The sequence below is a fragment of the Salinibacter sp. genome (assembly GCF_042218895.1).
Lineage (GTDB): Bacteria > Bacteroidota > Rhodothermia > Rhodothermales > Salinibacteraceae > Salinibacter.
This window is the reverse complement of sequence record NZ_JBDGQQ010000028.1, coordinates 1-57,671: the sequence shown is the minus strand read 5'-3', so window position 1 is coordinate 57,671 and position 57,671 is coordinate 1. Positions and strand designations below refer to the sequence as shown.

The following is a 57,671-nucleotide window of genomic DNA, read 5'->3' as shown; positions in this document are numbered from 1 at the left end:
GGATCGCAGAGCGGTTGTCCTTGATGGTCGCCTCCTCCTTCAGAGCGGCAATCCACTGCGACGATAGCTGCTTGCGGCGCTTCTTCAAGAGCTCTTGCCGGAGCTTCTTACGCTTCTGCTCGGTCAGCGGGGGAGGCGTGTTCTTCTGGGTGACCTTCACGACGAACGCGGCATTGTCCCCTTCGATGACGCCGGACGTTTCGCCCTCCTCAAGCCCGAAGACCACGCCGGCGAATTTCGGCTCATCGCCGAGTCCAGGAACGGTAGTGGTCGAGAAGGTAATATTCGACTGCGAGCGGATGCGAGTGTCGAGGACATTCGGAAGAGTCTCGAACTCATTTTGGGCAAGGGCCCGCTCCATCTGCCGAATCGCTACCGCTCGTTTCTTCTGCAGGGTCACCTTGGTGCGAACCTGAGACTTGACCTCACTGAACGGGCGGTAGCCCTTGGGCGTGATGCTTGTTACGCGGACCACAGCAAACTTGTCGTCGAGCTCGGCTACCTCGCTGATGTCTCCTTTAGAGGCCGTTTCCAGGAATTGCGAAAGTTGCCGACTCTGGCCGATGCCCGGGATTGAGGTCTGTCCCGCCTCGACCTTCGCCTGCTGAAGCGTCAGCCCAAGCCGGTCGGCCTCCTTCTGGAAGTTTCCGCTCTGCTCAGCAAAGTAGGCCAAGTCCCCGAGCACACTTTTCTTGTCGGAGAGGGTAGACTGGCTCGGCTTGAGCCTGAACGCAAGGTCGGCGATCTGAACCGCCTTGGACGCACGAGACTGGACCTTAATCAGGTGGTAGCCAAATTCTGAACGAATAGGGCCGACAAGGCTCCCCGGCGCAGCCTGAAAAGCTGCTTCTTCGAAGGCCTCTGCCATGCGGCCCCGGGCAAACCATCCAAGGTCGCCTCCGTCGGAGGCAGACGGGTCCTCCGAGTACTTTCGGGCCATCTTGCTGAAGGTGGCGGTCCCGGACTCGATCGAGTCGCGAATGGCCTGAAGCCGCCCCAACTTCTTCTGATTGGCCTGATCGCTCTTCAACAGAATGTGAGATGCGTGCACGTACTCGGACTCGGCAGGCTTCGTGTCCCGGATCTTGACAAGGTGGGCGAGGCCCCCGGCGAAGACAGGCCCCACGATCCGCCCGGGCTCCGGATTCGAGTAGATTGAATCGGCAACCTTCGCGTTTAGCTGGTCGGGGGTCTTATAGGCCCGCGAGAAGTCCTTCTGGGACGCATTGTCGGCAAGGAAGAGGGAGTCGTTCTCCGCCGCGGCAAACTCCTCCTTCAGGTCTTTGAGGTCTTTCGCGATGGCCGACGAGTCCTCCGCCGTAGCTTGCTTCGATGTTGTAGCGTAGCTAATCGTGAGGGTCTTCGGCCGCTTGAAGTCCTCCTTATTGTTCTGGTAGTAGCTGCGGAGGTCCGACGTCGTCACGGAAACGGAGTCGTCCGGGATGCGAGCATACCGAAGGGCCACGTATTGGGCCGATGCCGTCGAGTTCTGACGACGGTAGTATTCCTCGATGTCCTGCTTGGACACCTGAATCGTGGCCTGCACGAGCGAGGTCATCTTGCTCCGCCGCCGCTGTCGGCGCAAAATCTTCTCGATTTTGAGCCACTGCTCCTTCATCTCAGGGTTTTGGGCCATGTTTCGGAGCAGTTGGTAATTGATCTGACCCGTCGAGTCCGCGAATTGCTGGCGGATAAGGGGGTGGGGGTTTTTGCCAAACACCATGTTCTCAATCTCCGACTTGGTCACCGAGATGCCCAGCTCATTCATTTCCTGCCGGAGCAGTTCTTGGTTGACCGCCCGGGTGTAGGCCTGCTCTCGAATGCGGTCCTGCATCTGGGGTGTGATCTCCCCGAGCTGCTGCTGAAACCGCTGGCGCTGCCGCTCCAGAATCCGCTGGTACTCTTGATGCTGAATGGGGCTTCCGTTCACGGTCGCGACACTCCGGTCCGGCTGATTCATCGCCGAGAAGACGTCGGAATCCTGAAGCGTCCAGATGATGCCGAAGGAGAGCACGAGGATCCACAAAATCACGGCAGTGTTCTGCCGCAGCGTATTCATCACACCCATAAGACGAGGGAGACATTCGTGAAAGAGAAAACGAGCGGTCGGCGGACTGCTCGTGGGCCTGTGTGACAAAGGTTCAATCTGTACCTTCTGTCGCTAAAAATTGTTCGCGCTTCGTAGAAGCTTACGCGTTCTGTGGCCTGTTGGCGGGCGGGAGCCCAAAAGAGGCACACGGCGATCCTTGGTCCGTTACGTTCCCACGCGGACGTCAGACGGTCTTGTCTGGGAGTGGCCTGTCGCTCCGGACCGCAGCGCACGAGTGCAGGAGACGCGTGCTGATGGTTGGTGCGGGATGTATCTTTGAATCCGCTTCTTTCCCGACATGCGAATTGCTCGACAATCGTCCCTCATCACCACGGGGCTCCTCGCAGTCATCATTGGGGGAGGCGTAGGCATCGTCGGGGTTGAGGCGACCAGCATCGGGCCTGCACTCGGCCTCATTCCCGTCTTCATCATTCTCCTCATCGGACTGCGTCGTCCCTTTCGTCGCTGGCGCGTCGCCCAGCAGGAACTGTCAGACGAGAACCGCCAGTGGATTAGACGTCACATTCCGCTGTACCGGAAGCTCGACGCGGAGGGACAAGCCCGCTTTGAGCGCGACATCCAATTCGTGCTCGACGAATATTCGTTCGAAGGGGTGCAGGGGGTCACCGCCACCGCCACCCTGAAACTGAGTGTCGCTACCGGAATTGCGATGCTTCTCCACGGGCGGCCGTCGTGGGAGCTCCCAGGAAGCCAGTCTGTCTTGTTCTATCCGAACCGGTTCGACGAGACATACCACAAAACCGTGGAGGCCAGCTACGACGGAATGGCGCATGAGCAGGGCCCCATCCTTCTCACGGTATCGGCCGTTGAGCGAAGTTGGGACGACCCGAGAGAGGGAAACAACGTCATCCTCCACGAGCTCGCACACCTCTTTGACTTCGACAACGAAGGAGCAGATGGAGTCCCCTCTCTCGTGGCCGCGGCATCCGCTCCGGAGTGGCAGGCCCTGGTACGAAAAGAGATGCGCCGAATCGAGCAGGGGCGCTCACTGCTCCGTCCGTACGCGGCGGAGGCCCCCTCCGAGTTTTTCGCCGTGGCCGTCGAGCACTTCTTCGAACAGCCCGAACCGATGGCCCGCCACCACGACGAACTTTTTCAAGCCCTCCAGGCCTTCTTCCAGCTCGACCCCCGCACCGGAACGCGAACGAGAGAGGCGAGGGCAGCCTGACTGGCGAATTCGGGCGGGGCCTCTACGTCACAGGCCCGCTGGTATTGACCGGAACGGTGCGGTATTCGCCGGTCGAAAGGGCCTGGTCGATCTGCTCGAAGACCCGGTCGATCTCATCGGCATCGTTCCAGACGAAGGGGGACATGCGAACGACCTCGTTGCGGCGACTGTCCGTGTAGATGTAGTGCTCTTTGAGGTAGGCGGTGAGGCGCTCCGCCTCGGGAACCTCGAGGAGAAGCATCGCGCTCCGCGTCTCGGCGGAGCGGGGAGACCGGAGGGGGAGGTCCATCGAGTCGGCGTGTTCGATGGCCCGGTCTGTCAGGGCGAGTGAATGCTCACGGACCGTCTCCAGCCCAAGGTCGAGAAGGATGCGGAGGCCTTCGACGGCGTGGTACATCGGGGCCACGGCCGTTGTACCGCCCAGGAACCGGCGACGCACGTCGGGGTGAGGCTCGGGGCTGCTCCGGAACTCGAAGGGCGCCGCGTCGCCGAACCATCCGGTGAGTCGAGGGGTCAGCTCGAGATCCTCGCGGAGATAAACAAATGCCGTGCCCGAAGAGCCGGACGCTTCCTTCAGGAGGCCGCCAACGTAGAGATCACAGCCAAGTGCCTGCACGTCAACCGGCATGGTGGCGGCGGCATGATATCCGTCCAGGAGGAAAAGCCCCCCGCAGTCATGGACGCGCTGAGCGACCTCTTTCAAAAACGAGGACGAGAGCCGAGTTCCCGTCGTGAACCCGACATGGCTCAACGCAACAAGGGCTGTTTCCGACCCGATGGCCTCCAGGAATGCCGCCTGATCGACCTGATGATCCTCAGTCGAGGGGATGACGCGGGGGCGCAGAGTGCGGAGGTGGACCCATTGTTTTGCGCTGTGGAGGACCGAGGGGAAGGCGGTTCCCGAGACCAGCACCTCCGACCCTCGGGCTGCCACCTCGGGAGTGGAAAGCAGGCATTGAACGGTCCAGTGGACGCTGGGCTGCAGAATGCAGGTGCCAGAGCTAGCTCCCAGCAGGGGGGCCACAAAGTGATCGCCGAGGTACGTAGGGAGGGTCCACCACCCCACAGGATCCCCACTCTGGGGGCGCCAGTGATTCGGAACCGAATTCCAGGCATCGACCCCAAACCGGCGCCAGTCCTCTGTGAAGTGCTCCATCATCTCCGGCACCCGCTTCGGCTGCAGGCCGTGGGTAAAGGCGCGAAGCTCAATCGCGCCGGGCTCGTCTGGAAACCGGTACGCGGATGGGACAGGCGGGGAAGGCATGCGAAACGATGCGTGCGACGACCAAAGAATAGAGACCGGGTCCAGCCGTCCGAATCCACCGGAGGAAGATCAAATGCAAAAAGCTCCTACCGCACACCGGCGACAGGAGCTCTCTGCGGTCGGGATGGAGTCGGGTCTACGCTTCTTCCGGCACAATGTGCACGTACTTCCGATCGCCTCCGCTGCGGGCAAACTTCACGACCCCGTGTTCCTTGGCGAACAGCGTGTCGTCGCCGCCTCGACCCACGTTGTGGCCGGGGTGAAACTTGGTTCCCCGCTGCCGCACGATGATACTTCCCGCGTGTACAAACTCGCCACCGTAGGCCTTGACCCCAAGGTAACTCGGGTTGGAGTCGCGCGTGTTCTGGGTCGACCCCATGGCTTTCTTGTGAGCCATAACAAACCTCGCAGTGTTGAATTCACAAGCTAACGCGAGCCGAAACAGTCAGTTTGCAACCGGCTATGCCTCGGCAGGCTCCGGCTCTGACGCCTCGGCTTCTGGTTCAGATGTCGCAGTATCTTCCTCGGACACATTGGCCTCCTCGGACTCCGGTTCCAAGGCATCCGAAGAACCGTCGACCTCTAGTGATTCAATCCGGATCTGCGTGTATTGCTGACGGTGCCCTCGCTTAACGCGATATCGCTTCTTCCGTTTCTTCTTGAAAACGATTACCTTGTCTCCCTTCACGTGGTCCACCACTTGGGCGGTAACCGTGGCCTCGTCGACGGTCGGGGTGCCAAGGGTAACGTCCCCCTCCCCGTCCGACAGAAGAAGCACCCGATCGAGGGTGAGTTCCTGGTCGACCTCTGCATCGGAGTGATAGGGGACGTACAGGGTGTCGTCCTCTCGGACCTTAAACTGCTTGTCCTTGACGTCAACAATTGCGTACATAAAGTGTCTCTATGTTCGGGCGTCGGGACAGTGCCGACGCGGGAGTGACCATTCTTAACTTGCGCCGACCAAGAGCCACGCAGTGCCCACCAATCCGTTCCGGTTCTCCATCCAAACATCCTTCTGTTTCGCATGAAGATCGAACTTCCCTGCTCCTCACAGTCGCCCCCCATCGGCAAGATTCTCGGCATCGGTCGGAACTACGCCGAGCACGCCGATGAGATGGCCCGTGATGTCCCAAACGAGCCGATGGTATTTCTCAAGCCAGCATCGGCTGTCGTCCGTAGTGGAGAGTCCGTGATTCTTCCGCCTCAGTCCCAAAACGTGCACCACGAGGTGGAGCTTGTCGCCGTCATTGGAGAGAAGGGCAGGGACATTCCCGAAAACAACGCCCTCGATCATGTGGGCGCCTACGCCCTGGGGCTGGACATGACAGCGCGCGATCTCCAGACGAAGGCGAAAGAACAACGACATCCCTGGTCCGTCGCAAAAGGATTCGACACGTTCGCTCCACTCGGGCCTTTCACGGCGGCAGCATCTATCCCCGACCCACAAAATCTCCGGCTCCGTCTCACGGTGAACGGAGAGGTGCGCCAGGAGGCCTCAACGGAGAAAATGATGTTTTCGGTGGCCGAACTCGTCAGCTACTGCTCGCAGATTTTCACCTTGACCCCCGGGGATCTGCTCTACACCGGCACCCCGTCGGGGGTGGGGCCGGTGCAGGATGGGGATGTGCTTGAGGCCGCCGCGACCAATTGTGCCTCGCTCTCCGTCACTGTAACCCGACCCGCTTAGCACTCTACTGCCCATCCACCATTTGTGCCTGACGCCTCCATGAAGCGATATACCAATCTTGAGTCTGTCCTCAACCACGTGTGGAGCGAGATCGAAGCGGCTTCGCAGACCCGTGGCCATCCGTACCGCCAGCCGACCTTCGGGACAATCCACGACGGCGCTCCGAGCCTCCGAACGGTCGTGCTTCGCAGGGCCGACGCAGGCGACCGCACGCTCCAGTTTCACTCAGACCGCCGCTCCCAGAAAGTGAGCGACATCCGGAACAACAGCGAGGTGGCCTGGCACGGATGGAATCAGGAGGCCAAGGAGCAGATCCGGCTTCACGGGACGGCCACGATCCACCTCGACGATGACGTTGCGACGTCCCTGTGGGAGTCGCAGTCGCCCAGTTCTCTAGTGGTCTATGCACGCCCCCCCGCGCCGGGCTCCGAGTTGGAGGAACCGGAAGACGGGCTCCGTCCAGCAGTCAAGACCGAACCGATCACGGACGCGGACGTGGCCGCAGGGCGCCAGTACTTTGCCGCGATTCAGACGGTGATTCACGAAATGGAGTGGCTTCACCTCCATCCCGACGGGCACTACCGGGCGCACTTCACATATCAGCCGGAGCGCCAGGCGTTCGAGGGCAGCTGGGTGGTTCCGTAGAGGGAGACCGGTACACTCAGGAAGGGGCCACCTCTCGGAGCCGGTCAACGTGCTGGCGGATCGTGGCCAGCGCACGTTGAATCTCGGTCATGGAGAGGTCGCGGTGCGTGGTCGCGCGGATGGTGTTTGGCCCAAACGGGGTAAGGAGCACCCCTTCGCCCTCAAGCGTCTCAACGACCTCCGCGGCGGAGGCTGTCGTTACTTCGAAGATCACGATGTTGGTGTCCACCTGGGACGGATCCAAAGAGAAGACGGGAAGCTCCGCGAGGCCCTCGGCGAGCCGACGTGCCTTCTCGTGGTCCTCAGCCAGGTGGGGACGGTGGTGATCGAGCGCGTACAGCCCGGCTGCGGCCAGGATGCCCGCCTGACGCATCCCGCCCCCGAATTGCTTGCGCGTGCGCCGCGCCTTCTCGATGAGGGCGGAGGGACCGGCGATGACCGAGCCCACCGGGGCGCCCAGGCCCTTCGAGAGGGCAACCCACGCGATGTCGAACGGAGCGGCGAGGTCGCGCTCGTCCACCTCAAGGGCGGCGGCGGCGTTCCAGAGCCGGGCGCCGTCCAAATGCAGGTGCAACTCGTGCGATCGTGCAACGTCGGCGATGGCTTGGATCCGGTCCAGCGAGTAGACGACCCCTCCGGCCTTGTTGGCCGTGTTCTCTACGGAGACAACCCGCGTTTTGGGGAGCACGTCGGCGGCTGGGCGAATCGCCGCCTTCACTTGCCCCGGCGCGAGACGCCCCCGGTCTCCAGCAAGCGGGTGGAGCTGTACCCCCGAAAGCAGCCCCGCCGCGCCGGACTCGTAGTTGTAGACGTGGCTCCCACGTTCTAGAATGACCTCGTCCCCCGGATCCGTGAGCACGTGAACGCAGATCTGGTTGGCCATGGTACCGGAGGGGACCAAGAGCGCCTCCTCCATGCCGAGCAGGCTGGCCACTCGCTCCTGAAGGCGATTGACGGTCGGATCCTCCCCGTACACGTCGTCGCCGACCTCGGCGTCGTACATGGCGCGGCGCATCTCCTCGGAGGGACGGGTGACAGTGTCGCTGCGGAGATCAATGTCAGCCATGGGGCGCAAGAGAATGCCCCCCGACGCCTACAGGGGCAGCGGAGGGGATCTGAGAAAGCACCTCCCGCGGAGACGTCGTGCGGGAGGGGGGAGAGTGGGGACGGGAGACAGGATGTCTACCGCGAAATGTCGACGACCCTAAAGTTGACGGTTCCGGCAGGCACGTCAATGGCTACCTCATTTCCTTCCTCCTGACCGAGCAGGGCCTCACCGATGGGACTCTCCACCGAGATCTTCCGCTCTGATACGTCGGCCTCCTGCTCCGACACGAGCGTAAACGTTTGCTCATCGCCGGTATCGAGGTTTTCGACCGTTACGTCGGAGAGGATGTAGGCCTTGCTGTCGTCGACGTTCGATTCGTCAACGATCCGGGCGCGCGCAATCGTGTCTTCGATCTCAGCGATGCGGGCTTCCAGCTTGCCTTGCTCCTCCTTCGCTGCGTCGTATTCTGCATTCTCCGAGAGGTCTCCCTTCGCCCGAGCCTCTGCGATCTCGTCGGCAATGCGGGAGCGTTCTTCCGTGCGCAGCCGATGGAGTTCTTCTTTCAGTTCCTCGAGTCCCTCCTCGGTCATGTAGACAGTGTCGTCGTCAGCCATACTTTTAGGATCTGTTGAGACATCACAATGCAGTTGTGGGCCGCACCTACCAAAAAATGAACGCCACAGCCAGGACTGGCGGCGGCGTTCCTCAAGGTGCCTTTGAAATACGGAATGTATTCTTCGTCTCTGGGACGAATAGGTTCCATCTCGAACGGAGAGAACTGGTCCCCCTGAAGAAATGCTCCAGCGAGGCTGCGCCCGCAAAGGTCCCCACCGTGGTGCGCCTTCGCGCATGCGAGAATGGAATAAGGACCGCGCGCAGGCAAGCCGAGACCGAAGACGTTCCCTCAGAGGGCCAAGCAGCGAGATCAACGAAGCCAATCCACCGCAGCCGGGGCCTGAACCTGATCGACAGCTCTATATCTGGAAATCAGGCTAAAATCGAAGTTGTCTATTTGCGGTGAGAAGCATACCTTCGTTCCGCATGCCCTATCCAAACTACATCTGCCTCATACAACGTTTCCCCCATGAGTGACCACCGTCTTTCCCGGCGCGATTTTCTTACCCAAACAGCGATCGGAGCTTCCGCCGCTACGCTTGTGCCCCGCGAGGTCGTGGGCGGACCGGCCTATACCCCACCGAGCGACAAGGTGCGAGTCGGATGCATTGGTATTGGCGGCATGGGGGCGAATGACGTCCGGGCGGTTGCCGCGTTGGAGGAGACAGAGATCGTAGCGCTTTGTGATGTGGATCGGGAGCGGGGGAAAGAGATTTTCACGGCCTTCTCCGATGCCGCTCAATACGAGGACTACCGCGAAATGCTGTCGAATGAGAGCGCCTCCCTTGACGCGGTAACGGTGAGCACCCCCGATCACAATCACGCCCCTGCCACCGTTCGGGCCCTGAGGGACGGGAAGCACGTGTTTTGCCAGAAGCCGTTGACCCATACCGTCGCGGAGGCGCGCCGCGTGGGCCAGGTGGCCGAGCAGGCCAGTGTGGCCACCCGGATGGGGATTCAACACCACGCTGACGACGGGCTTCGACGGTTGCGGGAACTCCTGGAGGCCGGAACCATCGGAACGGTCCAAAAAATTCTGGTGTGGACCAATCGCCCGATCTGGCCCCAGGCCATGGAACGGCCCCTGGAGATGTACCACGAGCCCGATCACCTGAACTGGAACCTGTGGCTGGGGCCGGCACCGAAACGGCCTTACCATCCCGACTACGCGCCCTTCAACTGGCGGGGGTGGTACGCCTTCGGTACAGGAGCGCTGGGCGACATTGGGTGCCACGCCCTGGACGGTGCGTTCTGGAGCCTGCAGCTCGACCCGCCCACGCGAGTGCGGGCAGAGACGACCCCCACATACGATGAAACCTATCCAGAAGCCTCTCGGATCACTTATGAGTTTCCCGGCCAAGGATCATCGGGAGGGCTCGAACTGATCTGGATGGACGGGAACTTGCGTCCCCCTAAGCCTGCGTCCTGGAACGGGGACGAGGCCTGGCCTCCCTCCGGATACAACCAGCTGTTCATCGGAGACGACGGGGCACTCCTTTTTGGGGCTGGCGAAACGCCCCGGCTCCTCCCGAAGGAGAAGCACGAACAGGTCATGGCCAATCCCCCGAAGAAGAAGTATTCTCGTTCGGACGGCCACTATAAGGCCTGGATCGACGCCTGCAAGGCGGGCACCTCCCCAGAGGCCAACTTCGCCGATTATTCCGCCCCGCTGACCGAGTTCGTACTTTTGGGAAACCTCGCGGTTCGGGCCCAGCGACCAATCGAGTGGGACGCATCGACGGGGCAGATTACGAATGGGGGGGACCTCAACGAGCTTCTGACGAAACAACACCGAGAGGGATGGAAGCTCTAGGGACCCCTGGCGTCTGCCTCAGTGAGAGGCCCGCGGAAGACGCACCGAAAAGCAGGTTCCCTCCCCGGGTTCGCTTTCTACCTCGATGGTCCCGTTCATGTGATCGACGAGCTGTTTGGTGACGGCCATTCCAAGTCCGTTTCCTTCATGGCTCCGATCGGGGCCCTTCGACTCCTGCTGGAAGGCATCGAAGAGGTGCGGAAGAAAGTCGGGATCGATGCCGACGCCCGTGTCCTCGACCTCAAGGTTTACGGTGTCAGCGCCGTTCCGGGCGCGGAGCGTGATCCTGCCCCCGGGCTCTGTAAACTTGACCGCGTTGCTGAGCAGATTGTGAAGCACGCGCTCGAGTGCTCCACGATCGGCCTGCACCCAGAGTGAGGAGTCGGGCACTTCGGCCTTGAGTTCAATGTCCTGCTTCCGCGCCCGCTGCGCGAAGAGCTCGGCCGTTTCGTGGATTTCCTGGCCTGCGTTGATCGGTTCCAGGGTCAGTTCCATCGAGCCGGCTTCCAGCTTCGAGAGGTTAAGTACGGAATTGAGGGTTTCCAGTAGGCGCTGACCACTGCGCTCGATGAGCCGCGAAAAACGCCGGACCTCCTGAAACGCCTGCGGGTCAATCTCAGCGGGCGCAGTCTCGTCGGCGGTGTCGGCGGAGGGAAGAGCGTCCCCGATCGCCTCGGCAAAACCAATGATTGACGTGAGTGGGGTTCGGATCTCGTGGCTCATGTTGGCGAGAAACGCCGACTTGAGGCGATTGGCCTCCTCGGCCTCCTCCTTCGCCCGCTGGAGCTCTCGTTCCTTCTGCTTCAGTTCGGTAATGTCGGCAATCGCCCCGTCGTAATAGAGGGGGTTGCCGTCTTCGTCGCGGACAACTGTGCTGTTCAGAAAGCCGATGAACGTGGAGCCGTCCTTCCGTTGGAACTCGACCTCGACCTCGTCGATGGACCCTTGCTCGTTTTCGAGCTGAACGAGGCGATCCCGGACCTCTGGATTGGCGTACATTTCCGACGAATCGATCTGGTACAACTCGTCCCGAGAGTCGTACCCGAACATGTCGGCGTACGCCTTATTGACGTAGACCAATCCCTGCTCCGGAGTGCTCCGGAAAATCCCATCCGATATGTTCTGCGTGATGGACCGTAGCCACTGCTCCCGGACCCGGAGCTTCTGTTCCATCTGTTTCAACTCCGTGATGTCGGAGTAGATGGCGTAGGTTTCGGTCGGGCCGTCGCTCCGCTTCCGCATGGCAGCCTGCAGGTGGAAGTCGCGCACCCCGTCCGCCGTGAGTCGCTTCACTTCCGTCTGCAGCGTGCCTTCCTCAATCGCCAGCCGATTGATCTCGACTGCCTCATCCTCGTCTTCAGAGGGGACAATGAAGTCGTGGAGATCCTCCCCAAGAATTTCCTCCCTGTCGTACCCAAAAATTTCTTCGAAGGAGGCATTGACGTCGGAAACGAGCACCGTCTGCTTCTGGTCACCCCGGATTTCCCCGTGCACAACAGGGGTGGGGAGGCTCTGAAAAAGCGTGGCGAACCGGTCCCGCTCCTCGCGGAGAGCGCGCTCGAACTCCTTGCGCTCCGTGATATCCAACCCAATTCCGATACGGCGGCCGTCGGGGAGCCGAACGTTCGTCCAGGTCGTATCGATAATCTCTCCGTCCTTCGTTTGGAACGTGAAGTCCCGCCACTCATCGGGGGCCTCTTCCATGAACCTGACCGACTCTCGTCGCTCTTCGGGATCGACGTAGAGGGCCTCAAGCGGAGCGGGATGCTCTTTGATTTCCTCTTCCGTCCAGCCCAGCACGTCCTCCCAGTGTTCATTTACCATCAGGAGGGTTCCGTCCTCGTCGAAGACGTCGATCATTACGGGAACTGCATTTAGGATCAGGCGGAAGTGCTCACGGGCGTCCTCCGCCTTCGTCTTCGCCTCGATCAGTTCTCGCTCCCGCTGCTTCAGTTTAGTGATGTCGGTGACCACTCCATCGTGGTACTTGACGTTCCCCTGCTCGTCGAACACAGTTCGGGAGTTGAGCAGTCCGGTGAAGGTAGACCCGTCCTTCCGTTTGTATTCGACCTCCGCACCGTCGATCGACCCCTGCTCCCGTTCGACCTTGATCAGACGCTCCCGAGCGGGTGCGGAGGCATACAGCGATTCCGGATTCGCCGCGCGCAGGGACTCCAGGTCCTCGTACCCAAACATCTCCAAGAAGGCCTCATTCGCGTACACCAGGTTTCGGGCCGAGTCACTTCGGTAGATGCCGCCCGGGACCTCCTCCGCGATGGACTGCAGCAGCTCCTCGTGGTGGCGGAGTTCCTCCAGGGTTTGGCGGTAGCTGCGATGCTCTTTCAGTCGAGTGGCGTAGAGGAAAGCACTCGTCCCAGTGAACAGGGCTACCACGATGACCAGCAGAGGAAGAGTGTCCGTGAACGGAGGCGCGGGCACGAGGGCCCCGGTCCAGAGTGGGCCCTCAGGGGCTAGGGCGTAGACCAGGAGAGAGAGTGCCACGCCGAGGCTGAGGGTTTGCCAGGGCTTGTACGGCACCGCAATGGCCGCCAGAAGGTACATCACGATGATGTACTGCGGGGTGGAGATTCCTTTGTAGGCCCCGGCGTGGAGGGAGACCGCAGCACTTCCCAGGAGAGCGACGGCCATTGCGAAACGACTGACGTCTAGCGACACGTCCCTGCGCGCGAGCCCGGCGAGACCAGCGCAGAGGCCTGCGAGGATGAGGTTGTTGAGGAGGAACACCGTAGTAGGGGAAGCGCTCTGTGCCGTCCAGACCACCGTGCCCCCGAGCAGAGGGGAGATGAGAAGGTGGAGAAAAATGCCCAACAAACCCACAGCCCCTGCCCACTGAAGCCCGGTTCGGGACATCCGCGCAAGCCGTTTCCTGAAACGGTCGTCCTCCTCGTACGCTCCCGTTCGGAAAAGCAGGGCCCAGAGAAGCTCCTTGGTACGGTCTGGTGCTCGTCGAACGCTCAAAGATGCCATCGGGTGCGGCTAGTGGTGGGAAGGCATATTCTGGAGGGGGGTGCGTCCTGCAGGCAGCAGGGATCAAAGGCGTATGATTTCTGCGCTCTTCAACTCAAGCAAAATTCCTTCCAGCGGGACTGCATTCTCCCGATCGGCTTTCCCTACGGTCGACCGATGGGCGCCGGCACTTCTCCTTCAACCCGCCCCGATTCCGGAGAGCATGTTCAGGGAAGCGTGGTCGCTGCTCGCCTCAATCCGGAGGGGGAGGCCGATCGGAAGTGTGCATCGGGGAAGCAGGTGGCCGTAGGGGAGTCCCTTCACGACCGGGTACGAACGAGCGCCCAGGTAATCGTCGAAGATGGTCTCCAGGGCCAAGGTGGGTGGATCAGGATCGAGGTCTCCGGTCGAAAAATGGCCGAGAACGACGCCCGCCACGGCGTCCAAAATGCCCGCGTGCTGAAGATGGGCGAGCATGCGGTCAACTCGGTAGGGAGGTTCCGCCACATCTTCGAGCACGAGGATGGCGCCCTTAAAAGTGGGAAGATATTGAGTCCCAATCAACCGTGAGAGTACCGACAGATTTCCGCCAAGAAGCGGGCCGGTGGCGGTTCCGGCAACCATCGGTTGAAGGACGTCGTCGAAGTTGGCGGTGAGGTCAGTGGCCTCACCGCTGCTCTGTGCCTGGAAAGCGTTGAGCGTGGCCGCGTCTGCTTCTTCCCACTCAGTGACGACGGGTCCGGAGAGGCCTGGCCACCGGGCGTGGGCGTAAAACGCGAGGTGGAGAGCAGTGATGTCGCTGTAGCCGACGAGGAGCGTCGGGTGTCGACGGGCAAGGGCCCAGTCGAGATGGGGGAGGAGACGCAGGCCCCCGTACCCGCCGCGCACGCAAAAGATGGCCGAAATGTCGTCCGCGCGGATCGCGCTGTGCAGGGCAGCCGTCCGGTCGGCATCCGGGGCGGCGAGGTAGCCTCGTTCGTCACCGGGATGCCACCGAATCCGGACGTCGTACGTTTCGCGGAGGCGGGACACTCCCTCCTCGTACGTGGTCTGGTCCCGCGGTGGACTCGCCGGGGCAACGATCGCGATGGGGTCGCCGGGAGAAAGTGGGGGGGGATGGTTGAGCACAGGACGAAAGTAAAGACTAAACAGAACCTCCCTCGATCACTGCCCCGATTCCTCGGCCGATCCACGTTCCTTGGAGGGCCCGGAGGACTCCGAAGACGTAGACGAGGTTGTTGCCGACGTGGACCTTGCGTCCGCCTCCTGCTCCTTCTGTAGCTTCTTAAGCTTACGGCGGGTACGAATCCGGCTGGCGAGGGTGCTTAGCAGGCCGACCAGCACCCCGAACACGAAGGTCAAGATGAGAACGAGAGCCGTCGATCCGCGGGCCTTGAAGAAGAGCAAATTGACGTCCATCGGCTGCGGATTCTGGAGTGCAAACACTACCGCTATCACGGCGATGATGAGCGAAAGAATCAGGCTGAACCGCATGGCGGAACGTGTGGTTGGGAAAAGTAGTCGCCGTCGTCCAGAGTGTAATGAACAGAACGGCCTCTGTCTACACGCCCGGTTCCTAAACGGAGCCCCACGGTCGCGTCGAACGCTCGGCCGGATTGGGAGGCACCCGCCGAAGAGGATGGGGCGCGTTGGTACCGGCGACGCCGGAGGGTCAGGACTCGCCGTCCGTCGTGGACGCAGGAGCAAGAGAAGAAGTGTGGACCGAGCGTCCCTTCCAAGTTACTTGGCCGGTCCAGTGGTGGAGGGCGGAATCCAACTGAAGGGCCAGTCCCAGCAGGTACGAGACCGGTGCCAGCAGGGTGACGTACACGGGCATGCCACTCGCCCGGTCGGTCACAATTTTAAATCCGTAGAGGGAGGCGAGGAACCACGCCGATAGCAGCGGGGCCACCAGCCAGGTGAGGACAAATCCTCCGTACATGAAGGCAAACTGTGGGACTGTGCCGCCGAGGAGAAGGTACGCGTTCTTCCGGAACCCCCGCCAGGCCGCCCCGAAGCTGTCGTACATATGCACCGCCACCACATCCTGCACGTCCAGGAGAGAGGGAGGATAGCCCTGCGCCTTCAGGTAGCGCCCAATGGCAACATCTTCCAGAATCTCACCGTTTACCTCGGCGTGGGGCTCGTGGTTGTGATACAGGGCCTGGTCGACGAGCCAGCACTGCCCGTTGAGGGCACTGAGGGACGAGGTTTGGGTTCGGGCGACAAGAAACCACGGCAGACTCTGGAGGAGGGCGTGGGGGACAAGACTCACCAGAAGGAGGGCGCTCCCCTTCAAGTGGGGAAATCCGGAGGAGACCCGCGTGGACGAGTTCACGTGCCGGTCCATGAGCGTGCGGAGGGCATCGGGGCATAGCAGCTCCGCGTCGGCGTCGAGGAACAGATAGTACTCCCCAGATGCCCGGCGTGTGCACTGGTAAAGGGCGTGCACCTTGCCGACCCAATCCTGAGGAGGCCCTTCTCCTCGGAACGACGAGATTCGCGGGTCGTCGATAGAAGCCAGCAGGTTGGACGTCCCGTCTTCGGACCCGTCGTCCCAGACGATGACCTCGAGGTCCGGGTAGTCCTGCGACTGAAGGGTGGGGAGAAGCCGTCGGAGATTCTGTGCTTCGTTGCGCGCCGGGATGCACACACTGAGAGACGGGTACGATTCGAGCGAGGGGGGGCGGTGTCGCCGCAGGTACGCCAGGTTGCTGATCAGAATCCCCCAGAAGGCAGCGTGTGCGCAGGCGAGCGGGGGAATGAGGAGCAGAGTGAGATCGAGGGTCATCGGGTCGGTCCGTCGAGAGAGGTAAGCGGTTGCTGCAGATGCTCACACCTCGGGCGGATCGTCAAGGAACTGCTGGTAGAGAGGGGGCAGGTCCTGCTCCTGCAGGCGCTTCCGAAGGGCTTTGGCCTTTCGGGACTGGCCGGCCTCGCGGAGGGCCAGCCAGCGCCAGACCTGCGCCTCCGCGTGCGCGATGCCCGGAACATCGCCGTCCCGGACGATCTGGGCCAGTTGATCGAACCGGCGAGCCGCCGCCTCCACATCTCTTCCTGCGAGGGCGGGGCGGAAGAGCAGGGATTGACCCTCGACGAGTAGCACAAACGGGGCGTCGGCGTCCTGCTTTTTCGCCTCCTCGAGCAGCTGTGCAGACCGCCGGCCGTACTGGATGACCGAAAAGACGGAGGCCTCACCGGCCCGGTACGCCCAAAGTCCGGACAGAAGAGCATACTCGCGGGCACTCCCGTCGGAGAGCGAAGTGGGGATGTTCTTCAGGACCGCCTCGTCTTCTGTCAGCGGATACAGCCGATATCGAATGAGGAGACTGTCGACCCGTGAGTCTGCGCGCTTAGTCAAGGAACGGAGCCGTTCGGCGTTCTGTCGGGCGTAGGCGGTCTGCACAACCTGCGCGAGGGGGGACATGATCGTAGCACATAAGCACAATAGCAGCGTGGTCACAGCTAAAGGTATCGCTCGAAGAACGAGGCAGTGAACGAAAGATTCCACCATTCCTCCAAACTCCCGTACCCCTGCAGGAGACAGTGGGTAGAGGGGCGGTCCGGGGTCCGAAGCTGCTGCCACAGGTGCTGGAGACGCGTCCGCTCCCGCCCGTCGGGCGCGTGAGCGTCTCCTCCTGTGAGGAGCGCCGTCGGGGTGGCATCGTCCCACCACGTGACGTGGACCGCGTAGGGCCACCACGAAGCCTCCGGATACAGTTCGCCCAGCCGCTGCAAGGCCGACGAATCGAATGCTCGGATCCCGTCGTCCGGAGAATGGAGGGTCCCCTCCGGATAGTACACGAGGATGGTGCGGGGACGATCCCGGAAGCGACGTGCCGTGCGACGCATCGTAGCGGCGCGACGACTGGGGTCATCGGGGGGAAAGGGCTGGGCGCCGACGGCCGCGAAGAAGGGGAATCGGTCCCATTCAGCCATCCACAAGGTGGGGCGCCGGTTCATGCGAGCGCGAAAGAGGAGCCACGCCAGGTGGCCATCGTAGAAGTGGTGGTGGTTCGCGTACGCGATCAGGGGACACTCCGGCACGTCAGGGGGCCACTCTCCGACCCAGCACACCCGCTGGAAGGAGCGACGGAGGTCGAATCGGAGAAGGGCCTCGGTGAGTCGGCGAATGGGGGCCACGGGTGCGAGGAGCGGCGGGGCGGAAGCACTTGGGCAGGACTAGTTCACAGAACGCAGTCGCTCTTTGCGACGCTCGTATCCGTCGTAGAGGATAAGGGACAGCTTGCGCTTCAGGGAGACAAACGCTCGTTCGTTCAAGTTGTCGTAGTCGTTGGCTCGTACCTCGTTCATGATTTCGCGGTACATGCGAGCGGCGGCCCGGATACCGGTTCGGGTCCAGAAGGGAAGGGCCGCTATGCCCTCGAAGCTCTCCGCATAGAACTCCTCGGCGGTCTCCATGGCCTGCTCCACGAGCCGAGGGTAGCCGTTCGAGACCTGGGCCGCCTCCAGCGACTCCACGCGAACGTCGTGCTCGCAGAGCCACTGCTTCGGCAGGTACACCCGATCGAGATGTTGGATGTCCTCCCCGACGTCCCTCACGATGTTCGTAATCTGCATGGCGATTCCCAATCGGCGGGCGGCCGGCTCCAAAGCGTCGTGCCGATCGGTGTCGGCTAGGAACGGGAGCATCATGGCCCCTACGCTGCCCCCAACGAGATTCGAGTAGGAGACCAGGTCGTCTCTCGTGTCGATGGGGCGCTCCTCCAGGTCCCAGACTGCCCCCTCAATGAGTTCGTACAAGGGGGCTCGGGGAAGGGTGTGCTGCTCGTGCACCTCGGCAAGCCGTCGCCAGAGGACTGTGTTCTGGGGCGGGGACCCTCTCAGGGTCTGATCGAGCCGGTCCTGCACCGCCTGCACCTCCTCCAGGGCCTGCTCGGGACCGACCTCCAGGACGCGCTGATCAGCGATAGAGTCTACCCGGCGGCAGTAGAGATAGAGCGTCGCCACGGGGAGTTGTACCGACGTCGGCAACAGGTAGGCCGCCAGGGAGAAGGTTCGGGAGTGGTAGCGAAAAGATTCCCAGATCCACTGGTTTTCATCGACGCGGCTGTCGAGGGAGGGCGTTGACATGGAGGATTCCAGATGGACCGAGCGTGGTGGGATAGAGCAGGCGGGGGACTTACGCGGGGGCCATCGACCGTTTTAGGGTCGCAGGGTTGGACATCCAAAGAACGGCGAAGGGAAATGCCGTGGCAACGGCCCCGATGAGCCCAGCGAGATAGAAGCCTTGAAGCACAGAGATTGCGAGGGGAAAAAAGCAGTTGAGCACGTACACCCAGGGCGCCCAGGGATTTTTCGTAGGGAGTCCTCCCCCAAGATATTCATAGCCGAGCAAAATCACGAACGTCACGGCCGCCCATCCGCACCAGTTGGAGATCGGCATTCCGAAGAAAAATCCATCCGTTCCGTAGTTCCAGAACGGAAACGCCCGGTTCATTGCGGGATCGAGCGAAACGTCCCAGAGCACCATAAACAGCGTGCCGAGCGCAAGGTAGCGCCACCGGGTGCTGGTCGCTCGACGGGCCAGGTCCAAGGAGACGACTGACATCGCGAACCACGAGGGCGGGATGAAATACGGCACGTGCCCGGCAATCTTCGGCCCAAGCCACTGCGTGTACTCGTATTCTCCGAAGGGAAGCGGAATCCCTCCAACTGTAAAGAGCCCCGTGGTTCCGATGAGTTCGCTGGCTCCGCCTATGAAACATCCCCACCCTGCGAAAAATGCGATCCGCTTCCAGCCCAGCTCAGGCCCGTACATGAGGACGGGCAGTATGGCCAGCATGGTCATGAAGATCCACGTGGGAGTCTTCACCAGCTTCGTGTAGATGGGCCCGAATACGGACATCGTCGACGGAACGAGTTTCAGGAGCAGCATCCCCGCGATGCTGAACGAGATTGACCCGACGAACATCCAGAACGCAAACCGGAAGAGGAACTTCGGATTCGCGCCCAGGACAGAAGAGGACGATTCGGAGGTCGACATGAAGGGAGACAGAGGATAAAGTTGGGGAAAGGGATGCGGGAATGGTGCCGAGCGGGCGCGCGGGATTGCACTGAGAGTGCGGGTACGCGGTCAACGAGCGGACCGCTGAACGTCTGCAGGTCCGCGAGGTACGAGTTTTCGGAACAGGGCCCGTGGAGACAGTCGACATCGCTCCCATCGCACACTCGCTCCTTCATGCGCGAGGACACAGAGGAGACTCACCTGATTGCTTGGAAGCGTACCAGAGGTCGATGATTGCTGTCCGCCCTCCCGAGTACTTTCCACGCTGCGAGTACATGGCGCTTGTTCAGCACGTGGATCACTTCATACTTGCGGACACGTTCCCCTACCGTCGGAAATCGTTCCAGAACCGTAGCAAAGTTCGAGACGCCCAGGGGTGGCATTGGATCACGATTCCGCTCTTCAGGACGCCGGTCGGCGCCCCCGCCCTCAGCGTTGAAATCGAGACCGGAGGCCGTTGGCAGGAGAAGCACTGGCGGTCGTTCCTCTACAATTATCGAACGACCATGTACTTCTCGTTCCTCAAAGACTCCTTCCAGCCCTTCTTCGAGCAAACGTGGCGCCGTCTCGGCGCATGCACGTCCCGGTCGGTGGAGTTGTTGGCTGAGCTGTACGGGATGCGAACGTCTCTGCAGCGGGCGTCGGAGCTAGACGGACGTCCGGACGACATTCCGGGCATCATCGAAGCCATGGACGCCGACGTGCTGACGGTCGTGGGAGACGCAGACCAGGTCCCCTCTACCGTGGATGCCGAGATACAGACCGTTTCGTACGATCCCCCCACCTATCACCAAAATTTTGAGGGATTCGAGCCCGGGATGTCCGCAGCCGACCTCCTCTTCAACTACGGACGGGAGGCCCAGCGCCTCCTCACGCAGGGCCTCACGACAGCTGCGTAAACTCCTGGGGGAGCACCGGCGTGGCTGCCCCCGTTAGCGTCTAGCCGTAATCGCATCCCCAGCTTCCACTGCCCGTCTCAGTTCAGAACCGCTCCCTATGATTCTCCCCGACCATCAGATTCGAGACCTCGCCACCGAGTACGACATGATCGATCCGTTCATCGACGAACAGGTGCGGGACGAGGTCGTGAGCTACGGCCTGAGTTCGTTCGGCTACGACATGCGGGTTGCCGAGCAGTTTCGAGTGTTTACCCCCAACATCTACAACAGCGTCGTGGACCCGAAACGGATCGATGAACGCGCCCTGGTGGAATACGATGTCGAGGACCATATTCTCATTCCTCCAAACTCCTACGTCCTCGGCCGGTCGATCGAGTACTTCCGCATGCCAGCGGACACTCTGGGACTGGTCCTCGGGAAGTCAACCTACGCCCGCTCCGGAATCATCGTGAACGTTACGCCTCTGGAGCCGGGGTGGGAGGGGCACGTCACCATCGAGATTGGGAACGGCACCCCCTTGCCCGCCAAGGTGTACGCCAACGAGGGTATCGCTCAGGTTGTCTTTCTCCACGGCGAGACGCCGGAGGTCTCCTACGCGGACAAAGAGGGGAAGTATCAACACCAGGAAGGAATCACCCTTCCCCGCTAGCACGGAGCCGGTGCGCCCTGGACCCTCGTGCCTTCATCGCCGATCGCCTGCACGCAACGATGTCTGATTCGTCGTCCGCCGACGCCTCGACCTTCAAACGCTCCTGGCGGAAATGGGTCGCTGGGGGAATCCTACTGGTGTTCTTCGGAATCTTGATGCGGGAGGTGATCAATCCCTACCGGAACAAGCGATTCGAAAAAGTCCCCCACGGCGGCCACGTCCATTACGTGCCGAAGGACAAGAACCCGGACGCGCCCATCGGTCGATTTCCGACTCAGAAGCCCGATGAGGACCAGCGGATCACGCCCAACGGCAAAGTTGTGCCGAGACGACGACCGGGCGCTTCGCCCTGAGTTCCCATGCAGAGTTGTGAGGGTCCGCGCCGGACGGTTCGCTCTTCTCCTGCCGGGAACAAAAACCATTCCCGGCTCCGCGGTCCTTAGTCGCTGGGAGCCAAACTACGTTTCCTGGAGGAACCCGCGATGAAATAGCACTCTGGACGCCTCCAGTCTCGCCGCCGGGACACATCCTCGCTTCCGCTCCGGCGCCCGCTCTCGACATCCAGAGCTGGGGACGACGTGGTGGGAGCGAACGCGGCCGAGTGCTCTCCGGGTGCGATTGGCGCCCCCATCGCCTATGCCGTGTTCAGGATGGCTCGTTCGGCAACTCCACCTCGCCCTCGAGACGCGAGATGAGCGCATCCACCTCCGTCTCCTCTTCGTCGGAGAGAGAGGCAAGAGGAGGTCGCGTTCGCTTCCACTCCGGGGTGTTGCGCGAGTGAGCGACCACCTGTTTCAGGGACGGAATGGTGGGTAGGGAGGCGAAGGCCGTTCGGAGTGCGGCCAGCCGCTCTTGGAGGGCGTCGGGGGAGCCGCCATCCTGCCAGGCCGACAAAAGCCGGGCGGCGAGCGGGGCAGTCACGTTGACGGTGGCCGAAATGCAGCCCGCCCCGTTGGCCCGCAGGGTCGGGAGAAGCAGGCGCTCGGTTCCGGAGAAGACCTGTAGCCCCGGAAAGTGGCGGCAAAGGGCGTCCGTGTGGTCCCAGTGCCCGCTTGAGTCCTTAATGCCGGCAATCTGGCTGGGGTAGGCACTCCGCAGGTGTTCAATCGCGTCGACGGAGATAGGGACCCCCGAGAGTTCGGGAAAGTGGTAGAAGTACAGGCGAAGGTCCGCGCTGCCGACGCGTTGAACGAGCCGATCGTAGAAGCGGACGACCCCCGGCTCCCGCACGGCTCGGTAGTGGAAGGGCGGCAGCACCAGGACGCCCGCCACACCTCGGGCCGTCGCGTGCTGGGTCAGCCGGATCGCATCGGGAAGGGCCAGGGCCCCACTGCCCACCAGGAGCCGGTCGGCCGGAACGCCGTTCGACAGCAGGGCGTCCAGGGCGGCCCGTCGCTCGTCCACGGTAAACGACAGCCCTTCCCCGGTCGTGCCGAACAGCAGACACCCGTCGCAGCCGTGCGCAAGTAACCACTCGACGTGGCGGGCGAACGCGTCGTGGACGATGCCGTCGTCGTGGAGCGGGGTCAGGCTGGCGGCACAGACGCCCGAAGGAAAGCGAGGAGAGGGCATATTGGTGTGTTGCTGAGAGAACGCCGTGGTGGGGGGCTGCAGCGTAAAGGGAACCCGGCGCCGAACCAGCAGGGCTGGTACGAATACAGCTTACCGGTCGATCCTGAATCTCCTCCGGCCTCCAGTTCGGGGTCGACATCTAATCCTTGACCATTCAGCCCGATCCAGCATCGATGTCCAGTCTCCCCGACGGCGAGTACCTTCTTACGAACGTGCAGTGGCGCAAGGAGAACGAAGACGGGGCGTTCCGTCCCCTCCACGGGTTCACTACCGGCAAATTAACTGTGGATGGTGCGAGCGCCCGAGTATGGGCCCGCTTCAACGATCAGTTCCTCTCCAATCGCCTCAGCGACATCGAGCAGGACGAAACTCCCATTCGTCTACAGGTAGCCGTCATCGAAACCGACGAGGTATATCTGCTCGCCTGTCCTACACCGGAGCTGGACCGGTCCGGGGCCTCCTACAAACTCAAGGCCGACGGGGAACTGCACGACGCCCGCACAGCGTCCACCCTGTAGCCGGAACGGCGGGCACCCCGTTAGGAGCGTCGATAATTCGGTAGGGACTCCGGCTGGTTGTCAAGGATCGTCTCGATCCGGGCGTTCACGTCCTCGTCAATCCGGTCGACCACGTCGAGGGCCTGCATGTTCTCCTCGACCTGTGCGGGCGAGGTGGCCCCGGTAATGACGGTGCTCACGTCGGGATTCAGGGTGCACCAGGCAAGCGCGAGTTGGGCCGTGGTGCAGCCAAGGGAATCGGCGACCTCCGTTAGTTGCCGCACCTTCTCGAGGCGCTCCTCGACGAGAACCTGGTCCTGGAGCCATTCGTAGCCCTCGGTCGCGAGACGACTTTCCTCCGGAATGCCGTCGTTGTATTTTCCGGTGAGGAGACCGCTGGCGAGGGGGCTCCAGGTCGTAGTGCCCAGGCCGAGGTCGTCGTAGAGCGGCGTGTACTCCTTTTCCACACGGGTTCGGTGAAACATGTTGTACTGGGGCTGCTCCATGGTCGGAGGCACGAGGTGCTCGCGGCGGGCCACCTCGTAGGCGTGTCGGATCTGCTGCGCGCTCCACTCACTCGTCCCCCAGTAGAAAGCGTATCCGTGATCGACGAGGTAACTCATTGCCCGCACCGTCTCCTCGATCGGGGTTTCGACGTCGGGTCGGTGACAGAACAAGAGGTCCACGTAATCCATCTGCAGGCGCCGGAGGGACGCCTCGGTGCCTTCGATCACGTGTTTGCGGGAGAGACCCTGATCGTTGGGTCCGTCGCCGCCCCAGAAAATCTTGGTCGAGACGACCAAATCGGTCCGGTCCCATCCTTTGTCCTGGATGATCTGCCCCATCATGCGCTCCGACCGGCCCCCCACGTAGGCCTCGGCGTTGTCGAAGAAGTTGACGCCATGGTCGTAGGCCACCTGCATGCATTCGGCGGCGCGTTCCGTGTCAATCTGATCGCCAAAGGTCACCCACGACCCGTACGAGAGCACCGAGGTCTTGAGGCCGGAGGTGCCGAGGTGTCGGTATTCCATCGTAGGGAGGCAGCGCTAGGGCAATGGAAGGCGGGAGGAGGAACGGATCTATCCGGTTGCAGGAGGGACCGGAGGAAGAAGAGGAGCGGGATCTCGGAGGTTTCGCGCACTTCCCGTTCGTACCGGGTCCACAGTCGGCCCCATGCCCGAGTGGGAAGGTCAGGCCTCGAACGTACGGAACCGATCGGCAGGGACTGTTTCCTGCCGGACAAGGAGCAGTGAGGGCTCCGACCAGTCGGATAGGGATGCCGAGGGACCAGTGCTCAGAGACAACGTGGGCGATCCTTCAACACTGAGAGGGCGGGTCTCAGATTCCCACGGCGAAGAGGCCAAGGGGGCACTCCTAGCCTTCGTCGGATCCGTTCTCGGAAGACGCGTCGGCTTCTCCGTTCGTGTGGAGGGCCTTTAGGCCTTCCAGGTTTTCGGGGTTGAGCACGTCATCCACGAGGCCGTAGTCCCGCGCCTCCTCCGCGCTCAGCCAGTAGTTCCGGTCGGCGTCGGCCCTGATTTTATCGATGTCCGTGTCGGAATGGTGGGAGAGGATCTGGTAGAGGCGCTTCTTGAGCCACGCCAGCTCGTTGGCCCGAATCTCGATGTCGGTAGCTTGGCCCTGGGCGCCTCCCATCGGCTGGTGCATCATCACGCGAGAGTTCGGGAGGCAGGCCCGCCGGCCCTCTTCGCCGGCGGCGAGGAGCACCGATCCCATGGAGGCGGCCAAGCCCACGCAGATTGTGGAAATCGGCGACTCGACATACTGCATCGTGTCATACACCCCTAGTCCGCTGTAGATGACCCCCCCAGGCGAGTTGATGTAAAGGCTGATGTCCTGGCTCGACCCCTCATTCTCCAGGTACAGGAGCTGCGCAACCGTCAGGTTCGCAATCTGGTCGTTGATGGGGGTGCCAACAAACACGATCCGTTCCTTCAGCAGTCGGCTGAAGATGTCATAGGCTCGTTCCCCACGCGTGGTCTGCTCGACCACCTTCGGAACGAGGCCCGAGGTGGGTTGGTCGCTCAATCCTCCCTCATAGATGCTCGTGGGGAGCGACGTGAGATTCTTGGCGAATGAGGCGAAGTCTTGGGCGTCGCCCATGGTAGACATCGACGGGTTTGTAAAAGAGATGTCAGTGTACACGTCATACTCTTGTCCCGAAGATCGTTCCCCGTCCGGTCGGGAATCAACGAACACGTAATCCGGTCGCCTCCTGGTGAAGATGGTCCGGAGTCCTCCCGTGGAGCCGGGAAATGTCGAGGCATCTTTCCTGCCTTGTCACCTTGTTCGGGTTGCGCCCGCGGCCGATTCCAGGTATTTTCGGAATCGAGAAGAAAGAGTCGTCATGGATGAGACGCAACCATTGCTGGTCATGCGCGTGCCGGATTGTCTGATGTCGTCCCGGCTGGTCCCCATCCTGCTCCTCGGGACGTTGATGATTGGGGCGTGCCGGTCGGCCCGCACCTCCCTCTCGCCCGAGTCCGCGTCGGAACTCCGAGATCGGGTGGACAGCCTAGAGGCCCTCAACGACAGCCTGGCCCGAGCGGCGAGTCTCCGGAATCCCAACCTCCACAGCACCCTCTGGGCGCAGACCTCCGTCGAGTACACGGGCACTGCTCGGCAGGCGTACGCCCTGGCGGAGGTCCGGATGCGGCAGGCGCTGGCCGACAGCACGTGGACGGCCGCTCTCGAGCAGGCAGAGAATGGATCCGGCGTGTACCGGGACAAGCCTCCGGCCGTGGTGCTCGACGTGGACGAGACGGTGCTCGACAACAGTGCCTACCAGGCTCGTCTCATCCGCAACAACGCGGCCTATAGCTCGGAAACGTGGAAGGCGTGGGTTCGGGAGGAACGCGCGGGAGCCGTGCCGGGGGCCCTCGGCTTCACCCAGGCAGCTGTGCGGAGCGGAGTACAGGTCATTTATCTGACCAACCGGGACGCCGATGTCGAAGAATCGACACGCGACAACCTGAAGGCCCTCGGGTTCCCGATCGACGACGCTCCGGACGCCGTCCTCACTCAGGGAGAAATGGAAGGATGGGGCCCCAAGAGTGCGCGTCGGGCCTGGGTCGCGGAGCGGTACCGGATTCTTCTTCTCATCGGCGACAACTTCGGCGATTTCGTGGCCCAGGCGGACACGACGGTTGCGGCACGGCGCAAGCGCAGCCATGCGCTCCGGAGGTACTGGGGCACGCGGTGGATTGTCCTCCCCAATGCGCAGTATGGCTCCTGGGAAGGGGCTCTCTACCATTTCAACTACGACCTCCCGACTCTCCAGACACTCGAGGAGAAGCACGATCACCTGAATCCGCAGCGCCCGAACTGAATTGATGGAGGTTACCGACGCTACGTTCGTGGTCACAGACGTTGAGACGACCGGGACCTCGGCGGACACCAACCGGGTCATTGAGCTCGGTGCCGTCAAGGTCCGCGACGGTCAGGTGCTCGACCGGTTCCAGCACCTCGTGAATCCGCAGCGGTCGGTTCCGGGGCGCATCACGAAGCTCACCGGCATCACGACCGCCATGGTCTTCGACGCCCCGCCGATGGAGGACGTTCTCCCGGCGTACCTCGACTTTCTCGGGGAAGGGGTCTTCGTCGCCCACAATCAGTCGTTCGATCGAGACTTTATCGATGCGGAGCTGGAACGGCTGGGCCGGAACCCACTCCAGAACGACGGGCTCTGCACGCTGCGGTTGGCTCGTCGGCTGCTCCCCGGGCTGGACTCGAAGGGCCTGAGTCGGCTCGCCCAATTCTACGACATCGACGTGGACGGGCGCCACCGTGCGCTGGGGGACGCGGAGGCCACGAGCATCGTCCTTCGCCGCCTCCTCCAGCAGCTGGAGTTTGAGCACCGCATCGAGACCCTCGACGAGCTCCTTTCGTTCCAGTATCAGTCGTACCAGACGGTCCGGGAAACCCCGAGCCACCTGGAGCAGATCCGGAACGAAGTGCTTCCGGATGTGCCCGATGCTCCCGGCGTGTACGCGCTCCGCAACAGCTCGGGAACCTCCCTATACATCGGCAAGGCAAAGTGCTTGCCCGACCGGCTTCGGAGCCACTTCACGGCCGTCGAGTCGCGGAGCGGGCGGAAGCGCAAGATGCTCCAGAAGGTGCGGACGGTAGACTGGGAAACGACCCCGACCGAACTACAGGCCCTCCTCCGCGAATCGCACCTCATCAAGACCGAAAAGCCTCGCTATAACCGGGCTCAGCGGCGGTACTACAGCCGCCCCTTCATTCGCCTCGACGCCACCCACGAGTACCCAACCGTCTCGTGGACCCGGTCGCTGTCGGACGACGGTGCCGAGTACTACGGACCGGTCCGAAACGCCGAGCAGGCCGAGATGGTTGTCGACGTCGTTAGCCGGTTTTTCCAACTCCGAGAGTGCGACGACAGCCGGCTCCACCTGGGCCAGCGCTGTCTCTATGCGGACATGGACCGCTGCACGGCGCCCTGCGAAGAGGAGAATCCAGGGCGGTACGCTGAGGTGGTAAACCGGGTGCAGGCCTTCCTTGAAGGCCGCGACCCAACGGTGCTCGATCGGCTGCGGGACCGGATGCAGCAGGCGTCCGACCAGCACGACTTTGAGCGAGCCGCCAAGTTTCGGGACACGATCGAGCAGCTTGAGCGCATCCTGGAGAAGCAGCGCATCGCAGCGGCCCCGGTGCGCCAGCACCACGCGGCACTCGTCCACACCGAAAACGACCGGGAGGGCCGTGTCGACGTGCTACTCGTCCGCTTTGGACGGTTTGAGGACGCGATCGTGTGCCCGCTTCCCTTTGACGACGAGCAGCAGGCGCGGCTCCAGGACCGGTGCCGGGCCGTGTTCGACCCGTCGGTCACGCCGCCGGACTCCCTGTCGAAGCGGGATACCACCGAGATCCGACTGCTCCTGCACTGGACCTATTCGCACCGCGACGAGCTCACGGCGGTGCGCTGGACGCCAGAACGTCCACCGGAAGCGATGGCGGAGGCCATCGCGTCGGCCGTGGCCGAACAGGCAGACCTCCCGACGTAGCAGGGGGAGACCCCTCCTGAAAACCGTCCCCGGCAATAATCCCGCGCCGTGAGCGTTTTTTGAAGTGAATGTGTACGCTTCTTCTGCACGCCATCAAATCTCACGGACGCCATGCGATACGTCGCCGCGCTGCTTACTACGCTTCTGTGTCTTTCTTCACTCTCGTCGGAGACGGCCGCGGCCCAGCCGACCCAGACGGCCTCAACCGGGACCATCGTTGGCACCGTTGCGGACGCAAAAACGGGACAGCGACTGTCGGGCGTTAAAGTCACAATCGATAGCCTGCAGATCGGAGACGCAACGGGAACGAAAGGGCGGTTCCGTCTCCCCAATGTACCCCCTGGACGGCACGTCGTGACTGCCCAATCTCCGGGGTATGCGTCCGTCCAGAAAACAGCTACCGTAGAGACCGGGACGAACACCCGGGTCTCCTTTTCGCTTGCGCCCTCCCGGACGGATCCCTCCACCACGAAGCCAGGGGCAGAGCGCGAGTTTGACGCGGCATTGAACGTAGCACCGTCCGCACAGCAAGGAGGAGGTATGCGGAGACGGCCTCCGTCGAACTGGAATACGGAGGACTACGCCCCCATCGAGTCCAACGACTTCCGCGCGGTCTCGGATCATCCGTTGTCGACCTTCGCGATCGATGTGGACGGGGCATCCTACACGAATGTACGACGGTTCATCCGGGACGGCGAGCAGCCGCCGAAGGACGCGGTTCGCATCGAGGAGTTTCTAAACTACTTTCAGTATGATTACCCGGCCCCAACCGCTGACGACGAGCACCCATTTTCCGTGACAATGGAAACGGGATCGGCTCCCTGGCGCGAGAAGCACCGGCTCGTCCACATCGGCATTCAGGGGCGTCGGGTGCCCAGGGCCGAGCGTCCGCCGAGCAACCTCGTCTTCCTGGTCGACGTCTCCGGATCGATGCGGTCTCCCCGAAAGCTCCCGCTCCTCAAGAAGGGCTTTCGGATGCTGGCCGAACAGCTCCGCCCCGAAGACCGCGTAGCGATGGTCGTCTACGCCGGCTCCTCCGGCCTCGTGCTGGAGTCGACTCCCGGCACCGAGACCGACTCGATCAAGCAGGCCATCACCCGGCTGGAGGCGGGGGGCTCTACCGCAGGCGCCGCGGGCATCCGGCAGGCCTACGCCGTGGCGGAGGAGAACTACATCGACGACGGCATCAACCGCGTCATCCTGGCCACCGATGGCGACTTCAACGTGGGCCTCTCTAGCGATGGGGCGCTGCAGCGGCTGGTGGAACGGAAGCGAGACAGCGGTACGGCCCTCACCGTGCTGGGCTTTGGCACCGGCAACATCAAGGACAACAAGATGGAAACGCTTGCCAACCACGGCAACGGCAACTACTACTACGTCGACTCGGCCACGGAGGCCCGGCGCGTGCTCGTCGACCAGCTGGGCTCGACCCTGCAGACGATTGCGAAGGACGTGAAGGTGCAAGTCGAGTTCAATCCGGCGGAGGTGGCGGCGTATCGACTCATTGGATATGTGAACCGGCAGCTCGAGGATGAGGAGTTTGCCGACGACAGCACAGATGCCGGCGAGCTGGGCGCCGGCCATAGCGTCACGGCTCTTTACGACGTGATTCCGCGGGGCGTAGAGTCGGAGGTGGACGTGCCCACGGTGGGCGACCTGAAATATCAAGAGACCCAGCCTAGCGACGAAGCATCGGCCTCGGACGAGCTGCTCACCCTCAAGCTGCGCTACAAAGAACCGGATGGGGACACGAGCCAGCTCATCAAACGTCCGCTGACCCGCGAGATGGCCACTCGGGAGGTGTCGGGCGACTTCCACTTCGCCGCGGCCGTGGCGGGCTACGGCATGCTGCTCCGCGATTCGAAGTACAATGGGTCGCTCACCCTCGACGACGTGCGGCGCCTGGCCGAGCAGGGCCGCGGGGACGACCCGAATGGGACCCGCGCCGGCTTCATCTCGCTCCTCGAAGCCAGCCGGGGACTTTTGACGACGGACGAAAGCACGGCGGCATCGCAATAGCGACTGCCGGGGGACTGCGTCATTCCCCGTCGCAGGTCACGATGCGCAGGTCGCCACGGGGCTCCCAGCCGCAGGGCGGGCGCGATGGCCTCGGCCCGTCGAAGTGCCTCGTTTCCGGAGGTGCGCCGCCATTGTTCCTGTCCGGTTGGGGCCAGCCGTTGGACCCTCGGACATGTTTGCCCCCTTCCGGGAACGACCATTCCCCACTCGGCAACCGACGCCAGTGGATTTCCTGGGCAGGTATCATCGACAGAGGCGGGGGCCTCGGTCAGAGCGGGACGGCTACGAACCAGAGGCCTCTGGCATCATTTATCGGCGTGGAATTTTTCGTGTGCAAATCTGAGGTGGCCGCCTCGAAAAGAATCTCTGCCCGCGTTTCATTCGCAACTGTCCCCACGAACGACACCGTCCTGCATGCTCACTCCCCGCGAGCGGGCCGCCTGCGTGCGCGTCCCGGAAACGACCTACCGGTCTGGCACCGCGGCGTCGCCGGTGCGCGTTTGCGTAATCGACCTGGGCACCAACTCCTTCCACGCCATTATCGTCGACGCCCATCCGAATGGCAGCTATCAGGTGGTAGACCGCCTGAAGGAGATGGTGCGCCTCGGGCAGCACGGCCTCGACGCCAACCGGCTCCCCGAGGAGGCGATGGAACGGGGCCTCCACGCGTTGAAGCGGATCAAGCTCCTCGCCGACGGCTGGGGGGTGCGCGATTATCTTGCGTTTGCCACGAGCGCCATCCGGGAGGCTGCCAATGGGGGAGCGTTCATCCGACAGGCCCGCGAGGAGCTGAACCTCCGCATCCGCCCCATCACGGGAGAGCAGGAGGCCCACCTCATTTTTCAAGGGGTGCGGCGGGCGGTTGAGTTTCCAGAACCAACCCTGCTGGTGGACATTGGGGGTGGTTCTGTAGAGTTCATCGTCGTGGACGAGGACTCGGACGCCTACGACGTGAGCCTGAAGCTGGGGGCCGCCCGCATGACGGAGCGATTCTTGACGACGGACCCGATCTCGAGCGACGAACGGGCTCAACTACGGGCCCACTTCAAGAAGGAGCTGAAGGAGGTGTTTTCGGTCTGCCGAGAGCATGGAATTACGACCCTCGTCGGGTCGTCGGGCACGATGAAGAGCCTGGTCCGCGTGACGCGCCACGAATTTGGGGATAACAACCGCTCCATCTTCCAGCAAGCCTTCCCCGTCGACCGCGTGCGGAGGGCTCTCCGAAAAATCCTGGGGGCCTCCGCTGAAGAGCGGATGGCACACCCCGGCATTGAGCCGAAGCGGGTCGATCAGATTGGGGCGGGGGCGCTCCTGCTCGACACGATCTGCGCAGGTCTTCCCTCGGTCGAGGACATAAGGGTGTCTCCGAATGCTCTTCGGGAGGGGATGGTGGTGCACTATATCCAGTCGGACGCCGCTCGTCTCCGGAAAATGGCGTCCTACCGGGACCCCCGAAGGCGCAGCGTGCACGAGATCGCCTACCGGTTCGACTGGGAGGAGGACCACGCCCAGCACGTAGCGGCCACGGCGACCTTGCTCTTCGACGTGTGCCGCCCTTTGTACGACGGGCCGGCGAGCGACGCGGAGCTGCTGGAGTACGCGGCGCTCCTGCACGACGTGGGCTACCTCGTAAACCACGACGAGCACAACGAGCACTCCCACTACCTCATCGAGCACGCTGACCTCCAGGGATTTCAGCCCGAGGAGATTTCGCTCGTAGCGCTTGCGGCCCGCTATCACCGCGGGCCGGCACCCGCCTCAGCGGACCATCACTTCGGGCAACTGTCTCCGGCGCAGCAGCGGCGGGTCCGCCAGTTGACCGGGCTGCTTCGGGTGGCGGAGGGGCTAGATCGGAGCCACTTCCAGAACGTGGTCGCGATTCGGGCTCGCCTCACCGCCAATGCCTTGCATCTCCTCCTGGCGACGAAAGAAGATCCGCAGCTTGAGGTGTGGGGGGCAGAAGAGGAGGGCAGTCTCTTCAAAGAGGCATTCGGCCGGCGGCTCCGGGTCGCCCCCACCGAGATCATCGCACAGCCCGGTGGAGAGACGGCTCCCCCTGTCTCACACGCCTCGCGCACCTAGCGGCCGACGGAGAGGAGTTGTCTCGCTCGAGGCATCTTACCGGCTCACCCAGGCCCCACGTGCACGTCACTCGCTGCATCCTGGCTTCACCTTGGTCTGCCAGAGGGCTTCCGCAGAGAAGCTCGCGCCTCCGCCAAGATCATCGAGGGGTTGCACCATCCGCGTTCAGTTATTACCGTTACACTGCCGTGCTGTCTCCTCACTATTCGAATAACCAGCCTTTTCCCTGAGCGGAACAGCGGCTGTGCCATGCTCACTGTGCTCGACTGGCTTATCATCGCGATCCTCATTGGGGGCCTGTTGCGGGGCTACTCGGTTGGGGCCGTGCGACAGGTTGCGAGTCTCGTCGGGCTCGTGGTCGCCTTCCTTGTCTCGGTTGAGTTCATGGGGATGGTTGGGAACATGATTGTGGAGAGCCTCAAGCTGTCCGAGTCCCTGGCGCCTCTCGCCGGATTTACTACACTGTTTCTGGGCGTCTACCTTCTCTTCCTGGTGATTTCCCGGTTTCTGGAGCAAGTCCTCGCGTCACTTTCCCTATCGGTGTTGGACCGGGTCGCCGGTGGGGCCGTTGGCGGCTTCAAAGCAGCCCTGCTCCTGAGCCTTCTCTTTTTGGCCCTCACCGGCATAGAAGTCCCGAGTGAGAAGACGAAGAAGAAGTCGACCCTGTATCGGCCCGTCGCCCAGCTTCTGCCCCGCACCATGGAGGCCGCCGAGAACTGGTTCCCGGCTGCCAAGAGGGCCGCCGATGAGCTCGGAACGCGCGTCCGGGCTGAGATCCGGTCGCCGACGACCCCGTCGTCGGGCAAAGAGTCGGCCATGTCGAGTACTGGCCCGTGACTCCGAATCAACAGCGCTAGGAACAGCGAGCATCCCAGATATCTTTAAGAAAAAGTGAACGAAGCTTTTCACTCACTCCTTGGTTCTTGCACCCGGAGTTGTTTTCCCCGTTATCGTTCCCTGAGCCGATGGCCGTACTCGGAAGTGACATCATGATCGACATGCACGTGACCGCCGACACCGACGTCGATTCGATTCGCGGGGCCGTACTGGAGAACAGCCGCCTCAACCCCGCGCTTGCCGGCGACCTGCGGAGGGCGATCGAGGAGACGACGACGGACGTGCTCCACAACCACGGAATCACGGACTGCAGCCTCACCGTCGATCTGCAGTTTCGGGACGAACGGGTGCCCGGGGCCCCTCGAGAACGGATCGATGCGCGTCTGGACGTGGAAGGGGAGGAGTCCCTGTTGGCCTCTGTGGACGGGGCGGTCGACGCGCCGGAACGGGCCCGCATTGCGGAGGCGACGGAGGCTTTCCTAAAGGAGCACCTCGCGGACGAGGGGCTGAATGATGTCGTAGAGACGACCGTCATCGTAACCCCCGTGCAGTTCCGGTAGGCCGCGGGCGAGGGTGTGAAACAGCAGGTGGGCGGCGGAAATTTCCCGTACCGGTGCCCGTGGGCATCGAGGATGCATCCCTCCAACGCAGTGTGCTGTCCCTACCCGCATGATCCCTGTCCGCCTGGAACTGAAGAACTTCCTGAGCTACGGCACAGACGTTCCGCCCCTCGACTTTGGGACCTTCAACGTGGCGTGCCTCTCCGGCGGCAACGGGGAAGGAAAGTCGGCCCTGCTCGACGCGATGACCTGGGCCATCTGGGGCGAGGCGCGAAAGTCGAGTGGTCGTCGGAAGCCCGACGAGGAGCTCATCCGGATCGGCACCCGTCACATGGAGGTCACCTTCACCTTTGACCTGGAACACACCCGATACCGGGTCACCCGCTCCTTCTCGAAGTCCGAGACCGGCAAGACCACCTACTCCGACCTCGAGTTTCAGATCAAAGAGTCGGAGGGAGACAGTTACCATCCCCTCACGGGGGCCACCCAGCGCGAAACCCAGGCCCGAATCGAAGACACCCTCGGGCTGGACTACGACACCTTCATCAACTCGGCGTTCCTGCTCCAGGGACGATCGGACGAGTTCACGAAGAAAAGTCCGAGTCAGCGGAAGGAAATCCTCGTTCGGATCCTCAATCTCGACAAGTACGACGCCCTCGAGGACAAGGCCCGCGACCGCTGGCGGGCGGCCAAAGAGCGCCGGAAGCGCGCGGAGGCGGACATCGAACGCCTCGAGCAGTCCCTTGAGGACGTCCCAGAGTGGGAGGACGAGCGGGAGACCGTGCAGGCGAAGATCGCGGAGCAGAAGAAGCTGCTGGCCCAGCTGCGTGCCCAGGAGAAAGAACTCACGCAGGAGCGCGCCGATCTCGAAGCCAAGGCCCGGGAAGCGCAATCGGTTCGGGAGTCCATTCAGGCCCTGGATGAGCGCATCGAGCGACACCGGGAGGAGATGGACGCCTTGAGCGAACGGATCGCTGAGGCCGATGAGCTCCTGGAGGAGCAAGCGGCCATCGAGGAGGCCTACGAGGAGTATCAGTCGCTCCAGGACGAGCGGGACGTCCTTGATGAGAAGCGCGACCGGCGGCGCGACCTGGAGAAAACGCTCGAACAGGAGCGATCCACGCTCCAAGACCGACGCAACGAGCTTGAGCGTCGCCTCGACCGGCTGAAGGTCGAGCGGAACGGCCTCGCAGAGTCTCTGGAGGAGTGCCGGGAGGTACTCGCCCAACGGCCCGAGATCGAAGCGCGCGTCCGCAGGTCCCAGGCTGCGCGCCAACAGCTCGGGGAACTGAGGCGGGTCCGGCGGCAGCGGGAGCAGTTGCAGGACACCCTGAGCGAGGCCAAAGCGGCCATCGTGAAAAAGCGGCAGCAGCTGAAGGCGGAGATCGACACGCGCCAGAATCAGATTGAGCAGGAGCAAGAAGCGCTCGAAAAGAAAGACGACCTGGCAACGCGCATCGACGAGCTGGAGAGCAAGCAGCAGCGGCGGGCGGATCTCGACGAGCACCTCGAGAACATTGAGGCGCAAGGGAAACAGCTGTCGGAGACGCTGCAGGAACGCACCGGCCAGCTGGAGGCCTGGCGGGAAGAACGCGAGCGTGACGTCGAAGAGCTCCACCGATTCCGGGAGGCGGACGGCGATGTGTGCCCGACATGCGGAACGGAACTTACGGAGGCCCACCGTCGGGAGGTGGAAAGCACCCTTCAGTCTCACATCGACGAGCTGGAGACTGCCATCGAGGAAGAGGAGCGTCGGATTGAGGAACAGAAGGCCAAACGGGCCAAGCTCCGCCGGTCGTACCGCCGCCTCCAGGAAGAGCGTAGCGAGCTCGATGACGTTCCGGAGGCCCTCGCCACGGTCCGGGAGCAGTACCAGGCCTTAGAAGAAACCGCTGAATCCCTTGCTGCTCACAAAGAACAAGTCGACCAGCTCACCCATCAATTGAAAACAGGCCGTTTCGCCGAGAGCGCCCGCCGCCGGTGGCAGGCCTGCAAGCAACGTCTCGGGGCCCTCACCGTGAATGCCGACACGTTCGAGACCCTGCAGGCCCGGGCGGCCCGGCTGGACCAGCACCTGGGTCGGATCCAGGAGCTCGAGGATGCGGACCGTCGACGCGACGAGTTGGACCGCAAAATCAAACAGCACGACGAGCAGATCGGCGAGCTCCGCACGTCGCTGGAGGAGCACACAGCCTTCGAGGACCTGCGGGATCGCATCGACCGACTGGAGGAGGCCCTCGAGGACATCGACTTTGACCCGGATCGCTTCCAACAGGTGCGCCAGCGGATTCGGGACCTAGATGGAATTCCCGACCGGCGCAGCGCGCTTAAAAACGCGCAGCAAAACCGTGCGGACTGGTGCGAGCAGCGCGATCAGGTTCAGGATCGACTCGAGCAGGCGAAGGACGAAAAGGCGGCACTGGAGGAGCGACTGGAGAAATTGGAGGAGACGCTTGAGGGCAAAGAAGCACTTGTCGAAAAGCAAGAAGCCACCTCTCAGCGCGTGCAGGCCGAGGAGGATGCCCTCAGCGAGTTGCAGCAACGGCTCGGGAAGCTGGAGGCCCGTCTGGAGCAGGCCGAGTCAGATCGGGAGGCGCTCCAGGAGGCGAAGGAGGAGCGGGAGGAGGCCGCCGCGCAGCAGCATCGATTCAAGCACCTCCGCACGGCCTTCGGCAAACACGGGATTCCCTCTCTGATCATCGAGGAGACGCTTCCAGAGATCGAGGAACGGGCCAACCGCATTCTGGATCGGCTCACGGAGGGGCGGATGCACGTCCGCCTCGAGACCCTCAAGGAAAAGAAAAGCGGGGGGACCAAGGAAACCCTTGAGATTATCATCACCGATGAGCACGGGGTGCCGCGCCCCTACGAAACCTATTCGGGCGGAGAAAGCTTCCGGGTCAACTTCGCCCTTCGCGTCGCGCTCGCTCAGCTTCTGGCGGAGCGTAGCGGCGTGCGGGTTCGGACCCTTGTGATCGACGAGGGATTCGGGACGCAGGATGAGGATGGGATCGAGCGGCTGGTGGAGGCCATTCAGGCCATCCGGGAGGATTTCGCCAAGGTGCTCGTCATCACGCATCTGGAGCGACTCAAGCGCGCCTTTCCGGTGCGCATCGAGGTGGAGAAGGACCCGGCCGTCGGTTCGACGTTCGAACTGGTCGGGGCGTAGCGCGCCGACAGCGTGAGGTCGTGGACGACGCCCGACTGGGCCGAACGGTGGGGACGCTTTTCCGTACATCAGGCATCTTCAACACACTCATCCAGCGCGAGGGTGCAGCCATGTCGGAGGACGAAATTGAGAAGCTCTACCATTCGATCGGGGAGGTCAGCGAGATCGTGGATCAGGAACCGCATGTCCTGCGGTACTGGGAGCAAGAGTTCGAGGTCTTGAGTCCTCAGAAAAACCGGGCAGGCCGGCGCGTGTACACCGAGGAGGATGTCGAGACCGTCAAGCGCATCCGCTACTTGCTCAAGGAGAAGAAATACACGATCGACGGGGCACGCCAGGCGATTGAGCGCAGGGAGGCGGAGAAGGACACGGCGGAGAATCTGAAAGCACTCCGGTCCTTTCTCGTTGAGCTCCACGATCGGCTTGAATAGGCGGCCACCATCGCCGAGGACGAGGGCGACCGCGCCTTGCGTCTCACGGCCTTGGACCTGAAGAGGTCGGTCGAGCTCTAGAGGGCGTCGAAGGACCATCCCTCACTGGTAAGCGTGTCCAGAATCGTCTCGAGGGCCGGGAGGGTTACGTCCTCGCAGATCGGGTTGTCGTGCAGGACGATTACGGATCCGGGCCGCACATGCCGAATGACGAATCGGGACACGCGAGCGGCCGTAGCGGTTTTGAGGTAGTCGCCGGGCATCACGTCCCACATCACCATGCGCTGGTTTTGCTCGGCACACCACCGGCGAAGCGTACCGGTAGGGTGGCCGTAGGGGGGGCGCAGGGCGTGGATTCGGGACTGGGCAAGCTCTGACAGGCGCTTCGACGTTCGCGTCAGCTCCGCGAGCAGCTCCTTCTCCGGGACCGACCAGGGATCGACGTGGGTGTACGTATGATTGCCAATCCGATGCCCGGCCGACACGATGGCCCGGACCCGGTCGGGATGTGTCTCGGCATTCTGCCCGACGAGGAAGTGAGTCGCCTGGGCATCGTACTCAGCGAGAAGGTCAAGGAGGTCGTCCGTCATCTCCTCCGTCGGCCCGTCGTCGAACGTGAGGTACGCCGTTCGGGCCTTCGCCTCAACGCGCCACAGCATGTCCGGAAAGTAGCGCTGGAACGGGCGAAGGCCGTGCGTGGCAAGGTACGGAACGAGTACACGCATTGCGTCGCAGTGAAGGAAGCTCAAGAGCGCGTCGGCGGGGCTGGAGAGAGCAGATCGTAGAAGGCCAAGAGTCCGGCGAAGGGGACGGCAAAGACGAGGAAGAGCTCACCCGGCACGAACGACCGGAGGAGGCTGTGCTGGCCGTAGTGCCGAGCGGCCGGGACCGCAAGGAGCGCATCGCCCCCCATTTTGGCGAGAAGGACAGCGAGGGCGGGCTGGCGCCACGCCGGAACGACCACCGCCACCAGGCACGCGATCAGCACCGCCACGTGCACGAACCAGATTCCGACCGCGGCCCATCGCGGCCACCAGCCAAAGTGCCGCACGACCCTTCGGAGCAGCCGGGCCTGGCGGCAAACGTAGGCCTGAACGGACGCTGCTGGCCCACACGACACCGCAGCTTCCGGTTCGGTAGCGATGGCGGGGGCATTGTCTGCTGAGAGCATGTTCTCCTGTGAGGCCTCATCAGCTGCTGAGAAGCCCTTCACCTTGCTGGTCCTCACTGCGAGATTGGGCTGTCTGTGAGAAAGGAGCTCGTGTCCGCCGAGCCCGGCGGCCATGGCAATTTCCATGAACCGGTGGAGGGCCTCCAGCCGGGGAAGGAACCGGTCGTTGTGCTCCACGACCGTCGGCCCTACGACGATCGGGGTGTCTGGCGTGCAGCGCTGCACCATCGCCCGGGCCCAGTCCGCCGAGCCCGAACAGCTGGACGACAACACGAGGGCCACGTCGCCCTGCGCGGCCTTGAGGCCCACCTGCAGAGCGGACCAGGGGCCGGACGAGGTGGGCTCGTCGACCTCAACCCGGCGAATCTGTTCCGGGGACCCGGGCAGTGAGGAGGTCTCGGTAGAGGCAGTACACACAAGGACGACGTCCCGCTGGTCCGTCAGGATGTCTGCTTCGGTGAGCGGTTCTAGGGCATCGTGGACGTGGCCTGAGCGGGCGTCCAGGACGATAGAGGTCGGTGGCGTGTCGGAAACATCCGACGGGGACGTCCGGCGCCGGGCGACCATGTACTGAACCGAGACGATCCCGAATAGAAGAACGTAGAGCCCGACGGCTAGCACTAGCAGTGCTAAGACAGGGATTGGCACAACAGTCTACAACAGGTGATGCCATCTAAACATATGAGTCCGAACGCTTTGTCTTCAATCAGTTCGACAAACCTGCAGCCTTCGACGACGCCTCCAACCCAGACTCGGGAAGAGCCGTCGAGGCTTCTCAGTAGCTACGCGGCGTCCGGTGGTGCGGAGGGCGAAGGGCCCGCAGGTTCTGGCTGAATGTGAAGCGTACAGCCGTGACGCCCTCTGGACTCAGCCCGAGTGCGAAATCGAGGGAGGGCGTTTCCCGAAACGAAAGTCCCACGTGCAGGCCGGCAGAGGCCGACGGGCGAAGCGGGACAGATGCTCGTCCCGAGCTCAGAGACTCCTCGAACGTCAACTTAGCCCTTGCCTCCGAAAAGAATGCATCGTACACGCTTGCCGCATGGACCCCCACGTGTCCGTCGAAATCCACGACGCCCAGAATCTGGAGGATGGGGAAGCGGTACAGCATGCTGGTGAGAAACCGGTCCAAGGCCACGAATCGGGTTCGAGCCCATCCTGGCACGCGCGATCCCCCAAGCGTGGGGCGGAGGTAGTACGGAACGGCGGCCCGACCTCGGGGCGACGTGAGGGTCAGGTGCAGGCGTCCCGCGAGGTGGTGGGAGCCGCCGAGGGGCAAGAAGCCGTACGCCCCAAGGTCGAACTGGTCGAAGCGCACGACCGAGGAGGTGAGGTCGAGATACCGTGACCAGCGTCCCTGCAGCAAAACACCCCCTGTCGAACGGGAAGGGTGAGAACGGCTGTCGTACAGCACCGCAACTCCAGCGCGGAGCCCCGACTGCTGAGGACTCAAGGGACCGAGGGTGCTACTCGCAAGCTGGCGCAGGTGGGTGCGGGAGGGGCGGCCCAGGGACGAAGCCGTCGGGTTCGGCACTCGGTCAATCCGGTGCGTCGACACGCCGAGGTGGGGCTGAATGATCAGCCGATGGTCGAGAAACGCCTGCCCGACACGAACGCGAACCTGAACCGCAGAGCGCGCGATAGACTGGCGTGCGTCGAGGGTGGAGCCGGGGCCCAGGCCGTAAAACCAGTCCCGGTTCGTGTGAAGGCCCCGGGCGTTCACCAGTACGTACCGGCGGGCGCGGCGCGGGTTAGCGCTCGCCCAGGCCCCAGTGGCCACCTGCTCGTGCTGGGCCGGGGCGAACGTCAGGAGGGCCTGCGCGTTCGACCGGCCAAAATGATGGAAGACCAGTCCGGCACCGACCCCGAGCCCGACTCGTGGGCTCCAGAGATCGAAAGGGTAAATCCGCAGGTTGACGGTGGGCTCGCTGGGGGCCCCTGGGAACGCCGGCTGCCCAGCCGCGGGGGCTGCCCAACTGACGAGCAGTCCCAGGAGCAGGATGAACGCACCGGCCCGACGGGACACTCCGTCGAAACCCGTTCCACGGAGAAAACAGCGGACGGCGCTCCTGAACGCGTGCATGAGTGGACATCCTTGCCTATGTTACACCTGTTAGTGCTCGCCGGACCGAACCGGCGGGTTCCTCATGGTAACTGGTCCTCGACGCACAATCATCGAAATCCCTATGCGAATCCTCGTGATTGGAAGCGGCGGTCGGGAGCACGCCCTTGCGAAGGCCCTGGCCGACAGCTCGCAGGTGACGGCCGTCCTCACAGCCCCCGGCAATCCCGGGACGGCTCAGGTCGGCGAGAACGTGGACGTGGCCGCCATGGACTTCGATGCGCTCGTGAGTCTCGCCCAGGAGAAATCGATCGACATAACCGTGGTCGGTCCCGAGAAGCCCCTCGTGCACGGGATCGTCGACCGGTTCGAGGCGGAAGGGCTCCCCATCGTCGGCCCGACCCAAGCGGCGGCCCGGCTGGAGGGCAGCAAGGCCTTTGCCGACCGGTTCATGGCTCGGCACGACATCCCGACCGCGTCGTTCCACGTGTTCGGGGCGGACGAGTACGAGGACGCCTCAGACGCTCTCGATGCCACCGGGGCACCCATCGTGGTGAAGGCCGACGGCCTCGCCGGTGGCAAGGGCTCGTTTGTGTGTGCCACCCGCGAGGAGGCTCAGGAGGCCCTCGACCAGATTGTGCAGGACCGCGCGTTCGGGACGGCGGGTGACCGGGTGGTGATCGAAGAAAAGATGGAAGGCGAAGAGGTCAGTGTGCTTGCGCTGACCGACGGCACGCACTACGTCCTCCTGACGCCCTCGCAGGACCACAAGCCGATTGGGGAGGGGGGGACGGGGCCAAACACGGGCGGAATGGGGGCATTTGCGCCGGCCCCGATCCTGGATGGCCCCCTGCTCACCCGTATCTGCCGGGAAATCATTGAGCCGACCCTCAGCGGCATGCAGGAGGAGGGGGCGCCGTACCGCGGAGTGCTCTACTGTGGGCTTATGATCACGGCCGATGGGCCCAAGGTGGTGGAGTTCAACTGCCGCCTCGGCGACCCGGAAGCCCAGGTCATCCTCCCACTCGTGGACTCCGACCTGGCGGCCGTCTTCCAGAAGCTGCTCACAGGAGACTTGGCAGAGGGATCGCTCCGGGCCTCTAGCGAGGCCGCGGCCTGCGTGGTCCTGGCCTCGGACGGCTACCCGATTGAGTACGAGACTGGATTCGAAATCACTGGCATCGAAGCCGCCGAGCAAGTGCCGGACGTGTCGGTAATTCATGCTGGGACGGAGTATGCCGGCGACGAAACGATCGTTACCGCTGGGGGACGCGTCCTCGGCGTAACGGCCCTCGGCCCGACCCTGCCCGACGCGCTCGATCGGGCCTACGAGGGCGTCGACCATGTTCACTTCGACGGGAAGACCTACCGTCAGGACATCGGGGAGAAGGGACTGACGCACCTAGAAGACACACCGTGAGGGCCTGTGCTCGGCTCAGACACACCGGCGACATGATTCTTCGCAGTGCCACATTCCTCGTGATTGGGCTTACGGCCGCCTGGGGGCTAGCCCTGCACCCCGCCCCGGCCCAGGACACGACAGAAGAGGGAAAGGGCCCCACCCTGGCTCAATTCGAGGACGCGCGGGCCCTGGCGGTCGATCCGAGAGGGCAGCTGTACGTGGCTGACGCGGCCCGGGACGTGGTGGCCCTCCTGCGACCGAACGGCACGCGGCGCGCCGTCATTGGGGGAGGGAGCACGCAGGCCGGGTCGTTTAACGAACCTTCGGATGTCGACCCGACAAACGGACAGGTACTGCTGGTCGCTGACACCTATAATGGGCGCGTGCAGCGGTTTTCGGGGGAGGGTAGGTATCTCGAAACGCTATCCATTGGACCAGACGATCAGACCGACTCTGAATCGTGGGTATTCAGTGACCGACAGAGCGGGTTTGCGGTGCAGGGGGCAGGGCGCCCTGTGGCCGTCGTGAGCAGTAGCGACGGAGCGATTTTCGTGATCGACGCACGTGGAGGCGTGCTCCGCAAATGGACCGAGTTCGGCCGACTGCAGCGGATCGCCGGGGGGAACCGGCGAGGAGCCTCCCAGCTAAAGGATCCTGTGGCCCTGGCGCTCGGATCCGAGCGACGACTTTACGTCGCCGATGCGGGGCAGGGGAGAGTTCTCGTGTACGACCGGTACGGCACGTTCATCCGGCGTCTGCGAACCCCACCGCTCCCCAAGGTCCGGGCCTTGACGATGCATCAGGGACGCCTCTGGATCGTTTGTGCCGACCGATTGGTGATCTGGACCCGTGCGCAGCGACAGGTGACGGAGCGTTCCATAGACCTCGAGAAGCCACTCGTAGACGCTGCTCCCCAACCCAGTGCGCTGTACCTGCTTACCCGGACGCGCCTCACTCGTCGGTCCAGGTAAGAATTCCCGTCTGGGAAATCTAGACGCTGAACCATTGAGGTGATTTTCTAATTTCGGGATACCGCCCTCTCTTCCGTATCGGCTCCGAGGGGCTCCGCTTCGGAAAAATTGCACTCCTGGTCCTGCTCGCAGGGACGGGGGGCGGACCAGCCGTGGCGCAGGACACTACCCGGGTCTTCGACGACATCGGTCGCCACCGGGACACGATCGACACCTTCCAGCCCCAGCCCTACAAACTCCGGCCTTTCGTCCTTCCCAACAGCGAAAAGATTTGGGTGGGAACGACCCGACTCGACACCTCCGAGTACCGTCTCGATCCCCGCACTGGCCGCCTCTGGGTGTCCCGTACCGATCTCCTCGGGGCCCGCGACACCTTGTTCGCCAACTATCGCACGTACCCGTTTGCGTTCAAGGACGTGTACCGCCAGCGGGCCCCCGATTCGAGCGCCTTGGCCGACAGCGCGACCGTGGCCGTGGTCGAGGAAGAAGCCGCCAATTCCTCCGGGTTCGATCCATTTGAGGGGCTCGACATCCAGCGGAGCGGTTCGATCTCGCGGGGCTTCGTGGGGGGCTCCAATCGGGACGTGACCCTGGACTCAGGCTTGCGGCTGCAACTTCAGGGCGAGGTCGCCGACAGTGTTTTTGTCCAGGCACTCCTGACGGACCAGAATACCCCAATCCAACCGAAGGGCACGACGCAGCGTCTCCAAGACTTTGACCGCGTTTTCTTCGAGGTCGAAGCCCCCCAGGGCACGGCCCGCCTCGGCGACGTGGACGTATCGCTGAACGGCGGCCTGTTTGGGCAGTTCACGCAGAAGGTGCAGGGGGCGGCGGTGAGAACGGACGGGCTCGGAACGAGCGTCGGACTGGACCAGGGCACGGCCACGGCCTTCGGGGCCGTAAGCCGCGGTCAGTACCGGACGCAGGACCTCGAGCCGATCGATGGGGTCCAGGGGCCCTATCGCCTGCGGGGCAAGAACGGGGAGGAGGCGATTATCGTGATCGCAGGGTCGGAGCAGGTCTATCTCGACGGCAAGCGCCTGACCCGTGGCCGCAGTGAAGACTACGTCATCGACTACACGCAGGCGGAGATCACCTTTACGGCGGAGCACCTCATCACCGACGACCGCCGCATCACGGTTGAGTTTCAGTACTCCACGACCCAGTTCACCCGGACGCTGGTCGGGGGACGAGCAACGGCAGGATCCTGGCTTGGGGCCGACGGCGAGCCCCGCCTGAACGTGGGGGCGACCGTCCTGCGGCAGGCGGACGGGCGCGACTTCCTCACCGCCTTTGACCTGTCACGACAGGACTCGCTGCGTCTCGTCCGCGCCGGGGACGACCCGGCTGTTCGGAGCGGGGCCCGGCGGGTCAAGTTTGACCCGGACGCTCCGTACGTCCACTACCGAAAACAACCAATCACGACGCCGGACGGGTCGCGGGACACCGTCTTCGTGGCCGTGGACACGGCCCCGCCTGCGGGAACGCCGGTGTTCCGGGTTCGATTCACGCGGGTCGGGCAGGGGGAAGGACGCTACCAGCGGGCGGGGCAGGACGTGAACGGCGTCGTCTACGAGTACGTGGGTCCGGAAGAAGGGGCTTACGATCCCATTCAGCCCCTTCCAGCCCCTACGAAGCAGCGGTTGGTGGACCTGACCGGATCCGTAGAGCCCCTACCAGGCGTTGAGGTATCCGGCGAGTGGGCCCGGTCCCTGAACGATCAGAACCGGCTTTCCGCGCTCGACACGGGAAACGACCGGGGGCAGGCCTACGCCGTTGGGATTCAGGTCGACCCCATCCCTCTGGAGGTCGGAACCACGCACCTAGGAGACATCTCGGGACGAATCCGGCGCCGTCAAAGGGGAGAACACTTCGTGACGTTTAACCAGACCCGCCCGATTGAGTTTGGGCGTCGCTGGAATCTCTCCCAGGGCGGATCCGATCTTCCGGCTCGTCTCCGCGACCGCGGAACCGAAACCGTTGATCAGGGGCGCATCACGTTCAACTGGGGCGAACGGTCGACCCTGGAGGCGGGGCTCGGTCGATTGGCCGTCGGCTCCGCGTTTGAGGCCTGGCGGCGGCGTGGCCAAGTTGCGGTTCGGGAGGAGTGGGGGCCGCGCCTCAACCTCCAGACGGTCTCCATTGCTAGTCGGAACCGGGCCGCTCAGGTCAAGGGGAACTGGCTGCGCCAAACCGGAACCGTGCGGCAGTCGCTCGCCGGGGGCCTCCTTAAGCCTCGCCTTGAGGTGGAGCGCGAGCAGCGGCGCCAACAAGTCCTTGGGTCGGACAGTCTGACCGACGACTCCTTTCGGTTCCTTGAGCTTCGTCCTGGCCTTGTGGTCGACTACGGACCGGTGCAGGCGACGAGCAGTCTGGAGTACCGAACGGAAGACGGCCCGGCCGACGGGCAGTTTCGCCAGGCCTCTACGGCGTGGACGGCCCAGACGGAGCTCGCCTACAGGCCGTCGGGGCCGTATCGGGGTTCTCTCCAGGGAGGATACCGGCGCCGCCGAGTGACCGATTTCTTCCGCCGCCGGGAGCAGCGGCAGGGCACCGAGTCGGTAATCCTGCGCTTTGAGGGGGAGGCCAATCCTCTCGATCGGGCCCTCAGCGCGCAGGCCTCCTACGACGCGTCCACCGAGCGAACGCCCGTCCTGCGGGAGATCTACGTTCAGACGCGACCCGAACGGGGCCGGTTCGTCTGGCGGGATCGCAACGAGGACGGGGTTCAGCAGATCGACGAGTTCGTTCCCGAGACTACTCCCAACGAGGGAGCCTACGTGCGTCGATTTGTGCCGTCGGACACCCTCGAGTCGGTCGTGAGCCTCCGGACTCGCGCGCGGCTCACCCTGCGCCCACGGCGCCTGTGGCGCGGTGGCGGATCGTGGTGGAAGCGGTGGCTGAGTCGGGTGACGACCGAGACTAGCGTCGAGATCCGAGAGGAAAGCCGAACGGAGTCGCCCGCCGAAATCTACCGGCTGAACCTGTCGCGCTTCCGGCGTCCAGGACGCACGCTCGACGGCTCCTTCCGACTGGAGCAGCGCGTAGAACTATTTCGGACGCAACGCGAGTACGGCATCGACCTCAAGTGGCGCCGGAAGCGAGGGCTCAGTGAGCGTGCGGCTGGCACGGAGCGCCAGTTCCTGAACCGGTGGACACTGGAGGGACAGGTCCGGCCCACAGCACAGTGGGGGCTTGAGGTTTCGGGTACGGTCAAGCGTGATCGGGTGAAGAGTGAAGCGTTCGCCAGGGCCCGCAGCTACGACATTCGAACGGTCCGCCTCCGGCCAAGCGTGACCTACCAGCCGAGCCGGACCCTTGATCTCATCCTCGCGGGGGTGTACGCCCGGAAGCGAGATCGCCTGAAGGGCCGTCAGGCAGACCTCTACCGGCTTCCAGTCGAACTCACCTGGAGCCGGGCTGGACGCCTGCGGCTAACGGCCAACGCCGAGCTCGCCCGGGTCAACCTCGCCGGGACGGCCGTTGGGCGGGCTCAGTTTGAGCTGACTAGAGGACGCGGCCGGGGCACGTCCCTACTCTGGGGCATACAGGGGCAGTACTCAATCACCCAGAATCTCAATGCAACGGTGAACTACGACGGCCGAGCCCCAGCCCAAGCGTCCCCCATTCACACCATTCGCGTACAGGTGAGCGCTTCCTTCTAACCCTAGGGACCCGAGGCCCATTCTTCGGGATCGCGCATCCCGGCCTGAATCCGGCTTAACCCGGCACTCGCATCGTTGCGAACGCAATCCAGCTCCGCAGCAGTTTGGGGAAAATCGAGCTTCCGTTCGGTGATCTCGATGCTGGCTCGATCCGGATCCCGGTTGCGTGTCGCTCAGCTCATTCTTCGTGGGCCTTGGGGACAGAAAGAAACCGTCAAGAGGCCGTTTCCAGATCCGGCTCCGCAAACTCGTCGTACTCCTCACGGTGGATTGAAATGCCTGCGTCACGGAGTTTCCCTTCGAGATTTTCGTAGCCGCGGTCGAGGTGGTAGACGCGGAGCACGTCCGTGGGGCCCTCAGCGATCATCCCGGCCATCACGAGTGAGACGCCGGCGCGGAGGTCCGTGCTCATTACCTTCGCCCCCTTGAGCGGGGCGCCACCATGGACCGTGGCCGTGTTGCCGTCCACCTCAATCTCCATCCCGAGGCGCTGCAGTTCGGGGACGTGCTTGAATCGGTCGTCGTAAATCGTATCGGTGACGGTAGCCGTGCCGTCCGTCGTGCCAAGGAGAACTGTCCACTGCGCCTGCAGGTCGGTGGCGAAACCGGGAAACGGGGCCGTCTCAATCGATACAGGACGCAGTGTGCCGGGGCGCGTAACGGTCACCGTGTGCTGATCGTACGAAACGTCGACCCCGGTCTCGGCGAGGCGCTCCTTAAAAACGGGCCCGAGGTGCTCGTGGGTGCCTTCGTGGATGTCGACGGGCGTCCCTGGGTCGGCTGCCGTGGCGGCCATAAGGATGAACGTGCCAAGCTCGATGCGGTCCGGAGTATTGCGGAACGTCCCAGTATTAAGCTGGTCGACGCCCTGAATTTCGAGGGTCCGGGTGCCGAGGCCGTCGATCTGGGCCCCCATTTCCTGCAGGGCACGGCCGAAGGCCACCACGTCGGGCTCCGTGGCGGCATTTTCGATCTTGGAGCCCCCGCGGGCCGTCACGGCAGCGAGGAGCAGATTGATCGTCGCGCCCACGCTGACCGGATCGAGCCGAAACGTCCCTCCGTCAAGCCCTCCGGGCGGCGTCGAGGCGTAGACGTAGCCCTCGTCCAGTTCGATGTCGGCCCCGAAGGCCTTCATGCCTTCGATATGGAGGTCGACTGGACGCGGCCCCCACGCACAGCCGCCGGGGAGAGACACTTTTGCCTCCCCGCAGCGACCCAGCAGTGCGCCGAGCATGTAGAAGGAGGCGCGCATCTTTTTCACGAGTTCGTAGGGCGCCACGGGCGTTTCGAGGGTCGTAGCGTCCACCGAGAGCGTATTGGCGGCGGAATCGAAGTCTACCGACGGACCACTTACCTCGATCACCTTCGAAAACGTCCGTACGTCGCGGAGATCCGGAACGTTGGTGATGGTGGAGGGGCCTTCCGCCAAGAGGGTGGCCGCCATGAGAGGGAGCGCGGTGTTCTTCGATCCGCTGACAGTGAGCGGGCCCTCAAGTGGAGAGCCGCCGTGTACGACGAGTTTTTCCATGGGGGGAGAGCAAGGCCGAGTTGACTGGAGCACACGAACGAGCACGCGGGCTGTGACGTGCCCGGGGTGAAACTGCGAGTACCAATGGGCTCCGCCGACATTTGTTCGTCGGGAGGAGCAGGTCTCGTCCGCCTTGAGGGGGCCCTTGAGGAGGGGGGCAAGGGATGTGTGCGAGCCCCTCGCGCCCAGCAACTCTCAAGAGCAAAATTTGCAACTCGTGTCGAAAACTACTTTCCGCTGCTCTGGATGGTCCACATATTGTCCTCCGCCTTCATCGGACTGTTCTCCTTTCAAAACCGAGCGGTGAAGTGACGGCGGCCCCCAGGGCGCGACCTCCACGACCTCGAAACCCGTGCGCGACCTCCTCGGACCCCTAGAGAAAGTAGGCACCGACCGGCCATTCAATCCTTATCTTCCACCAATCCATCCGACCCACAAACCTTGCAGGTTCTCGCCTGAATCAGCCTCCCCGCAGCTTCGTTAGTGGAAAGCCCACGTTTCAGTTCGGTCTTCCACCATTCTCTATGGATCGCGTTTATCTCGACCACGCCGCCACGACGCCCCTAGACCCGGAGGTGCTCGAGGCGATGAAGCCCTACATGCTGGACCAGTACGGGAACGCCTCTTCCGTGCACCAGCTGGGGCGCCAGGCGCGAGTGGCGATGGAAGAGGCCCGAGAGCGCGTCGCCGCGTGTTTGGGGGCCGAGTCTAGCGAGATTATCTTCACCAGCGGCGGGACCGAGGCCGACAACCTGGCGCTGAAAGGCGTGCTTCAAGCCGCCTCGGCAGGGGGCGACCCCGCCGGCCTGGTGACCTCGGCCGCCGAGCACGAGGCCGTTCTCCGACCAGCCGAACGCCTTCAGGAGCAGGGACACCCGGTCACGATTCTCTCCCCCGAGGCGCACGGGGCCGTCACGCCTCGCCAGGTCGATGCAGCAATCGACGACCGCACGGCGCTCGTGTCGCTTATGCATACGAACAACGAGATTGGAGTCCAGACCGATGTCCCGGCCGTGGCCGACGTCTGCGAGGCCCACGACGTCCTCTTCCACTGCGACGCCGTGCAGGCGGCAGGCCTCCAGTCCCTGAATGTCGACGCGCTCGGGGTGGACCTGTTGTCGATGTCGGGGCACAAGTTTTACGGACCGAAGGGAATCGGGGTACTGTATGTTCGGAACGGCGTCGACCTAGGTCCTCTCGTCGAGGGCGGTTCGCAAGAGCGAGAGCGCCGGGGGGGCACCGAGAACGTTCCGGGGGCAATTGGGCTGGCCGAGGCCCTTGAACGAGCCGTGGACCAGGCCCAGGCGCGGGCCGAGCGGCTCTCCCGGCTCCGGGAGCGACTTATCGACGGGCTCGACGAGGCAGTGATGGGCCGCTATGTGCTCAACACGCCTGCCCGAGAGGCCTCCGTCGCGCCCCACGTGGTGAACGTAGCATTTCCTCCCGCCAACGGTGAGCCGCTCGACGGAGAGATGCTCATCCTTAATCTGGACATGGAGGGCGTGCTCGTCTCGGCAGGGTCGGCCTGCACCAGCGGGGCCCTGGAGCCGAGTCACGTTCTCACTGCAATCGGCCTCGAGCGGCCCACCGCGTCCGCGGCCGTTCGCTTTTCGCTCGGGGCGGGCACGACAGCGGACGACATCGACTATGCCCTTGAGAAGCTCCGGTCTACCCTTCAGCGCATGCGCTAGCCCCTGCCCCCGGCTAGAGGGGGCCTCTCCGGTCCGCTTTTCCGTGATCCCTGTCCGCGCACTCCATCTCTTATGGATCAGGCCCTGCTCCTTTTCGCCAAAGCCCCCCGGCCAGGGGCCGTGAAAACGCGCCTTACGCCGGTCCTATCGCCGGCCGAAGCCGCTCGGCTCTACACCGCATTCCTCCGAGACACTTTGCGACGGGTCGTTCGGCTCGACGCCGATGTGCGACTGTACCTGGCCCCTCCGCTCCCGGACGACGGGATCGACGGCGTGCCCACTGGCGTGAACGTCCATGTGCAGCAGGGCTCCTCGCTCGGGGCTCGAATGGCACAAGCCTTCCGCGAAACGTTGGGCGACGGGGGCGAGCGGGTTCTTCTGATGGGGAGCGATCACCCGACGTTGCCCCTCTCCTTCGTCCGCCAGGGATTTCAGGCCCTGGTGGACGACCGTTCCCTCTGCGTCGGACCCGCCGAAGACGGAGGATTCTACCTGCTTGGCATGAATAACTTCTACCCACAGCTTTTCGCGGACATGTCGTACAGCCATTCGCAGGTCCTGTCCGACACGCTGGCGCGGGTGGGGCGGACTGATGCCCACGCAACAGTGCTGCCGCGATGGTACGACGTAGACACGCCGCAGGATCTGGCCCGGATGTGTGCCGATCTATCGGACGGACAGGTGGATGCACCCCATACCCGGCGTCTCGTCGATCGTCTCGGCCTCGAAACGCTGGTCTGATGAGTTCTGCGTTCAGGGGAGCGTGGCGCAGCGTTTCAGGAAGGGTCCGCTTGGAACCCCTTCCAGAATCTTGTATGTTGTCGTCCGCACCATCTCATCGAGAAAACGCCTTTTCCGTACCCCTCAATCGATTCGTCGCCTACCATGACCAATCAAAGCCACTCGTGGTCTCACGCCGGCGATGGGACCTCTGAAGCGGAATTGGGATCGTTCAAGACCCTCGAGCAATTCATCCTCGAACGCCAGGATCAGTTCTCTCACTCAACGGGTGCCTTCTCCCGGCTCCTCCGGGACATCGGCCTGGCAGCGAAGACGGTGAATCGGGACATGCGCCGGGCCGGGCTGATTGACGTTTACGGAAGCACCGGGGAGACGAACGTGCAGGGAGAGGTGCAGCAGAAGATGGACGCCCTGGCTCATCGCGAATTTACCCGGGCCCTGCGCCGCGGGGGGGAGTGTTGCCTCATCGGATCCGAGGAGCACGCCGAGGCCATTCCGCTGAGTGGCACATCGGAAGAAGGGGACGGGAAGTACATCGTGCTGCTGGATCCCCTCGACGGCTCGTCCAACATCGACGTGAACGTCTCGGTCGGGACCATTTTCAGCATCTACCGGCTGCCCGACGAATACAGCAAAGACGAACCAGATCCGGACGCGGCCTTGCAGCCAGGGACGCAGCAGGTTGCGGCAGGGTACGTCGTGTACGGCTCCTCGACGATGCTCGTGTACACGACCGGGAACGGGGTGAATGGTTTCACGCTCGACCCGTCGATCGGGGAATTCCTACTTTCTCACCCCGACATCCAGACCCCCACGCGGGGACGCCTCTTCTCGATCAACAGTGGCTACTACCATTCCTTTGAGGAGGGATTGCGGGAATACCTCGACTGGCTACAGGAGAGAGATCCGGAGACAAACCGGCCCGCCAAGACCCGCTACATCGGGTCGTTCGTGTCGGACTTCCACCGCAACCTGTTGAAGGGCGGGATCTACATGTATCCGGCCACGGAGGGCAGTCCGGACGGGAAGCTCCGACTCATGTACGAGGCAAACCCCATGGGCTTCATTGCGGAGCAGGCGGGTGGGGCCGCCTCGGACGGCCACACTCGCATCCTGGAGAAGACGCCGGACAAGCTGCACCAGCGCACGCCCCTCTTCATCGGCAGCGAAGAGATGGTTCGTCGGGCCGAATCGTTTCTGGAAGAGACCTCCGATCGGGCGTCGGCCCGCCCGTAGCGCTCCCCCGGAAGGGTCAGACCGTCGGGTGCTGGGGGCGATCGGAGGGTGGGGGCACCTCGCGTCGCCAGCGGGCGTCGAGCGACCAGCGCCCGCTCCCGAACGCGCACACAATGAGGAGCAGAAAGAGCACCAGCGCCGAAAATTCCAGGGACTGGTTGGCCGACAAGAGCCCCTCGCGCCAGTGCACCAGGAACACGGCGCCCATTAGCACGGGAAGCTGTGCAAGAGCCGCCAGCCGGGTGTACAGCCCCACGGTGATGAGCGCGCCACCCACCAGGTGAGCGGCCGTCACGTAGACGGCAATTCCTGAGAACGAGACATCGGGCGTAGTGCCTCCTACCAGTTGGCGCAGCCCCTCGTCCGTGAGGAGAAGCGCGAGCCCCCGGAAGAACAGTCCGGCGCCGAGATACACGCGGAGCATGTCCAGAACAAGGTCCCGGTGTACCTCAAGGCGTCGCAGGAGGTCGTGAAGCATGATCACTCCGGGCCGGGTCTGAAAACGAGCAAATGCGAAGAGATAAACAAGCCGCGTCGCCCCACGATCCAGCCCTTCTGGGCTGCCGATGATTGATCGCGAACGCTAGGAGCGCAAAGAACATCGCCCCCAGGATGTGGTCTCGTCGGGGAGCGGGCGGCGAGAGATCCACCCTGGAGGTAGGAGGGCACTGGCGTGGACAAGCGTGCAGAGCGATCCCAAAACATGCTGGTGCGGTTCATGGCTCCCCGTCCTCTCTTCAACGAGAACGACAGGTTCCAGGCTTGCTTTCCTCGACGCTGAGTTGAATTATGAGATCGGATTAAAGAGTTTCCATTCCGAAATCGGCCCTCACTCTGGAAGTCCCTGTTCCTTCGTTCCCGACTCCACACCTCCCATGACCGACCGCCAATCTGCACTTGCCCCAATGTGGCTGCTTCTCGGGGCTGTGCTCTTAACTACTGGACTCATCGCAGGCTGCGCCGGCACAAAACCTGCGTCAAGCAAGAAGCAGGCACAGAATCAGGCCTCCACAGAGAACGCGAGCAATGGAAACGGCCTGAAGCCCTTCGATGACGTGATTCCTGACACGGCCCGCACAGATCCGGGCCTCATTACCACGCATCGATTCAAGGACAAGCTTTACCTCGAAATTCCGGACTCGCTGCTCGGCCGCGAGATGCTGATGGTGTCCCGCGTGTCGCAGGCGCAGTCGGACCTGGCCTATGGCGGGGAGAAAGTGAACACGCAGGTGCTTCGGTGGCAGCGACGGGGCGACAAGCTCCTCCTGCGGGTGGTAAGCCACGAAAAAACGGCCAACCCCAGCGATCCGGTGTACAAGGCTGTACAGAACTCGAGCTTCGAGCCCATCCTGAAAACCTTCGGGGTCGAGGCGCTCAACGAAGACTCGTCGGGCGTCGTCATCAACGCGACCAAGCTCTACACCAGCGACGTCCCGGCCCTCGGTCTCCCCAAGTCGGCACGGAAGCAATATGGGGTGCGCCGACTCGACGGAAGCCGGACGTTCCTCAATGGTGTTGAGAGCTTTCCGAAGAACACCGACGTGGAAGTGATCCTCACATACGAGGCGCAGAACCCGCCCTCCAGTGAGTCGTCGGGAACCATCAGCGTGGCGATGAACCACTCGATGGTGCTTCTTCCCGAAGAGCCCATGGCGCCGCGCTTGTGTGACAAGCGAGTCGGGTACTTTGGGGTCGAACGCACCGATTACAGTTCGGGGGAGCAGCAGGCCGCCGAGAAGTGCGTCATTACGCGGTGGCGCCTGGAGCCGAGCGACATGGAGGCGTTCCGCCGGGGCGAGCTGGTGGAGCCGAAGGAGCCGATTGTGTACTACATCGACCCGGCCACACCCGAGAAGTGGCGCCCTTACGTCAGGAAAGGAATCGAGGACTGGCAGAAGGCCTTCCGGAACGCCGGATTCAAGAACGCCATCGTGGCCCGAACCCCCGCCGAGGCCGACTCGGCCTTCGACTCGGACGACGTTCGCTACTCGACGGTCCGATGGTTCGCCTCCGAGATCCCGAACGCGTACGGCCCCAATGTTCACGACCCCCGTTCCGGCGAAATCTTGGAGAGTGACATCGGGATGTACCACAACGTGCTCAGCCTGCTCCGGAACTGGTACTTTGTCCAGACGGCCGCGGTCAACCCGAAGGCCCGGGGCCAGACGTTCGACACCGATGTAATGGGCAAGCTCCTCCGGTTCGTGGTAGCCCATGAGGTGGGGCACACGTTAGGCCTTCCCCACAACTGGGGATCCAGCAACGCCGTGCCGGTTGATTCCCTGCGCTCACCGTCGTACACGTCGACCCACGGCACAGCCCCCTCCATCATGGACTACGCACGATTCAACTACGTGGCTCAGCCCGGTGACAGGATCAAGGATTTCGTGCCCGAGATTGGCACCTACGACAAGTGGTCGATTGCGTGGGGGTACCGGCCAATGCCCGAGGGGGAAACCCCGAAGCAGGATGCCGAGCGTCTTGACGAAATGATCCGCGAGCGCGCCGGGAACCCGCGCTACTTCTACGGTCGGCAGACCCTCCAGCCCGTAGATCCGCGGTCGCAGAGCGAGGATCTCGGTCGCAACGTCGTCGTGGCTGGCAGTCTCGGCGTCGAGAACCTCAAACGCATCGTGCCGAATCTCATCGACTGGACGGAAAGCGAGGGCGGCAACTACGAGGAACTGGAAGAGCTGTACGGAGAGGTCGTAAACCAGTGGCGGCGCTACTTGGGCCACGCAGCCCGCCATGTCGGGGGTGTTCATGAAACGTTTAAGACGTACGCACAAGAGGGACCGGTCTACGACTCGGTTCCGGCCGCTCGACAGCGTGCGGCGATGCGATTTCTCAACAGGCAAGGGCTCCAGACTCCCAAGTGGCTCGTGGAGACCGACGTGTTGCGCCGCATTGAAGCCTCCGGAGTCCTGAACCGTGTGCGTGAGGCGCAGGTCGGCATCCTCAACCTTCTGCTTCGTCCTCAGCGGATGGCGCGGCTGATTGAGGGGCGTGCCGTAGGAGCGGGCACGAACGGCTACTCGCCCGCTGCTATGCTTGCGGATCTGCGTGAAGGCGTCTGGACCGAACTTGAAACGGGGGCAGCAATCGACACGTACCGTCGCAACCTGCAACGGGGCTATCTCGAGCGGATGGACCACCTGATGACCGCCCAGGTGGAGTCCCCCGACCTCCCCGAGCAGTTCGAGGACTACATGATCCAGACTCCGGTCGACGTGCGTCAGTCGGACATCCGGGCGCTTGTCCGCAGCGAGCTCCAGACCCTCCGTGAGGATGTGGAAAATGGCCTCCGTCGGACGTCTGACGAGATGACGCGGATGCATCTCGAGGACGTGCTCGTCCGCATCGACCAGATTCTCCAGGGCGAAGAGGAGACTGCAGAGTAGCCCCCTGGCCACGTGCTTGCTACAGGTTGGCGTTCACCTGCTGCGACTTCCGATGGGGGCCTCGTGCCTTCCCGACGGTCCGTAACGACTCACGCCTGTCGCCAACTAAGCAGTTCACTGGTCTAGGATTATTGTCCTCCATTCCCATGCGTTTGCGATTGTCAGCTGCGGGACTGCTCGCCGCAGGACTGATTGGAATAGGGGTCCTCCCGGAGACCCCTGGCAGCACGGCACACGACTCCTCCAGGGATAGTGCGCGGACCGCGACCAAAGGGATCGCGGTCGTCGAACTGTTTACGTCGGAGGGATGCTCGAGCTGCCCGCCGGCCGACCGGCTCCTGAGAACGCTAGTGAAGGAGGCCCGATCGTCGGACCGACCGGTCTACGGCCTTTCGTTCCACGTTGATTACTGGAACGACCTCGGATGGAAAGACCCCTACAGCACGCCCGCCTTTTCACAACGGCAGCGTCGTTACGCGGAGGCGCTGGGCGTTCGCGTGTACACGCCGCAGATGGTCGTCAACGGGACTGAGGCCTTCGTTGGATCGAGACGCTCCCAGGCCCGATCGGCCCTCCAGTCTGCGCTGTCGGAGGCCGCACCGGTGGACCTCCAGGTCCAACTCACCTCCGACGCGGCACAGTCGCCAGCGGTACGCGCCACGATGTCCAATCCGCCCACCGACGCTGTCCTTCGAGCGGCCCTGGTGGAGCGGGGATTATCGCAGTCGGTCCGAAGCGGAGAAAATGCGGGCCGCACGCTTCGCCACGCCAACGTCGTGCGGGCGTTCAAATCTGCCTCAGCGAAGGCGACCCGCTCGTTCGAGTTCGCGGCTCCGTCCACCCTTGATCCGTCCAGGGCGTCGATTATCGTTTACGTGCAGGATCGAATGTCGATGCAGATCCTCGGGGCGGCGCGGGTTGATCTCCGTGCATCCTCGTAACGGCCGGATGACCAACGGGGACGTGATTGAGCCCCTCGCACGTGTTGGGCCCGAGGCCGATCGAGCGCCGCTATTTCGCGTAGCCGAAGACCACCCCTCCTTTGCAGTCTTGGAGGGGGACGTGTGACTGTCGCTGGTTGGATTCCGAGGGAGGAGAACGGCTCAGAGCCCCCTTCAAGTCTGGGGGTTGTAACCTGGTGAGTCTCAATTCTTCCACTGGAGGACGTGAACCGACGGAAGGAGGGCAGCAGAAGTCCTTCTGCTGCAGTTTCCGGGATTCTCGCTCGTCTTCTCAACCAGATCCTCCAGCCCATGCGACCCTTGATACCGCTTGTTCTCTTCACGCTGTTCGCCGCTCCTGTGCAGGCGCAGCTTCCCACCTCTCTGCTGGACAACTTCAATCGATCGGACTCTGATGCTCTTGGAATGACCCCTACTGAGCCGGAATCCATTCAGTGGAGCGAAAAGGGAGAGGAAGTGGGGTCCGGCACTGATCTTACGTCGGAAGAGACGGTCCGCATCGAGAGCAATACAGCTCTCCTACAGAGCGGCGCCAAGGACGGACAGAAGTGGGCGGCCGTGGACATGAGCAATGTGAGCGGATATCCTACGACCCTCGATGATGCAAGCGGGGTCGTCACGTGGGCGTTCAACATGCGGCAGAACCAATCGAACCCGGAGGGATTTTCGGCGGGGGAGCACGGCCTGATGTTCGTCCTGGCGTCCAGCAGCAATGACTTTCCAGGAAGTGGAAACGCATACGCCATCGTCCTGGGTCAGGATGGAGGTTCGGACAACTTAAAGCTCGTTTCTTTCAACGGGGGATACGGGAAGGAGGGGGACTTCGCAGACATCATACGTTGGTCGGCCGACCTCAGTACCGAGTACCTGAGTGTGCGCGTCACCTTTGATGCGGACAACAAGACCTGGACGCTGTACGCCGAGAAAGCCAACGGGGGCTATCCGCGGTCCGATCCCCGGAACGTGCCTGCCTCGGCCGAACGGGGAACGGCCCAGAACAGCGACCTGACTGGGGATGGGCAAAAGTACCTAGGAATGCTTTGGAACCACGGGCAAGACGATGCCGCGCAGGCCTTTTTTGACGACCTCTACGTGACTGATCCCAGCAATCAACTTCCGGTTGAGATCGCTGCATTCAGGGCCTCGACCCGCAGCGACAGGGTGCATTTACGGTGGACGACCGCCTCCGAAACCGAAAATGCGGGCTTCGAAGTGCGACACGTGTTCGACGGGACGACCGAAACCATCGGCTTCGTGGACGGCGGCGGGACGACCTCGCAGCCGACCCAATACACATTCGCAACCGAAGAACTGGTGCCCGGGACCCACACATTTCGCCTGATTCAGGTGGACCTGGACGGCAGCACCACCCTCGGTCCCAAGCGTGTCGTCCGAATTCAGCCTCAGGGGGTGGAGCTGTCCGCACTCGGCCCGAATCCAGTGGGAACGGGACAGCCCATTTCTTTCCGGATCGCCTCTGAGACCAAGCAACCCGTGACCGTGACCGTGCACGACATGCTCGGCCGGACCCTCCAAACGGTATACGACGGACCGATTGGGGGCCAGGGCACGACGCTCTCGGTGCCAACTACGTCTCTTTCAGCGGGGGTCTACTTCCTCCGCGCTCAAAGCCCCTCTGGCATCACAACTCGCCGGGTTGTCGTTCTGAAGTAGCGGCGGGAAGAGGCCCATTGTTCTTTCCGGCGCTGCGCGTCCTCGGAGTCGGGCGGTTCGCGTAT

At 63.1% G+C, this 57,671-nt stretch carries 47 protein-coding genes (1 of these 47 running past the window's edge); 25 read left to right on the top strand and 22 right to left on the bottom strand.

Annotated elements, in window-relative coordinates; translation table 11 throughout:
• Positions 1-2,068: the 5' portion of a peptidyl-prolyl cis-trans isomerase gene (locus tag ABEL04_RS02955; protein WP_375800891.1), read on the bottom strand. The gene continues 5 nt to the left of window position 1, outside the view; the window shows 2,068 of its 2,073 coding nt (coding positions 1-2,068); the start codon lies at positions 2,066-2,068; the stop codon falls past the left edge of the window.
• A gap of 319 nt (positions 2,069-2,387) precedes the next feature.
• On the opposite strand from ABEL04_RS02955, the gene ABEL04_RS02950 reads away from it, so the two are divergent.
• Positions 2,388-3,278 (top strand): M90 family metallopeptidase, encoded by an 891-nt coding sequence (locus tag ABEL04_RS02950; RefSeq protein WP_375800890.1) that lies wholly within the window; start codon positions 2,388-2,390, stop codon positions 3,276-3,278.
• 22 nt (positions 3,279-3,300) lie between these two features.
• Here ABEL04_RS02950 and ABEL04_RS02945 read toward each other — a convergent pair whose 3' ends face one another.
• The 3 genes from ABEL04_RS02945 to rplU form a co-directional block, all read right to left on the bottom strand.
• Positions 3,301-4,542: an aminotransferase class V-fold PLP-dependent enzyme gene (locus ABEL04_RS02945; RefSeq protein WP_375800889.1), complete on the bottom strand. Its 1,242-nt coding sequence runs from the start codon at positions 4,540-4,542 to the stop codon at positions 3,301-3,303.
• A 136-nt stretch (positions 4,543-4,678) separates the two neighbouring features.
• Complete coding sequence (gene rpmA / locus ABEL04_RS02940) at positions 4,679-4,939, bottom strand: 50S ribosomal protein L27 (protein WP_375800888.1); 261 nt, start codon at positions 4,937-4,939, stop codon at positions 4,679-4,681.
• Positions 4,940-5,002: 63 nt separating this feature from the next.
• Positions 5,003-5,434 (bottom strand): 50S ribosomal protein L21, encoded by a 432-nt coding sequence (rplU, locus tag ABEL04_RS02935; protein ID WP_375800887.1) that lies wholly within the window; start codon positions 5,432-5,434, stop codon positions 5,003-5,005.
• A gap of 132 nt (positions 5,435-5,566) precedes the next feature.
• On the opposite strand from rplU, the gene ABEL04_RS02930 reads away from it, so the two are divergent.
• Both ABEL04_RS02930 and ABEL04_RS02925 read left to right on the top strand, forming a co-directional pair.
• Positions 5,567-6,229, top strand: coding sequence for a fumarylacetoacetate hydrolase family protein (locus ABEL04_RS02930; protein WP_375800886.1), 663 nt, complete (start codon positions 5,567-5,569; stop codon positions 6,227-6,229).
• A 24-nt stretch (positions 6,230-6,253) separates the two neighbouring features.
• On the top strand, positions 6,254-6,874 hold the full coding sequence (locus ABEL04_RS02925) for a pyridoxamine 5'-phosphate oxidase family protein (RefSeq protein ID WP_375800885.1): 621 nt from the start codon (positions 6,254-6,256) through the stop codon (positions 6,872-6,874).
• 16 nt (positions 6,875-6,890) lie between these two features.
• Here ABEL04_RS02925 and ABEL04_RS02920 read toward each other — a convergent pair whose 3' ends face one another.
• Together ABEL04_RS02920 and greA are read right to left on the bottom strand one after the other, a co-directional pair.
• The gene (locus ABEL04_RS02920; protein ID WP_375800884.1) at positions 6,891-7,940 is read right to left on the bottom strand and encodes a threonine aldolase family protein; all 1,050 of its coding nucleotides are present in this window, start codon (positions 7,938-7,940) and stop codon (positions 6,891-6,893) included.
• A 116-nt stretch (positions 7,941-8,056) separates the two neighbouring features.
• Positions 8,057-8,536 (bottom strand): transcription elongation factor GreA, encoded by a 480-nt coding sequence (greA, locus tag ABEL04_RS02915; protein WP_375800883.1) that lies wholly within the window; start codon positions 8,534-8,536, stop codon positions 8,057-8,059.
• 470 nt (positions 8,537-9,006) lie between these two features.
• Here greA and ABEL04_RS02910 point away from each other — a divergent pair, with 470 nt between their 5' ends.
• Positions 9,007-10,350, top strand: a complete 1,344-nt coding sequence (locus ABEL04_RS02910; protein WP_375800882.1) for a Gfo/Idh/MocA family protein — start codon at positions 9,007-9,009, stop codon at positions 10,348-10,350.
• Between the two features lie 18 nt (positions 10,351-10,368).
• Here ABEL04_RS02910 and ABEL04_RS02905 read toward each other — a convergent pair whose 3' ends face one another.
• The 8 genes from ABEL04_RS02905 to cruF all read right to left on the bottom strand — a co-directional run bounded on the left by ABEL04_RS02905 (position 10,369) and on the right by cruF (position 19,324).
• Positions 10,369-13,338 carry a PAS domain S-box protein gene (locus tag ABEL04_RS02905; RefSeq protein ID WP_375800881.1) on the bottom strand — a complete coding sequence of 990 codons (2,970 nt, stop codon included), beginning with the start codon at positions 13,336-13,338 and terminating at the stop codon, positions 10,369-10,371.
• Between the two features lie 177 nt (positions 13,339-13,515).
• Positions 13,516-14,445 (bottom strand): LD-carboxypeptidase, encoded by a 930-nt coding sequence (locus tag ABEL04_RS02900; protein ID WP_375800880.1) that lies wholly within the window; start codon positions 14,443-14,445, stop codon positions 13,516-13,518.
• A gap of 36 nt (positions 14,446-14,481) precedes the next feature.
• Positions 14,482-14,811, bottom strand: coding sequence for a lipopolysaccharide assembly LapA domain-containing protein (locus tag ABEL04_RS02895; RefSeq protein WP_375800879.1), 330 nt, complete (start codon positions 14,809-14,811; stop codon positions 14,482-14,484).
• Positions 14,812-14,989: 178 nt separating this feature from the next.
• Positions 14,990-16,108 carry a glycosyltransferase gene (locus ABEL04_RS02890; RefSeq protein ID WP_375800878.1) on the bottom strand — a complete coding sequence of 373 codons (1,119 nt, stop codon included), beginning with the start codon at positions 16,106-16,108 and terminating at the stop codon, positions 14,990-14,992.
• A 42-nt stretch (positions 16,109-16,150) separates the two neighbouring features.
• Positions 16,151-16,744 (bottom strand): hypothetical protein, encoded by a 594-nt coding sequence (locus ABEL04_RS02885; RefSeq protein WP_375800877.1) that lies wholly within the window; start codon positions 16,742-16,744, stop codon positions 16,151-16,153.
• Positions 16,745-16,782: 38 nt separating this feature from the next.
• A complete protein-coding gene (locus ABEL04_RS02880) occupies positions 16,783-17,460 on the bottom strand; it encodes an acyltransferase (RefSeq protein ID WP_375800876.1) in 678 nt (225 codons plus the stop codon).
• A gap of 39 nt (positions 17,461-17,499) precedes the next feature.
• Positions 17,500-18,411 (bottom strand): phytoene/squalene synthase family protein, encoded by a 912-nt coding sequence (locus ABEL04_RS02875; protein ID WP_375800875.1) that lies wholly within the window; start codon positions 18,409-18,411, stop codon positions 17,500-17,502.
• A 49-nt stretch (positions 18,412-18,460) separates the two neighbouring features.
• On the bottom strand, positions 18,461-19,324 hold the full coding sequence (gene cruF / locus ABEL04_RS02870; RefSeq protein ID WP_375800874.1) for a bisanhydrobacterioruberin hydratase CruF: 864 nt from the start codon (positions 19,322-19,324) through the stop codon (positions 18,461-18,463).
• Between the two features lie 251 nt (positions 19,325-19,575).
• On the opposite strand from cruF, the gene ABEL04_RS02865 reads away from it, so the two are divergent.
• From ABEL04_RS02865 to ABEL04_RS02855, 3 genes are all read left to right on the top strand, one after another.
• Positions 19,576-20,244, top strand: coding sequence for a WbqC family protein (locus tag ABEL04_RS02865; protein ID WP_375800873.1), 669 nt, complete (start codon positions 19,576-19,578; stop codon positions 20,242-20,244).
• 97 nt (positions 20,245-20,341) lie between these two features.
• Positions 20,342-20,893 (top strand): dCTP deaminase, encoded by a 552-nt coding sequence (dcd, locus tag ABEL04_RS02860; protein ID WP_375800872.1) that lies wholly within the window; start codon positions 20,342-20,344, stop codon positions 20,891-20,893.
• A 59-nt stretch (positions 20,894-20,952) separates the two neighbouring features.
• Positions 20,953-21,246, top strand: a complete 294-nt coding sequence (locus ABEL04_RS02855) for a hypothetical protein (protein WP_375800871.1) — start codon at positions 20,953-20,955, stop codon at positions 21,244-21,246.
• Between the two features lie 292 nt (positions 21,247-21,538).
• Here the strand turns inward: ABEL04_RS02855 and ABEL04_RS02850 are convergent, their stop codons facing one another.
• Positions 21,539-22,465, bottom strand: a complete 927-nt coding sequence (locus ABEL04_RS02850; protein ID WP_375800870.1) for a dihydrodipicolinate synthase family protein — start codon at positions 22,463-22,465, stop codon at positions 21,539-21,541.
• Between the two features lie 173 nt (positions 22,466-22,638).
• Between ABEL04_RS02850 and ABEL04_RS02845 the strand changes: the two genes are divergently transcribed.
• Positions 22,639-22,983, top strand: coding sequence for a hypothetical protein (locus ABEL04_RS02845; protein WP_375800869.1), 345 nt, complete (start codon positions 22,639-22,641; stop codon positions 22,981-22,983).
• A gap of 20 nt (positions 22,984-23,003) precedes the next feature.
• Here ABEL04_RS02845 and ABEL04_RS02840 read toward each other — a convergent pair whose 3' ends face one another.
• Both ABEL04_RS02840 and ABEL04_RS02835 read right to left on the bottom strand, forming a co-directional pair.
• A complete protein-coding gene (locus ABEL04_RS02840; protein WP_375800868.1) occupies positions 23,004-23,993 on the bottom strand; it encodes a potassium channel beta subunit family protein in 990 nt (329 codons plus the stop codon).
• Between the two features lie 343 nt (positions 23,994-24,336).
• Positions 24,337-25,086 carry an ATP-dependent Clp protease proteolytic subunit gene (locus ABEL04_RS02835; protein ID WP_375800867.1) on the bottom strand — a complete coding sequence of 250 codons (750 nt, stop codon included), beginning with the start codon at positions 25,084-25,086 and terminating at the stop codon, positions 24,337-24,339.
• A gap of 244 nt (positions 25,087-25,330) precedes the next feature.
• Here ABEL04_RS02835 and ABEL04_RS02830 point away from each other — a divergent pair, with 244 nt between their 5' ends.
• The 8 genes from ABEL04_RS02830 (at position 25,331) to ABEL04_RS02795 (ending at position 37,105) form a co-directional block, all read left to right on the top strand.
• Positions 25,331-26,311 carry a 5'-nucleotidase, lipoprotein e(P4) family gene (locus ABEL04_RS02830; RefSeq protein WP_375800866.1) on the top strand — a complete coding sequence of 327 codons (981 nt, stop codon included), beginning with the start codon at positions 25,331-25,333 and terminating at the stop codon, positions 26,309-26,311.
• 4 nt (positions 26,312-26,315) lie between these two features.
• Positions 26,316-28,007, top strand: a complete 1,692-nt coding sequence (locus ABEL04_RS02825; RefSeq protein WP_375800865.1) for a DEDD exonuclease domain-containing protein — start codon at positions 26,316-26,318, stop codon at positions 28,005-28,007.
• A 111-nt stretch (positions 28,008-28,118) separates the two neighbouring features.
• On the top strand, positions 28,119-30,026 hold the full coding sequence (locus ABEL04_RS02820) for a von Willebrand factor type A domain-containing protein (RefSeq protein WP_375800864.1): 1,908 nt from the start codon (positions 28,119-28,121) through the stop codon (positions 30,024-30,026).
• 414 nt (positions 30,027-30,440) lie between these two features.
• A complete protein-coding gene (locus ABEL04_RS02815) occupies positions 30,441-32,108 on the top strand; it encodes an HD domain-containing protein (protein WP_375800863.1) in 1,668 nt (555 codons plus the stop codon).
• A gap of 249 nt (positions 32,109-32,357) precedes the next feature.
• Complete coding sequence (locus tag ABEL04_RS02810; protein WP_375800862.1) at positions 32,358-32,945, top strand: CvpA family protein; 588 nt, start codon at positions 32,358-32,360, stop codon at positions 32,943-32,945.
• A gap of 128 nt (positions 32,946-33,073) precedes the next feature.
• Complete coding sequence (locus ABEL04_RS02805) at positions 33,074-33,505, top strand: hypothetical protein (RefSeq protein WP_375800861.1); 432 nt, start codon at positions 33,074-33,076, stop codon at positions 33,503-33,505.
• A gap of 109 nt (positions 33,506-33,614) precedes the next feature.
• On the top strand, positions 33,615-36,674 hold the full coding sequence (locus ABEL04_RS02800) for an AAA family ATPase (protein WP_375800860.1): 3,060 nt from the start codon (positions 33,615-33,617) through the stop codon (positions 36,672-36,674).
• A 20-nt stretch (positions 36,675-36,694) separates the two neighbouring features.
• Complete coding sequence (locus tag ABEL04_RS02795; RefSeq protein ID WP_375800859.1) at positions 36,695-37,105, top strand: MerR family transcriptional regulator; 411 nt, start codon at positions 36,695-36,697, stop codon at positions 37,103-37,105.
• A 77-nt stretch (positions 37,106-37,182) separates the two neighbouring features.
• Here ABEL04_RS02795 and ABEL04_RS02790 read toward each other — a convergent pair whose 3' ends face one another.
• From ABEL04_RS02790 to ABEL04_RS02780, 3 genes are all read right to left on the bottom strand, one after another.
• Positions 37,183-37,830: a polysaccharide deacetylase family protein gene (locus tag ABEL04_RS02790; RefSeq protein WP_375800858.1), complete on the bottom strand. Its 648-nt coding sequence runs from the start codon at positions 37,828-37,830 to the stop codon at positions 37,183-37,185.
• A 20-nt stretch (positions 37,831-37,850) separates the two neighbouring features.
• Entirely contained in the window at positions 37,851-38,924 is a 1,074-nt protein-coding gene (locus ABEL04_RS02785) for a hypothetical protein (protein WP_375800857.1), read from the bottom strand.
• Between the two features lie 127 nt (positions 38,925-39,051).
• Positions 39,052-40,299 carry a BamA/TamA family outer membrane protein gene (locus ABEL04_RS02780; RefSeq protein ID WP_375800856.1) on the bottom strand — a complete coding sequence of 416 codons (1,248 nt, stop codon included), beginning with the start codon at positions 40,297-40,299 and terminating at the stop codon, positions 39,052-39,054.
• Positions 40,300-40,459: 160 nt separating this feature from the next.
• On the opposite strand from ABEL04_RS02780, the gene purD reads away from it, so the two are divergent.
• The 3 genes from purD (at position 40,460) to ABEL04_RS02765 (ending at position 46,373) form a co-directional block, all read left to right on the top strand.
• Entirely contained in the window at positions 40,460-41,755 is a 1,296-nt protein-coding gene (gene purD / locus ABEL04_RS02775; RefSeq protein ID WP_375800855.1) for a phosphoribosylamine--glycine ligase, read from the top strand.
• 32 nt (positions 41,756-41,787) lie between these two features.
• Entirely contained in the window at positions 41,788-42,708 is a 921-nt protein-coding gene (locus ABEL04_RS02770) for an NHL repeat-containing protein (RefSeq protein WP_375800854.1), read from the top strand.
• 152 nt (positions 42,709-42,860) lie between these two features.
• Positions 42,861-46,373 (top strand): hypothetical protein, encoded by a 3,513-nt coding sequence (locus ABEL04_RS02765; protein WP_375800853.1) that lies wholly within the window; start codon positions 42,861-42,863, stop codon positions 46,371-46,373.
• 214 nt (positions 46,374-46,587) lie between these two features.
• On the opposite strand, the gene murA is transcribed toward ABEL04_RS02765, so the two are convergent.
• Positions 46,588-47,901 (bottom strand): UDP-N-acetylglucosamine 1-carboxyvinyltransferase, encoded by a 1,314-nt coding sequence (gene murA / locus ABEL04_RS02760; protein ID WP_375800852.1) that lies wholly within the window; start codon positions 47,899-47,901, stop codon positions 46,588-46,590.
• A 524-nt stretch (positions 47,902-48,425) separates the two neighbouring features.
• On the opposite strand from murA, the gene ABEL04_RS02755 reads away from it, so the two are divergent.
• From ABEL04_RS02755 to fbp, 3 genes are all read left to right on the top strand, one after another.
• Positions 48,426-49,592 (top strand): cysteine desulfurase family protein, encoded by a 1,167-nt coding sequence (locus ABEL04_RS02755; RefSeq protein WP_375800851.1) that lies wholly within the window; start codon positions 48,426-48,428, stop codon positions 49,590-49,592.
• A 72-nt stretch (positions 49,593-49,664) separates the two neighbouring features.
• Complete coding sequence (locus tag ABEL04_RS02750) at positions 49,665-50,333, top strand: TIGR04282 family arsenosugar biosynthesis glycosyltransferase (protein WP_375800850.1); 669 nt, start codon at positions 49,665-49,667, stop codon at positions 50,331-50,333.
• A 144-nt stretch (positions 50,334-50,477) separates the two neighbouring features.
• Positions 50,478-51,569 (top strand): class 1 fructose-bisphosphatase, encoded by a 1,092-nt coding sequence (fbp, locus tag ABEL04_RS02745; RefSeq protein ID WP_375800849.1) that lies wholly within the window; start codon positions 50,478-50,480, stop codon positions 51,567-51,569.
• A 16-nt stretch (positions 51,570-51,585) separates the two neighbouring features.
• Here fbp and ABEL04_RS02740 read toward each other — a convergent pair whose 3' ends face one another.
• Positions 51,586-52,047, bottom strand: coding sequence for a DoxX family protein (locus tag ABEL04_RS02740; protein WP_375800848.1), 462 nt, complete (start codon positions 52,045-52,047; stop codon positions 51,586-51,588).
• Positions 52,048-52,444: 397 nt separating this feature from the next.
• On the opposite strand from ABEL04_RS02740, the gene ABEL04_RS02735 reads away from it, so the two are divergent.
• The 3 genes from ABEL04_RS02735 (at position 52,445) to ABEL04_RS02725 (ending at position 57,606) form a co-directional block, all read left to right on the top strand.
• Complete coding sequence (locus ABEL04_RS02735) at positions 52,445-54,970, top strand: zinc-dependent metalloprotease (RefSeq protein WP_375800847.1); 2,526 nt, start codon at positions 52,445-52,447, stop codon at positions 54,968-54,970.
• A gap of 146 nt (positions 54,971-55,116) precedes the next feature.
• Positions 55,117-55,911 (top strand): DUF1223 domain-containing protein, encoded by a 795-nt coding sequence (locus tag ABEL04_RS02730; RefSeq protein ID WP_375800846.1) that lies wholly within the window; start codon positions 55,117-55,119, stop codon positions 55,909-55,911.
• Between the two features lie 312 nt (positions 55,912-56,223).
• The gene (locus tag ABEL04_RS02725) at positions 56,224-57,606 is read left to right on the top strand and encodes a T9SS type A sorting domain-containing protein (protein ID WP_375800845.1); all 1,383 of its coding nucleotides are present in this window, start codon (positions 56,224-56,226) and stop codon (positions 57,604-57,606) included.
• Positions 57,607-57,671: the final 65 nt, after the last annotated feature.

Coding starts and splice junctions, on each gene's coding strand:
- ABEL04_RS02950 (WP_375800890.1), top strand. CDS start 2,388: ATGCGAATTGCTCGACAATCGTCCCTCATCACCACGGGGCTCCTCGCA.
- ABEL04_RS02945 (WP_375800889.1), bottom strand. CDS start 4,542: ATGCCTTCCCCGCCTGTCCCATCCGCGTACCGGTTTCCAGACGAGCCC.
- rpmA (WP_375800888.1), bottom strand. CDS start 4,939: ATGGCTCACAAGAAAGCCATGGGGTCGACCCAGAACACGCGCGACTCC.
- rplU (WP_375800887.1), bottom strand. CDS start 5,434: ATGTACGCAATTGTTGACGTCAAGGACAAGCAGTTTAAGGTCCGAGAG.
- ABEL04_RS02930 (WP_375800886.1), top strand. CDS start 5,567: ATGAAGATCGAACTTCCCTGCTCCTCACAGTCGCCCCCCATCGGCAAG.
- ABEL04_RS02920 (WP_375800884.1), bottom strand. CDS start 7,940: ATGGCTGACATTGATCTCCGCAGCGACACTGTCACCCGTCCCTCCGAG.
- greA (WP_375800883.1), bottom strand. CDS start 8,536: ATGGCTGACGACGACACTGTCTACATGACCGAGGAGGGACTCGAGGAA.
- ABEL04_RS02910 (WP_375800882.1), top strand. CDS start 9,007: ATGAGTGACCACCGTCTTTCCCGGCGCGATTTTCTTACCCAAACAGCG.
- ABEL04_RS02905 (WP_375800881.1), bottom strand. CDS start 13,338: ATGGCATCTTTGAGCGTTCGACGAGCACCAGACCGTACCAAGGAGCTT.
- ABEL04_RS02895 (WP_375800879.1), bottom strand. CDS start 14,811: ATGCGGTTCAGCCTGATTCTTTCGCTCATCATCGCCGTGATAGCGGTA.
- ABEL04_RS02890 (WP_375800878.1), bottom strand. CDS start 16,108: ATGACCCTCGATCTCACTCTGCTCCTCATTCCCCCGCTCGCCTGCGCA.
- ABEL04_RS02885 (WP_375800877.1), bottom strand. CDS start 16,744: ATGTCCCCCCTCGCGCAGGTTGTGCAGACCGCCTACGCCCGACAGAAC.
- ABEL04_RS02875 (WP_375800875.1), bottom strand. CDS start 18,411: ATGTCAACGCCCTCCCTCGACAGCCGCGTCGATGAAAACCAGTGGATC.
- cruF (WP_375800874.1), bottom strand. CDS start 19,324: ATGTCGACCTCCGAATCGTCCTCTTCTGTCCTGGGCGCGAATCCGAAG.
- ABEL04_RS02865 (WP_375800873.1), top strand. CDS start 19,576: ATGATTGCTGTCCGCCCTCCCGAGTACTTTCCACGCTGCGAGTACATG.
- dcd (WP_375800872.1), top strand. CDS start 20,342: ATGATTCTCCCCGACCATCAGATTCGAGACCTCGCCACCGAGTACGAC.
- ABEL04_RS02855 (WP_375800871.1), top strand. CDS start 20,953: ATGTCTGATTCGTCGTCCGCCGACGCCTCGACCTTCAAACGCTCCTGG.
- ABEL04_RS02850 (WP_375800870.1), bottom strand. CDS start 22,465: ATGCCCTCTCCTCGCTTTCCTTCGGGCGTCTGTGCCGCCAGCCTGACC.
- ABEL04_RS02845 (WP_375800869.1), top strand. CDS start 22,639: ATGTCCAGTCTCCCCGACGGCGAGTACCTTCTTACGAACGTGCAGTGG.
- ABEL04_RS02840 (WP_375800868.1), bottom strand. CDS start 23,993: ATGGAATACCGACACCTCGGCACCTCCGGCCTCAAGACCTCGGTGCTC.
- ABEL04_RS02835 (WP_375800867.1), bottom strand. CDS start 25,086: ATGGGCGACGCCCAAGACTTCGCCTCATTCGCCAAGAATCTCACGTCG.
- ABEL04_RS02830 (WP_375800866.1), top strand. CDS start 25,331: ATGGATGAGACGCAACCATTGCTGGTCATGCGCGTGCCGGATTGTCTG.
- ABEL04_RS02825 (WP_375800865.1), top strand. CDS start 26,316: ATGGAGGTTACCGACGCTACGTTCGTGGTCACAGACGTTGAGACGACC.
- ABEL04_RS02820 (WP_375800864.1), top strand. CDS start 28,119: ATGCGATACGTCGCCGCGCTGCTTACTACGCTTCTGTGTCTTTCTTCA.
- ABEL04_RS02815 (WP_375800863.1), top strand. CDS start 30,441: ATGCTCACTCCCCGCGAGCGGGCCGCCTGCGTGCGCGTCCCGGAAACG.
- ABEL04_RS02810 (WP_375800862.1), top strand. CDS start 32,358: ATGCTCACTGTGCTCGACTGGCTTATCATCGCGATCCTCATTGGGGGC.
- ABEL04_RS02805 (WP_375800861.1), top strand. CDS start 33,074: ATGGCCGTACTCGGAAGTGACATCATGATCGACATGCACGTGACCGCC.
- ABEL04_RS02800 (WP_375800860.1), top strand. CDS start 33,615: ATGATCCCTGTCCGCCTGGAACTGAAGAACTTCCTGAGCTACGGCACA.
- ABEL04_RS02790 (WP_375800858.1), bottom strand. CDS start 37,830: ATGCGTGTACTCGTTCCGTACCTTGCCACGCACGGCCTTCGCCCGTTC.
- purD (WP_375800855.1), top strand. CDS start 40,460: ATGCGAATCCTCGTGATTGGAAGCGGCGGTCGGGAGCACGCCCTTGCG.
- ABEL04_RS02770 (WP_375800854.1), top strand. CDS start 41,788: ATGATTCTTCGCAGTGCCACATTCCTCGTGATTGGGCTTACGGCCGCC.
- murA (WP_375800852.1), bottom strand. CDS start 47,901: ATGGAAAAACTCGTCGTACACGGCGGCTCTCCACTTGAGGGCCCGCTC.
- ABEL04_RS02755 (WP_375800851.1), top strand. CDS start 48,426: ATGGATCGCGTTTATCTCGACCACGCCGCCACGACGCCCCTAGACCCG.
- ABEL04_RS02750 (WP_375800850.1), top strand. CDS start 49,665: ATGGATCAGGCCCTGCTCCTTTTCGCCAAAGCCCCCCGGCCAGGGGCC.
- fbp (WP_375800849.1), top strand. CDS start 50,478: ATGACCAATCAAAGCCACTCGTGGTCTCACGCCGGCGATGGGACCTCT.
- ABEL04_RS02740 (WP_375800848.1), bottom strand. CDS start 52,047: ATGCTTCACGACCTCCTGCGACGCCTTGAGGTACACCGGGACCTTGTT.
- ABEL04_RS02735 (WP_375800847.1), top strand. CDS start 52,445: ATGACCGACCGCCAATCTGCACTTGCCCCAATGTGGCTGCTTCTCGGG.
- ABEL04_RS02730 (WP_375800846.1), top strand. CDS start 55,117: ATGCGTTTGCGATTGTCAGCTGCGGGACTGCTCGCCGCAGGACTGATT.
- ABEL04_RS02725 (WP_375800845.1), top strand. CDS start 56,224: ATGCGACCCTTGATACCGCTTGTTCTCTTCACGCTGTTCGCCGCTCCT.